This is a genomic window from Bradyrhizobium sp. AUGA SZCCT0182 (assembly GCF_018130185.1).
Taxonomy (GTDB): Bacteria; Pseudomonadota; Alphaproteobacteria; order Rhizobiales; family Xanthobacteraceae; genus Bradyrhizobium.
Map to the genome: position 1 here is coordinate 1 of NZ_JAFCLY010000050.1, position 57671 is coordinate 57671.

The 57671-nt window shown below is 63.1% G+C and carries 53 protein-coding genes (1 of these 53 running past the window's edge); 30 read left to right on the forward strand and 23 right to left on the reverse strand.

Annotation, left to right across the window (positions count from 1 at the left end; genetic code table 11):
- Positions 1-371: 371 nt before the first annotated feature.
- Entirely contained in the window at positions 372-1886 is a 1515-nt protein-coding gene (locus JQ611_RS34830; protein WP_212468007.1) for an outer membrane protein, read from the reverse strand.
- A gap of 298 nt (positions 1887-2184) precedes the next feature.
- Here JQ611_RS34830 and JQ611_RS34835 point away from each other — a divergent pair, with 298 nt between their 5' ends.
- The 8 genes from JQ611_RS34835 (at position 2185) to JQ611_RS34870 (ending at position 11709) form a co-directional block, all read left to right on the forward strand.
- On the forward strand, positions 2185-3222 hold the full coding sequence (locus JQ611_RS34835) for an AraC family transcriptional regulator (protein WP_212468008.1): 1038 nt from the start codon (positions 2185-2187) through the stop codon (positions 3220-3222).
- A gap of 200 nt (positions 3223-3422) precedes the next feature.
- Positions 3423-4301, forward strand: coding sequence for an SAM-dependent methyltransferase (locus JQ611_RS34840; protein WP_212468009.1), 879 nt, complete (start codon positions 3423-3425; stop codon positions 4299-4301).
- Positions 4294-4893: a TetR/AcrR family transcriptional regulator gene (locus JQ611_RS42860; protein ID WP_212269239.1), complete on the forward strand. Its 600-nt coding sequence runs from the start codon at positions 4294-4296 to the stop codon at positions 4891-4893. The genes JQ611_RS34840 and JQ611_RS42860 overlap by 8 nt, the downstream gene beginning before the upstream one ends.
- Positions 4894-5012: 119 nt before the next feature.
- Entirely contained in the window at positions 5013-7076 is a 2064-nt protein-coding gene (locus JQ611_RS34850) for an elongation factor G (protein ID WP_212390454.1), read from the forward strand.
- A gap of 178 nt (positions 7077-7254) precedes the next feature.
- The gene (locus tag JQ611_RS34855) at positions 7255-9303 is read left to right on the forward strand and encodes a WG repeat-containing protein (RefSeq protein WP_212468010.1); all 2049 of its coding nucleotides are present in this window, start codon (positions 7255-7257) and stop codon (positions 9301-9303) included.
- A gap of 77 nt (positions 9304-9380) precedes the next feature.
- Positions 9381-10223, forward strand: a complete 843-nt coding sequence (locus JQ611_RS34860; RefSeq protein ID WP_212468011.1) for a shikimate dehydrogenase — start codon at positions 9381-9383, stop codon at positions 10221-10223.
- A gap of 122 nt (positions 10224-10345) precedes the next feature.
- Entirely contained in the window at positions 10346-10924 is a 579-nt protein-coding gene (locus tag JQ611_RS34865) for a hypothetical protein (RefSeq protein ID WP_409411319.1), read from the forward strand.
- Between the two features lie 167 nt (positions 10925-11091).
- A complete protein-coding gene (locus tag JQ611_RS34870) occupies positions 11092-11709 on the forward strand; it encodes a hypothetical protein (protein WP_409411320.1) in 618 nt (205 codons plus the stop codon).
- A 173-nt stretch (positions 11710-11882) separates the two neighbouring features.
- On the opposite strand, the gene JQ611_RS34875 is transcribed toward JQ611_RS34870, so the two are convergent.
- Complete coding sequence (locus tag JQ611_RS34875; protein WP_212207229.1) at positions 11883-13019, reverse strand: alpha-hydroxy acid oxidase; 1137 nt, start codon at positions 13017-13019, stop codon at positions 11883-11885.
- Positions 13020-13158: 139 nt separating this feature from the next.
- On the opposite strand from JQ611_RS34875, the gene JQ611_RS34880 reads away from it, so the two are divergent.
- The 12 genes from JQ611_RS34880 (at position 13159) to JQ611_RS34935 (ending at position 26319) form a co-directional block, all read left to right on the forward strand.
- Complete coding sequence (locus JQ611_RS34880; protein ID WP_212468012.1) at positions 13159-13365, forward strand: hypothetical protein; 207 nt, start codon at positions 13159-13161, stop codon at positions 13363-13365.
- 182 nt (positions 13366-13547) lie between these two features.
- On the forward strand, positions 13548-14894 hold the full coding sequence (gene glmM / locus JQ611_RS34885; RefSeq protein ID WP_212269256.1) for a phosphoglucosamine mutase: 1347 nt from the start codon (positions 13548-13550) through the stop codon (positions 14892-14894).
- Positions 14895-15202: 308 nt separating this feature from the next.
- Entirely contained in the window at positions 15203-16462 is a 1260-nt protein-coding gene (locus tag JQ611_RS34890; protein WP_212468013.1) for an MFS transporter, read from the forward strand.
- A 278-nt stretch (positions 16463-16740) separates the two neighbouring features.
- Positions 16741-17586: an outer membrane protein gene (locus tag JQ611_RS34895; RefSeq protein WP_212269232.1), complete on the forward strand. Its 846-nt coding sequence runs from the start codon at positions 16741-16743 to the stop codon at positions 17584-17586.
- Between the two features lie 313 nt (positions 17587-17899).
- Complete coding sequence (locus JQ611_RS34900) at positions 17900-18715, forward strand: outer membrane protein (RefSeq protein ID WP_212269231.1); 816 nt, start codon at positions 17900-17902, stop codon at positions 18713-18715.
- A 127-nt stretch (positions 18716-18842) separates the two neighbouring features.
- On the forward strand, positions 18843-19433 hold the full coding sequence (locus tag JQ611_RS34905; protein ID WP_212269230.1) for a glutathione S-transferase family protein: 591 nt from the start codon (positions 18843-18845) through the stop codon (positions 19431-19433).
- Positions 19434-19450: 17 nt separating this feature from the next.
- Positions 19451-19921, forward strand: coding sequence for a GNAT family N-acetyltransferase (locus JQ611_RS34910; RefSeq protein WP_212390449.1), 471 nt, complete (start codon positions 19451-19453; stop codon positions 19919-19921).
- Between the two features lie 175 nt (positions 19922-20096).
- Entirely contained in the window at positions 20097-20309 is a 213-nt protein-coding gene (locus tag JQ611_RS34915; RefSeq protein WP_212390448.1) for a hypothetical protein, read from the forward strand.
- Positions 20310-20388: 79 nt separating this feature from the next.
- Positions 20389-21561, forward strand: coding sequence for a phosphoserine transaminase (locus tag JQ611_RS34920; protein ID WP_212468014.1), 1173 nt, complete (start codon positions 20389-20391; stop codon positions 21559-21561).
- A 150-nt stretch (positions 21562-21711) separates the two neighbouring features.
- On the forward strand, positions 21712-23301 hold the full coding sequence (serA, locus tag JQ611_RS34925; protein ID WP_212269227.1) for a phosphoglycerate dehydrogenase: 1590 nt from the start codon (positions 21712-21714) through the stop codon (positions 23299-23301).
- Positions 23302-23634: 333 nt separating this feature from the next.
- Positions 23635-25296: a mucoidy inhibitor MuiA family protein gene (locus JQ611_RS34930; RefSeq protein WP_212468015.1), complete on the forward strand. Its 1662-nt coding sequence runs from the start codon at positions 23635-23637 to the stop codon at positions 25294-25296.
- Between the two features lie 186 nt (positions 25297-25482).
- Positions 25483-26319: an enoyl-CoA hydratase-related protein gene (locus JQ611_RS34935; protein WP_212439724.1), complete on the forward strand. Its 837-nt coding sequence runs from the start codon at positions 25483-25485 to the stop codon at positions 26317-26319.
- A gap of 187 nt (positions 26320-26506) precedes the next feature.
- Here the strand turns inward: JQ611_RS34935 and JQ611_RS34940 are convergent, their stop codons facing one another.
- The 5 genes from JQ611_RS34940 to JQ611_RS42120 form a co-directional block, all read right to left on the reverse strand.
- The gene (locus JQ611_RS34940) at positions 26507-27862 is read right to left on the reverse strand and encodes an esterase-like activity of phytase family protein (RefSeq protein ID WP_212468016.1); all 1356 of its coding nucleotides are present in this window, start codon (positions 27860-27862) and stop codon (positions 26507-26509) included.
- 141 nt (positions 27863-28003) lie between these two features.
- Complete coding sequence (locus JQ611_RS34945; protein WP_212390444.1) at positions 28004-28804, reverse strand: heme ABC transporter ATP-binding protein; 801 nt, start codon at positions 28802-28804, stop codon at positions 28004-28006.
- Positions 28801-29904, reverse strand: coding sequence for an iron ABC transporter permease (locus tag JQ611_RS34950; protein WP_212468017.1), 1104 nt, complete (start codon positions 29902-29904; stop codon positions 28801-28803). Before JQ611_RS34950 ends, JQ611_RS34945 begins: the two co-directional genes overlap by 4 nt.
- Positions 29901-30854: a hemin ABC transporter substrate-binding protein gene (locus tag JQ611_RS34955; RefSeq protein ID WP_212390442.1), complete on the reverse strand. Its 954-nt coding sequence runs from the start codon at positions 30852-30854 to the stop codon at positions 29901-29903. Before JQ611_RS34955 ends, JQ611_RS34950 begins: the two co-directional genes overlap by 4 nt.
- 6 nt (positions 30855-30860) lie before the next feature.
- The gene (locus tag JQ611_RS42120; RefSeq protein ID WP_249133696.1) at positions 30861-31067 is read right to left on the reverse strand and encodes a hemin uptake protein HemP; all 207 of its coding nucleotides are present in this window, start codon (positions 31065-31067) and stop codon (positions 30861-30863) included.
- 261 nt (positions 31068-31328) lie between these two features.
- Between JQ611_RS42120 and JQ611_RS34965 the strand changes: the two genes are divergently transcribed.
- The 6 genes from JQ611_RS34965 to JQ611_RS34990 all read left to right on the forward strand — a co-directional run bounded on the left by JQ611_RS34965 (position 31329) and on the right by JQ611_RS34990 (position 36811).
- Positions 31329-33686: a TonB-dependent hemoglobin/transferrin/lactoferrin family receptor gene (locus JQ611_RS34965; RefSeq protein WP_212468018.1), complete on the forward strand. Its 2358-nt coding sequence runs from the start codon at positions 31329-31331 to the stop codon at positions 33684-33686.
- Between the two features lie 150 nt (positions 33687-33836).
- On the forward strand, positions 33837-34172 hold the full coding sequence (locus tag JQ611_RS34970; RefSeq protein ID WP_212207247.1) for an antibiotic biosynthesis monooxygenase: 336 nt from the start codon (positions 33837-33839) through the stop codon (positions 34170-34172).
- 13 nt (positions 34173-34185) lie between these two features.
- Complete coding sequence (hutX, locus tag JQ611_RS34975; RefSeq protein WP_212269219.1) at positions 34186-34701, forward strand: heme utilization cystosolic carrier protein HutX; 516 nt, start codon at positions 34186-34188, stop codon at positions 34699-34701.
- A 32-nt stretch (positions 34702-34733) separates the two neighbouring features.
- A complete protein-coding gene (gene exbB, locus JQ611_RS34980; RefSeq protein ID WP_212269218.1) occupies positions 34734-35528 on the forward strand; it encodes a tonB-system energizer ExbB in 795 nt (264 codons plus the stop codon).
- Between the two features lie 3 nt (positions 35529-35531).
- The gene (gene exbD / locus JQ611_RS34985; protein WP_212269217.1) at positions 35532-35981 is read left to right on the forward strand and encodes a TonB system transport protein ExbD; all 450 of its coding nucleotides are present in this window, start codon (positions 35532-35534) and stop codon (positions 35979-35981) included.
- 5 nt (positions 35982-35986) lie between these two features.
- A complete protein-coding gene (locus tag JQ611_RS34990; protein WP_212390441.1) occupies positions 35987-36811 on the forward strand; it encodes an energy transducer TonB in 825 nt (274 codons plus the stop codon).
- 8 nt (positions 36812-36819) lie between these two features.
- On the opposite strand, the gene JQ611_RS34995 is transcribed toward JQ611_RS34990, so the two are convergent.
- From JQ611_RS34995 to JQ611_RS35010, 4 genes are all read right to left on the reverse strand, one after another.
- On the reverse strand, positions 36820-37722 hold the full coding sequence (locus JQ611_RS34995; protein ID WP_192737599.1) for a carbohydrate ABC transporter permease: 903 nt from the start codon (positions 37720-37722) through the stop codon (positions 36820-36822).
- Positions 37715-38680: a carbohydrate ABC transporter permease gene (locus JQ611_RS35000; RefSeq protein WP_192737598.1), complete on the reverse strand. Its 966-nt coding sequence runs from the start codon at positions 38678-38680 to the stop codon at positions 37715-37717. Before JQ611_RS35000 ends, JQ611_RS34995 begins: the two co-directional genes overlap by 8 nt.
- Positions 38681-38813: 133 nt before the next feature.
- A complete protein-coding gene (locus tag JQ611_RS35005) occupies positions 38814-40154 on the reverse strand; it encodes an ABC transporter substrate-binding protein (protein ID WP_212269215.1) in 1341 nt (446 codons plus the stop codon).
- Between the two features lie 158 nt (positions 40155-40312).
- Entirely contained in the window at positions 40313-41356 is a 1044-nt protein-coding gene (locus JQ611_RS35010) for a C-terminal binding protein (RefSeq protein ID WP_212269214.1), read from the reverse strand.
- 241 nt (positions 41357-41597) lie between these two features.
- On the opposite strand from JQ611_RS35010, the gene JQ611_RS35015 reads away from it, so the two are divergent.
- On the forward strand, positions 41598-43283 hold the full coding sequence (locus JQ611_RS35015; protein ID WP_212269213.1) for a methyl-accepting chemotaxis protein: 1686 nt from the start codon (positions 41598-41600) through the stop codon (positions 43281-43283).
- A gap of 136 nt (positions 43284-43419) precedes the next feature.
- Entirely contained in the window at positions 43420-44766 is a 1347-nt protein-coding gene (locus JQ611_RS35020; protein WP_212468019.1) for an amidase, read from the forward strand.
- Between the two features lie 100 nt (positions 44767-44866).
- Here JQ611_RS35020 and JQ611_RS35025 read toward each other — a convergent pair whose 3' ends face one another.
- Positions 44867-45844 carry a tripartite tricarboxylate transporter substrate binding protein gene (locus tag JQ611_RS35025; RefSeq protein WP_212390437.1) on the reverse strand — a complete coding sequence of 326 codons (978 nt, stop codon included), beginning with the start codon at positions 45842-45844 and terminating at the stop codon, positions 44867-44869.
- Positions 45845-45946: 102 nt separating this feature from the next.
- Complete coding sequence (locus tag JQ611_RS35030) at positions 45947-46882, reverse strand: DMT family transporter (protein WP_212269210.1); 936 nt, start codon at positions 46880-46882, stop codon at positions 45947-45949.
- A 131-nt stretch (positions 46883-47013) separates the two neighbouring features.
- Between JQ611_RS35030 and JQ611_RS35035 the strand changes: the two genes are divergently transcribed.
- On the forward strand, positions 47014-47436 hold the full coding sequence (locus tag JQ611_RS35035) for a DUF1330 domain-containing protein (RefSeq protein WP_212468020.1): 423 nt from the start codon (positions 47014-47016) through the stop codon (positions 47434-47436).
- Positions 47437-47503: 67 nt separating this feature from the next.
- Here the strand turns inward: JQ611_RS35035 and JQ611_RS35040 are convergent, their stop codons facing one another.
- The 10 genes from JQ611_RS35040 to JQ611_RS35085 all read right to left on the reverse strand — a co-directional run bounded on the left by JQ611_RS35040 (position 47504) and on the right by JQ611_RS35085 (position 56783).
- The gene (locus JQ611_RS35040) at positions 47504-48481 is read right to left on the reverse strand and encodes a TRAP transporter substrate-binding protein (protein ID WP_212468021.1); all 978 of its coding nucleotides are present in this window, start codon (positions 48479-48481) and stop codon (positions 47504-47506) included.
- A gap of 41 nt (positions 48482-48522) precedes the next feature.
- Positions 48523-49830 (reverse strand): TRAP transporter large permease, encoded by a 1308-nt coding sequence (locus tag JQ611_RS35045; RefSeq protein ID WP_212468022.1) that lies wholly within the window; start codon positions 49828-49830, stop codon positions 48523-48525.
- 1 nt (position 49831) lies between these two features.
- Positions 49832-50377 (reverse strand): TRAP transporter small permease, encoded by a 546-nt coding sequence (locus JQ611_RS35050; RefSeq protein WP_212269206.1) that lies wholly within the window; start codon positions 50375-50377, stop codon positions 49832-49834.
- Between the two features lie 200 nt (positions 50378-50577).
- Positions 50578-50874 carry an antibiotic biosynthesis monooxygenase gene (locus JQ611_RS35055; protein WP_212468023.1) on the reverse strand — a complete coding sequence of 99 codons (297 nt, stop codon included), beginning with the start codon at positions 50872-50874 and terminating at the stop codon, positions 50578-50580.
- A gap of 201 nt (positions 50875-51075) precedes the next feature.
- Entirely contained in the window at positions 51076-52032 is a 957-nt protein-coding gene (locus JQ611_RS35060) for an ABC transporter substrate-binding protein (RefSeq protein WP_212468024.1), read from the reverse strand.
- A 79-nt stretch (positions 52033-52111) separates the two neighbouring features.
- Complete coding sequence (locus JQ611_RS35065) at positions 52112-53329, reverse strand: alpha-hydroxy acid oxidase (protein ID WP_312012336.1); 1218 nt, start codon at positions 53327-53329, stop codon at positions 52112-52114.
- A 42-nt stretch (positions 53330-53371) separates the two neighbouring features.
- Positions 53372-54172, reverse strand: a complete 801-nt coding sequence (locus tag JQ611_RS35070) for an MlaD family protein (protein ID WP_212269204.1) — start codon at positions 54170-54172, stop codon at positions 53372-53374.
- A 76-nt stretch (positions 54173-54248) separates the two neighbouring features.
- Positions 54249-55178 (reverse strand): DMT family transporter, encoded by a 930-nt coding sequence (locus tag JQ611_RS35075; RefSeq protein WP_212468025.1) that lies wholly within the window; start codon positions 55176-55178, stop codon positions 54249-54251.
- Positions 55179-55340: 162 nt separating this feature from the next.
- The gene (locus tag JQ611_RS35080) at positions 55341-55724 is read right to left on the reverse strand and encodes a hypothetical protein (protein WP_212269202.1); all 384 of its coding nucleotides are present in this window, start codon (positions 55722-55724) and stop codon (positions 55341-55343) included.
- 9 nt (positions 55725-55733) lie between these two features.
- Positions 55734-56783 carry a LysR family transcriptional regulator gene (locus JQ611_RS35085; RefSeq protein WP_212390433.1) on the reverse strand — a complete coding sequence of 350 codons (1050 nt, stop codon included), beginning with the start codon at positions 56781-56783 and terminating at the stop codon, positions 55734-55736.
- Between the two features lie 197 nt (positions 56784-56980).
- On the opposite strand from JQ611_RS35085, the gene JQ611_RS42125 reads away from it, so the two are divergent.
- Positions 56981-57671 carry the 5' portion of a GNAT family N-acetyltransferase gene (locus JQ611_RS42125; protein ID WP_249133697.1) on the forward strand. It continues 446 nt past the right edge of the window, so the window shows 691 of its 1137 coding nt (coding positions 1-691); its start codon is at positions 56981-56983; its stop codon lies off the right edge, out of view.

The window sequence follows — 57671 nt, forward strand, 5'->3', positions numbered from 1 at the left end:
GGTCCGAGATCGGCCGCGAACCCGGCAGAGAGACTGCCCAATGAAATGGCAGCGGCTGCGAGCGTCGTCCGCGATAGATGATTCATGATGTCGCCCCCGAGCAATTCTGCGGATGAGTCCTGATCCTGAATCGTCAGGTCCGGGGTTCATCAGGTCCTGTTTCATTCTTAGCGAGGCGCCCAAAATCGGTTTGTCCTCGTTGGCGCTCGATTTGCACGGCGTGGCATTAGCCGGCGATTGCCGGCGAGCGTTGCAATCGCGCCACGCTTTCTGTGCTTGGCCAATAGAAAAGGCCCGCGGAATGCGGGCCTTTTGTTTGTCCGGTCTGTTCGGGAAATACTACGACCTGAGGCTTCTTCGCGATGCGCGGATCAGTATCGGGCACTGACTGCGACCGGCGCCGGGCTGAAGTGATAGTTCACGCCGAACTTGATGAGGTGAAGGTCCTGCGGCATCTTTGAGAACTGGGCGGTAAAAGCGGCCGATCCTACAATGGGCGGGGCGTTCACGCTCTGGGTGCCGATCGCTGTAAAGTTCTGCGCAAGCATCTTGATGTAGTCATACTCGAATTTGGCCGACCAATTGCCGCCGAGGGCGTACTCAATGCCGGCACCCGCCACGAGTCCGGTGTGCAGGGCTTTGGCTTCCAGGTTGAATACCGAACTGAAACCTGGAACGATCGTGCTTTGAGTAAGCGTGTGCCTCTCGTCAGCGAGCGCGACGCCGGCCTTGCCATAGACCAGCAGGCGGTCGGCGGCCACAAAACCGGCGCGCGCTGCCGCGATCGCAAGCCAATTGACCTTTGTCTCGAGGCCGGTCTGCGTTACTCCCACGCCAAAATCAAAAACCGTTGTCTGATTGCCTTTGATGCCGGTCCACATCCATTCGCCTTCGACGCCGAAGACGAATGAGCCTGCCTGCGCATTGACCCCGACGGTTCCGCCGGCAAGCCATCCGTTCACATCATACTTTCCGGTTTGGGGATTCGCCGGATCGAACAGGTCGGGCCATGCCTTGTGGCCGAAGCCGTATCCGCCCTGAACGCCGACATAGGCGCCCGACCAGTTGTATCCTGGCGCGGCCCTGACCGGTGCAAACGTCGGATCGGTCTGAATTCCGCCAAAACGATAATTCGCGCCGATCTTGACGAGATGGAGCGCCTGCTCGATTGGCACGTTGGTCGGATCAAGGGGAGCTGCGACGCCATTGAAGTTCGCCGTTCCGGTAAATCCCACCGTTCTGTTGCCCAGGTGGACGTAGTCGTACTCGGCCTTGACTGACCAGTTGTTTCCTAACGCATACTCCGTTCCGAAGCCGACCGTAGGAGCCCATCGACGCTCGCTGCTGCTGCCCGAGATGACGGCGGTAAACGGAGGTGCTGGCGGGAAGGTAGATGTGTTATTGCTGAAAGTATGCCTTTCCTGCGCGACGGCGAGGCCGCCCTTGGCATAGACGAACCAACGGTCGGCGGCCAAACCGGCACGCCCCGTCAACGTTACAAGGCCATCGATCTTCGACCGGCCGGTGAAGTCCACCTGGAAGGCCGCGGCCGGTCCGCCGTCGGAAAGTGTCTGCGAGCCACCAATGTCGGCCCACGATCCATCAAGTTCCAGGCCGAACACCAGGCTGCCGATTTGCTTGTTGATTCCGATCTGGCCGCCGGCGAGGAAACCCTTCGCAGTGAAATTGTTCCCTAACGCTTGGGTCCAATCCTTCATGCCTCCACCGTAGCCGGCATGCAGACCGACATAGACACCGCTCCAGTCGTAAAAGGCCGGCGCAATCGGCGCCGCCGGGCGCGGTCCGAGATCGGCCGCGAACCCGGCAGAGAGACTGCCCAATGAAATGGCAGCGGCTGCGAGCGTCGTCCGCGATAGATGCTTCATAATGTCGTCCCCGAACAATTCTGCGGATGAGTCCTGATCCCTGAATCGTCAGGCCCGGATTCATCAGGTCGCGTTTCAGAAAGTCTCGGTGCATTCTTAACAAGCCGCGCAAAATGGGATTGTCCTGACGGGCTCCTGATTTGCACCGCGTGGCATCGCCTCCTGATTGCTGGCGAGCGTTGCAATCGCGCCACGGGTTGCGAAACTGGCTGGCACAATTGGTTTAACTGGCACTGTCTGGATCGTGCCGATGCAGCTATTTTGACTTGATCGGGATCTGCTCGAAGCGAAGCGAATTTTGAAGGCATCGCAGGCGATGGACGTTGATGAGTTGGGCGGAAAGGCCGTTGGCGGCAGGATCCAGAAAGTTGTTTTTGCGTCGGAGCAACTTCCGTCCCATCTGAACGATCAGGAAAAATTCTCGCTTTGGCTGGATCAGTGGAATGCGCTTTACGGTTCGGTCGATCTCCAGCGTGCGGAAGACCGCCCGTTCACGGTGAACCTTGAATTCGTGCCGATCGGCGCGGTCGGTATCGGTCGGCTCGACGGCAGCATCGATCGGATGAGGCGCAGCCAGCGCGACGTCGCTTCCGATGGTGCGGACAATTTTTGCGTCGCGCTTTATAACGGTCGCTCCGATATAATCAGCATCCAGAACGGGCAGGAGGCGACGATCAACCGCGACGCAGCGGTGCTTCTGACTGCCGAACCCGGCGAGATGCTCGTAGGTCCGGAAAATGGCTGGTATGCGATCAATATTTCGCGCGCCCGGCTTCTTGCATTGGTCCCAAACGCTGACGACCTCATAGGCAAGCCGCTCGATGCGTCCTCACCGGCATTGCGTCATCTCGGCCGGTACGTCGAGTTTCTCATGGGCCTGAAGCAGGAAAGCGATCCGGCGCTCGACCGGCGCATCGAGACGATGCTTGTCGATCTCATCGCACTTGCGCTCGGCGCGCGTGGCGATCCGTCGGAGATTGCCGTGACCCGCGGCCTGCGCGCAGCACGATTGCACGACGTTCTTGCGGCCATTAAATCGGGCTTTCACGATCCGGAATTCTCGTCGCAGAGCGTTGCGCAGCGTTTGGGCCTGTCGCGTCGTTACGTGAACGATCTGCTGGCGGAAAGCGGATCGAGCTTCGCCGAGCGCGTGCTTGAGATGCGGCTGCATGAGGCCAGGGTGATGCTGATGGATGCAGCCCACGATCGATTGAAGGTGAGCGAAATTGCATGGACCTGCGGGTTCAACGAGGTCCCTTACTTCAATCGCCGCTTTCGCCGCCGTTTTGGTATGACGCCGACGGATCTACGCGAAGCGTCGCGGCGCGCAAAATAAGGGGTGGCGATCCACGGTTCCGCGAACTTCAATCGCGCGCGGCCGGGCGTGCGGTACCCGGCCGGCGTCAGCATCGCCGCTGGATTGGAAAGCCTGGAACTTCGGCCGGGAAGGTAACCTTGGTCTGGATTCACGGCAGCCAATCTTGGTGACGGTGGCTGACCTTAAAAAGAATAAACGTTCTTTTTGAGGAGAGCCAGATGCGCAGTCAAGAAGTCAGTCGGACCGCGGAATTCATGGCGGTGTTTCGTGCCTCCGAACATGCCAAGGCGCCGAACTCGCGCGCCTTTGCCGATCCGCTCGCGGCCGCTCTGTTACCGAGTGAACTGCGACTGGCGGCAAAACTTTTCGGTTTGCGCCCGGCGGCGGCACTGTTGAACAACTATATCGACCGCCGCTGGCCTGGCGCGCGAACCTCCGGCATCGCCCGCACCAAATTGATTGACGACTGGATTGTGCAGGCGGCAGCCGAGATCGACCAGGTGGTGCTGCTCGGCGCTGGTTTCGACACCCGCGCCTGGCGTCTGGACGCGCTCGCGACCGCCCGGATATTCGAAGTGGACCATCCCAATACCGCCAGAGTGAAGCAGGCGCGGCTGCGCTCGGCGCAAGCCGATTTGCGAAAGGTGACGTTCGTCAAGGTCGATTTCGAAGTCGACGACTACGATAAATTGCTTCGCGCCGCGGGCTTCGACGCATCGCGTCCCGCGATCGGGGTGTGGGAAGGCGTGAGCCAATATCTCACCGGCGAAGCGGTATGCGGTGTGATGCGTTGGGCGGGCCGCCTTGCGCCGGGAAGCCGCTTCATCTTCACCTATGTCCACGAGGGGGTGTTGAACGGTTCGGTCGCTTTCGCGGGTGCCGAAAAGGCCATCGCCAAAGTGGACGGAACCGGCGAGCCGTGGCGGTTCGGGCTGCTGCCCGAACAACTGGCCGCGTTCCTGCGCGAACGTGGACTTGCGCTAATGAGCGATCTCGGGGCCGACGAATATCGCGCGAAAGTGATGGGTGCGCAGAGCCGTCAAATGCCGGGCTACAGTTTCTATCACACGGTGCTGGCGGAAGTGCCACGTGCCTAGGATCAGCGCGGCACGGGCCAGTGCCCAGCGTGAACGCATTCTCGATGCCGCGCTGACCTGTTTTGCGCGCGAAGGTTTTCACGCCGCGACGATGCAGGACATCGTCGCCGAATCCGGTCTCAGTCCGGGGGCTATCTACGGATACTTCAAAGGCAAGACCGAAGTGGTGATGGCGATCGCCTCCGAACGGCACGCGATGGAGCGGCTGCGCATGCAGCATGCGCTGACCGCGGCCGATCTCGATACCAGTCTGGTGCGCCTGGTCGAAGGTTTTGTGCTGGGTTTGCGCGATCCCCAGGAAAAAAGATGGCGCAAGCTCGCGGTGCAGCTATGGGCGGAGAGCCTGTCCAACCCGCGATTAAAGCGCGAGGCCCTGGCAGGCGTCAGCCAGGCGGTCGAGATATTGTCGCCGATGATCCGCAAGGCGCAGCGCGAGGGACGGTGGCCACGGAACCTCGACCCGGAATCGGCCGCGCGTGTCATGATCGCCGTTCTGCAGGGTATCTCCCTGCAACTGGCCTGGGACGACGCGATCGATATAGCCGGTTTTGCATCGGCGTTGCGGATCATGATCGACCCGCCCGCGGTCTGATGGTCCCGACTCGCACTGCACCGCAGCGATGATTTTCTGGCTTGCCAAATCGTCGCGGCGGGCGGAGCATCTGATCCGCCGACCCAATCATGGGCCGAGCTCCAAACAAGGAGGCGGCAATGGGACAAGACGTCAGAAGTCCCCCAGGTACTAAAGAATCGGGTCCACGGTGCATTGCGCTGGTGGGCCCTTTCCAGAGCGGTAAAACCACACTTCTTGAAGCCATACTGGCGCGCACAGGCGCCATCCACCGCGCCGGCAGCGTCGATGCCGGAACTTCGGTCGGCGATTCCAGCCCCGAGGCGCGGCACCACAAGATGGGCGTGGCCTTAAGTGCAGCCACCACCACCTTCATGGGCGACAGTTACACCTTTATCGATTGTCCCGGCTCGATCGAGTTCGCGCAGGACATGCGCTCGGCACTGCCGGCGGTCGATGCCGCGATCGTGGTTTGCGAAGCCGATGAAAAGAAGCTGCCGCAACTGCAGATCATCCTGCGCGAGCTCGAGGAAATGGGCATTCCGCGCTTTCTGTTTTTGAACAAGATCGACAAGGCCAACAAGCGCATCCGCGAAACGCTGGCGACGTTGCAGCCGGCCTCGCGCGTGCCATTGGTCTTGCGCCAGATTCCGATCTGGAACGGCGAATTGATCGAAGGCTTTGTCGATCTGGCGCTGGAGCGCGCCTTTGTCTACCGCGAACACAAGCCCTCGGAAGTGATTGCGCTGGACGGCGGCAATCTCGACCGCGAGAAGGAAGCGCGCTTCTCGATGCTGGAAAAGCTCGCCGATCACGACGACGTGCTGATGGAGCAACTCCTGGAAGACATCCAGCCGCCGCGCGATGCGGTGTTCGACGATCTCGCGCGCGAATTGCGCGAAGGCCTGATCTGCCCGGTATTGCTGGGTGCCGCGACACGCGAAAACGGCGTGCTGCGGCTGATGAAGGCGTTGCGCCATGAAGCGCCCGGCGTGACCGAGACCGCCAAGCGCCTCAGCGCGTCTTCGCCCAAGGATGCGCTGGGCTATGTGTTCAAGACCCTGCATCAGCCGCACGGCGGCAAGCTGTCGCTGGTGCGGCTGCTCGCCGGGCACCTCGATGACGGTGCGACGCTGCAATCCTCGTCCGGCGAAGCGGGCAGGGTCTCCGGCATCCTCGCGGTCAGTGGCGGGCACGACAGCAAACGGGCGGCGGCGGAAGCCGGCGAAACCGTGGCCCTCGGCAAGCTCGACGCCATCAAGACCGGCGACACGCTCTCGAGCGGCAAGACCGCGCCGGCCTCGCTCGCGCGGGTCGAGCCGACGCCGCCGGTGCTGGCGATGTCGCTGGCCGCGAACGATCGCAAGGACGACGTCAAGCTCGGCCAGGCGCTGCTGCGGCTGAACGAGGAGGATCCGTCGCTGACGATGATCCACAACACGCAGACCCACGACATCGTGCTGTGGGGGCAGGGCGAGATGCATCTGCGCGTCGCGCTCGAACGGCTCAAGGATCGTTTCGGCGTCAACGTCAAATCGCAGGCGCCGGCGATCGGCTATCAGGAGACGATCCGCAAATCGATCACGCAACGCGGGCGCCACAAGAAGCAGTCCGGCGGCCATGGCCAGTTCGGCGACGTGGTGCTGGACATCAAGCCGATGCCGCGCGGCTCGGGCTTTGAATTCCACGAAAAGGTCGTCGGCGGCGCCGTGCCGCGCAACTATATCGGCGCGGTGGAAGAGGGCGTGGTCGACAGCCTCACGCGCGGGCCGCTCGGCTTTCCCGTGATCGACCTCCACGTCACCCTGACCGACGGCTCCTATCACAGCGTCGATTCCTCCGATCTTGCCTTCCGCACCGCGGCGCGGCTCGGCATGAGCGAGGCGCTGCCGCAGTGCCAGCCGGTGCTGCTGGAGCCGATCCACATGGTGGAGATCGTCTGCCCGACCGAAGCGACGGCAAAAATCAACGCCATCCTGTCGGCGCGGCGCGGCCAGATCCTCGGCTTCGACACCCGCGAGGGCTGGGCCGGCTGGGACTGCGTCCGCGCCACCATGCCGGAGGCCGAGATCGGCGACCTGATCGTCGAGCTGCGGTCCGCCACCGCCGGCGCCGGCGGCTTTACGCGGCAGTTTGACCGCATGGCCGAAGTGACCGGCCGCGCCGCCGACCAGATCATCGCCGCGAATCGGGTCGCGGCGTGATGGTTTGACGTTCGTCATTCCGGGGCGCGCGAAAGCGCGAACCCGGAATCTATTTTCGTGTTTGGAAACAGGCTTTGCCGCCCGGCAAGCGCAATCGTACATTGTGGAATAGCTAACACGCTCTCGCCACGGATCGTCCTTATTTTCCACGACAGATAAGGCGGTTCGGACGAGGGCAGTGACAGTGCGTATATGGTCGAATGCCGCTGCGTTGGTTGCCGTGATGCTGGCGACTGCCGCACTCGCGCAGGACAAGCGGCCGGAATTGACGCCGGCCGGCAAGGCGATCCTCCAGGACAAGCTCGCAATCGACGGCCGCCCGCTCTACGACCGGCCCGGGCCGGGCAAACCTATAACCTTCCCATTGGCGATGTGCACGTTTCCGGGCGGCTTGTGCGGAGCGGTCCGTCGCGATGGCTCGGTCGCGGTACTTCCGCGATATGATTGGGTCGGTACCTTCTCGGACAACCGCGCCGCCGTTCGCCTCAACGGTCTCTACGGTTTCGTCGATGAAGACGGCCGCGAAGTCGTCAAGCCGCAATATCGCATCGTCGACGACTACCATTTCGGCTTTGCGCAGGTCGATGTCGGCGGCAAGTCGAGCCTGATCGACCGCGACGGCAAGATGGTGATCGAACCGAAATACGGCTTCATCCGGGCGATTGCGCCGGATCGGTTTGCCGTGTCGGAACGCCGGGAACTCGGTGGAATGGCCGGAGGTGAAGACTTTTCCGGGAGCCGAGTCGCATTCCCGCCCGGGGGCGGCGTCAGCGTTAGCGTGTCTGGAAATTTTCTCGATGGAAATGTGGCCTATCCTGGAAATATCGGAAACGAAGTGATCGACATTTCAGGGCATCGGATCGAACCGTCAGTTGCTCGGTGGTCACCTCCGTTTGACAAGGACGATCCATCGATCCGCTGGGTGCAGAGGGACAAGCTCTGGGGGTTGGCGCGTGCCGACGGAAGCTGGTTGGTCGAGCCAAAATTCCAGCAGATAGGCTCACTGATCGACGGCCTGGCGCAGGTGACGCTCAACGGCAAGGTGGGCTTCATCGGCCGGAGCGGAAATTTCGTCATTGAACCGGCATTCGACAAGGCATTGCCGTTCAAGCTAGGATTCGGGCGCACTTCGGCCGAGCGAGATGGCTTCTTCGGCGTGATCGACACAACCGGTGCATGGATATTCCGAACGGACTACCAGCAGATCCAGTTCGCCGCTAACATTGACAGAGATTACAAGTCCGAGACCGTGGTGGGCTGGAATTTCAAGAAGGCGGATCGATGGGGCCTTCTGGATCTCGATGGTCGCGTGGTGCTCGATGCCGGCTTCGATCAGCCCGTCGGACCATGCCCCGACGGACGGCTGGAGGCATACAAAAACAAGGAGCGGTTTTACTTCAAAGCGGATGGCAGCCCGCTGCAGCCGCCGGGTGGCCAACTCATCGATGCGATGTGCCGCGGTGGCGTGCCGCCATATACGTTGAAAATCGGCGACAAGTTTGGGCTGGTCGACGCCAGCTCGAACCTGCTGACGGCCGTGCAATTCGACGCAGTCACTTGGGCTGGGCCGGGTGTCAAGAATGTGAAGATCAATGGTAAATGGGGACGCATTGGCGCCGACGGTCGATGGCTGCTGGAACCGAAATTCGATTATCTGTCAGGTGTTGGTGATGTCTTCGTCGCCTCGGTCGACGGCAAACGCGGCTTCATGCGATCGGATGGCAGCTGGCTGGTCGAGCCGAAATTCGACGCCGCCGCGCGGCGCCGAATTGACGACACCGCATTCGTCACGATCTCCGGCGCGACCGGCGTGCTGCGGTTGACGGATCAGTCCTGGGTCGTTCCGCCGCGTCCTGGCGCCCTGTGCGATATCAGTCATGCGCTGATGTCGGAGGCTGGCGGCAAGCGCGCGATCCTCTCTCGGACCGGCGAGACCTGGGTGGACATCGGCGCCGAGCGGGTCGGCGCCAACCTCGAATTCGGTCTGCTGACCTTTCTCAAGGACGGCAAATGGGGGCTGGTCGACACCGCCGGGCAGGTGATGATCGAGCCGCGTTTTGACGAGCCGGTGCATTTTGGACCAGGTCAGCGCGGCGTCGCCTGGACCAAGCGAGATGGTCAGTGGTGCGCGATCGACCGGCGTGGCAGCTCCGTCCCCGGCATCGCATGCGCCGCTGCCAACCCGACGGGTTCCGATCTCCGGCTCCAATGCAAGGTCGAGCCCTGACTTTGCGTTTTCGACCGGGGTCTTTGCCACCGCACCCCGGCATTGACACCGCCGCCGGCATGGCCGAATTGACTGCCATGACCCGTGCCACCAGACCCCCTGCCGCATGCCTGATCGGATGGCCAGCCGCGCATTCGCGCTCGCCGCTGATCCATCATTACTGGCTACGGACGCTGAGGATCGAGGGCGGCTACGTCATCGAGGCGGTGCCGCCCGACGAGTTTCAGGACTTTGTCTTTCGGCTTTCGCTGCGCGGCTTTGTCGGCGCCAACGTCACCATTCCGCACAAGGAGCGCGCGCTGGCGCTGTCGAAGCCGGATGACCGCGCCCGCGCGGTCGGCGCCGCCAACACCTTGTGGTTCGAGAACGGTGAGCTGTGTTCGACCAACACCGATGTCGAGGGTTTTATCAATAATCTCGATGCCTGCGCGCCCGGATGGGAGCGTGCCGAGGAGGCGCTGGTGCTGGGCGCCGGTGGTTCGGCGCGCGCCGTGCTGTTCGGGTTGATCGAACGCGGCGTCAAGCGCGTGCATCTGGCCAACCGGACCGGGGAGCGCGCGCAGGCGCTGGCGGATCAATTCGGCGCGAGCGTATTGCCGATGGCGTGGGATGCGCTGGACGAATTGCTGCCGCGCGCCGGGCTGCTGGTGAACACGACCTCGCTCGGGATGCACGGCCAGCCGGCGCTCGAACTCGATGTCGGCCGGTTGCCGCAGGGCGCCGTCGTCAGCGATCTCGTCTACGTGCCGCTGGATACGCCGTTGCTATCAGCCGCGCGCGGGCGCGGGCTGCAGACCGCCGACGGGCTCGGCATGCTGCTGCACCAGGCGGTGCGCGGGTTCGAATTGTGGTTCGGAAAGCGCCCCGAAGTGACATCAGAACTTCGTGCGATCGTCGAGGCCGATCTCAACAAAGTTTGAGCGGGAGTATCGTTGCGGGAATTGGGGGCAATGGCTACGTGGTGGCCTAGCGGAGATCCCACATGTCCAAGAATCTGTCCAAGCATCGTTCTACACTGATCCGCCCGCTGTTCGCCGCCGCGATGGTGGCCGCGTCCACGATCTACGCCATCGCCCAGCAGCCGCCCACGCCGACGCGGGTTCGCGGCACCATCGAAGGTGTCGATGGCGACATACTTGCGGTCAAGTCGCGCGGCGGTGAAGACGTCAAGCTGCACATGACCGGCGATATCAGGGTGGTCGGGATTACCAAAATCCCGCTGTCCGATGTCAAGGTGGGTTCCTTCATCGGCGCCACCACGGTGCCGGGACCGGACGGCAGCCAGAATGCGGTCGAGGTGCACGTGTTTCCCGAGGCGATGCGCGGCACCGGCGAGGGCTCGCGGCCTTATGATCTGCGCCCCAACAGCACCATGACCAATGCGACGGTGGATCAGTCCGTAGCCGGCAATGACGGTCACACGCTGTTGATCAAATACAAGGGCGGCGAGAAGAAGGTTCTGGTCTCGCCGGAGACGCCGGTCGTGACCTATGTCCCCGCCGACAAGTCCGATCTCAAGCTTGGTGCCAAGGTGATCGCGTTCATGAAGCAGCTGCCGGACGGCTCGTTCGAGACCAACCGCGTCAGCGTCGGCCGCGATGGGCTGACCCCGCCGATGTGACGCGCAGCGTCATTCCGGGATGGTCCGAAGGACCAGACCCGGAATCTCGAGATTCCGGGTTCGCGCTTTGCGCGCCCCGGAATGACGAAGAAAATGGGAATAGGCATTCCCCTCCGGTGTTCGCGTTGATGGGACGTTCAGATATCGGAAGGGATACCGCCATGCGGATGACGTCACGCCTGCTCGCTGCTTCACTGACATTTGCCACCATGCTCGGAACGACGGTGTGGGCGCAACAACCGCCGACACCGACGGTGCGGATCCGCGGCACCATCGAGGCCGTCGATGGCAATGTTCTCTCGATCAAGTCGCGCGAGGGCGCCGACCTGAAGGTGCGGATGACCGACAATGTGGCGGTGTTCGGCGTCGCCAGGACCGAACTGTCGGAGATCAAGGAAGGCTCCTACATCGGCGTCACCGGCATGCCGGAGCCCGACGGCACCCAGCGGGCGGTTGCCGTTCATATTTTCCCGGAAAACCAGCGCGGTGCCGCGGAGGGTTTCCGGCCCTGGGATGCGCGGGCGAACTCCACCATGACCAACGCCACCGTCGCCCAGACGGTCAAGGGCACTGACGGCCAGAACATCCTGGTCAAGTACAAGGACGGCGAGAAGAAAGTCGTGGTGCCGCCGGATACGCCTGTTGTCACCTTCGTCGCCGGCGACAAGTCCGAACTGAAGCCGGGCGCAAAAATCATCATCTTCGGTGCGGCGAAGAAGGAAGACGGCACGCTGGAAGCTGCCCGCGTCAATGTCGGCCGCAACGGAATCACACCGCCGATGTGAGGGGTGAGGCGCTGCATCTCATTGTCGTCCCGGCGAAGGCCGGGACCCATAACCACCGCTGTTTGTTGTTAAACTGGGCGGTAGCTCCAGCCTTCGTAAATACGACGGCCTGTGGTTATGGGTCCCGGATCGCGCTTCGCTTGTCCGGGACGACGATGGAATTTTTCCGATAGCTAAATCGCCAGCACGTGATCGTCGATTTCGGCGATGGTGTTGACGCCGCACAGGCCCATCGTCACCAGCATTTCGTTGCGGATCAAATCGAGCGCCTTGGCGACACCCTGTTGTCCGCCGGCGCCGAGGCCGTGGACGAAGGCGCGGCCGATCATGCAGGATTTGGCGCCGAGCGCGAGCGCGCGCATCACGTCCTGGCCCGACCGGATGCCGCCGTCGAACATGATTTCCATCTTGTCGCCGACCTCATCGACGATCTCCGGCAGCACCTCGATCGACGACGGCGCGCCGTCGAGCTGGCGGCCGCCATGGTTGGAGACCACCATCGCATGCGCGCCGGTCTTCACGGCCTCCTCGGCGTCCTCGACGTCGAGAATGCCCTTGAGGATCAGCTTGCCCGGCCAGATCGAGCGGATCCAATCGACATCCTTCCAGCTCAGCGTGGTGTCGAACTGCGCGTTGGTCCATTGCGAGAGCTGGGTGATATCGTCGGTGCCTTTGACGTGGCCGGCGATGTTGCCGAAGGTGCGGCGCTTGCCGCGCATCACGCCGGCGACCCAGGCTGGCTTGGTGGCGAAGTCGATCAGTTTCGACAACGACCATTCCGGCGGAATGGTCATGCCGTTCTTGATGTCCTGGTGGCGCTGTCCCATCACCTGCAAGTCGACGGTCAGGACCAGCGCGCTGCATTTCGCCGCGATCGCGCGCTCGATCAGGGATTTGATGAAGCCGCGATCCTTCATCACGTAAAGCTGGAACCAGAACGGCTTGTCGACATTGGCGGCGACGTCCTCGATCGAGCAGATCGACATCGTGCTCAGCGTGAACGGAATGCCGGCGGCCTGCGCGGCCCGGCAGGCGGCGATTTCGCCGTCGCCGTGCTGCATGCCGAGCAATCCGACCGGGGCGAGGCTCAGCGGCAGCGCGGCCGGCTCGCCCAGGATCGTCGTCGACGTATCGCGCCTGGACACATCGACCAGGATGCGCTGGCGGAACTTGATCGCTTCGAGATCGGCGCGGTTGGCGCGCAGCGTGTCCTCGGAATAGGAGCCGCGATCCGCATAGTCGAAAAACGCCTTCGGAACGCGGCGCTTGTGCAACTGACGCAGGTCCTCGATGCAGGTAATGTGCTTCATGGACGTTCCCGGCCCCTTCCTAGATCTCGTGCTTGAATTTCTTTTCTGTGTCGTCATCTAGCATGGTTGATACGTCAGCCAAATCAGGCTCGCGGAACCCTGCGTGGGGACAGTCCCAAGGAAAACATAAGGACATCTCATGACCGGACCTGATCGCCATCCCAAGCCCGCCCGCGAGTCCCGCGAGAACGCTGAAAAGCGCCGGTTGGACGAGGCCCTGGAGGAGGGGCTTGAGGAGACCTTTCCGGGCTCGGACCCCGTGAATGTGACCCAGCCGCCGCCGTCGAAGGGCGACCATCACATCAAGCGGCGCGATCAAGGGGTACCCAGGCAGCGGCTGGTTTAAAAAATATAATGTTTTACAATGGGTTATGCTCAGACCGCGACTTTCGGTGCCGGTAATGATTCATCATATTTTTTGAAGCCATTTTAGCGCCTGAGAGACTATAAGGCCGGTGCACGCTATGGTGCGTGTTCGCTGCTTCTTGCCGGATGGCTTTAAGAGGCGTCGGAATGGCTGGGGGTTATATGAGCCGCAAATATTTCGGTACCGACGGAATTCGGGGCCGTGCCAATGGTCTGATCACACCGGAGCTCGCGCTCAAGGTGGGGCAGGCGGCCGGCCTGGTGTTTCAGCGCGGCGATCACCGCCATCGCGTCGTCATCGGCAAGGACACGCGGCTGTCCGGCTACATGATCGAATACGCGATGGTCGCGGGCTTTACCTCTGTCGGCATGGACGTGCTGCTGCTCGGCCCGATGCCGACGCCGGCGGTCGCGATGCTGACCAAGTCGATGCGCGCCGATCTTGGCGTGATGATATCAGCCTCGCATAATCTGTTCGAGGACAACGGCATCAAGCTGTTCGGCCCGCAGGGTTTCAAATTGTCCGACGACGTCGAGAAGCAGATCGAGCAATTGCTCGACGAGCCGATCGACCGCCGTCTGGCGCAGAGCGCCAGCCTCGGGCGCGCCCGCCGCATCGACGGCGTCCATGACCGCTACATCGAATTCGCCAAGCGCACGCTGCCGCGCGAACTCTCGCTCGACGGCCTGCGCGTCGTGATCGATTGCGCCAACGGCGCGGCTTACAAGGTGGTGCCGGAAGCGCTGTGGGAGCTCGGCGCCGACGTCGTTGCCATGGGCGTCGAGCCTGACGGTTTCAACATCAACAAGGAATGCGGCTCGACCTCGCCGGAGGCGCTGAGCCGCAAGGTGCGCGAGATGCGCGCCGATATCGGCATCGCGCTCGACGGCGACGCCGATCGCGTGATCCTGGTCGACGAGCGCGGCCATGTGGTCGACGGCGACCAGCTGCTCGCGGTGATCGCGCAGAGCTGGAAGGAAGACGGCCGTCTCGCCAAGCCCGGCATCGTCGCCACCGTGATGTCCAATCTCGGGCTGGAGCGCTTCCTCGAAGGCATTGGGCTGGAGATGGTGCGCACGCCGGTAGGCGACCGCTATGTGCTCGAGCAGATGCTCAAGCAGGGCTACAATCTCGGCGGCGAGCCGTCGGGCCACATCATCCTGTCCGACTATGCGACCACCGGCGATGGTTTCGTCGCGGCGCTGCAGGTGCTGGCCGTGGTGCAAAAGCTCCGCCGCCCGGTGTCGGAGGTCTGCCACAAATTCGATCCGCTGCCGCAGATCCTGAAGAACGTACGCTATCGCAGCGGCAAGCCGCTCGACGACGCCGAGGTCAAATCCGCGATCGTTGATGGCGAAAAACGCCTCAACGGCTGCGGCCGCCTGCTGGTCCGCTCGTCCGGCACCGAGCCCGTGATCCGTGTGATGGGTGAGGGCGACGATCGCATCCTGGTCGAGGAAGTGGTCGATCACATCGTCACCGCCCTCGGCCACGCCGCCGCGGCCTGAGGCGCGCACCATCAATTGAGGAAATCTTCCCTTCTCCCCTTGTGGGAGAAGGTGGCGCGAAGCGCCGGATGAGGGGTATCTATCCGTAGAGGGATTTTTATCCGCGGAGACAGACCCCTCACCCGTCCGCGATGCTTCGCATTGCGTCCACCCAAGAGCGAGCTTCGCTCGTCTCGGCTCCCACAAGGGGAGAGGGGAAGAGCCGCACCCCAACGCATCGCAGCCATAAGCTATTGATGCTGGTCGCCGCCATGCGCGCGGCGTAGGAACGGGCATTATTCACCAGTCGATATTCGGGAATCGCGCCCTTGAACAAGCCCGTCACCGTCTCCGAGGAAGCGCTCACTGCGCCCGTGGTGGTGCCCGACGTGTCGCCGGCGCTCGCCGCCAAGGCGGTGGCCGCAGGGCCGGCCTATGTCGTGCTGGCCGGGATCAGCTTCTCGCACTTCCTCAACGACACCATGCAGTCCCTGATTGCGTCGGTCTATCCGATCCTGAAGGACAATTACGCGCTGGACTATGCGCAGATCGGCCTGATCACGCTGGCGTTCCAGTTCACCGCGTCGCTGCTGCAGCCGCTGGTCGGGCACTTCACCGACAAGAAGGCGCAGCCGTTCTCGCTCGCGATCGGCATGGGGTTCACATTCTTCGGCCTGCTGCTGCTCAGCGTCGCGCATCAATACACGATCATTCTGATCGCGGCCTCGCTGGTCGGATTGGGATCGGCCGTGTTCCATCCGGAATCGGCGCGGATCGCGCGGCTTGCCTCGGGCGGGCGCTATGGCTTTGCGCAATCGGTGTTTCAATTGGGCGGCAGTTTCGGCACCTCGATGGGGCCGGTGCTGGCGGCGTTGATCGTGGTGCCGTTCGGCCAGCCCAGCATCGCCTGGTTTTCCTCGATCGCGTTTCTGGCGATCGTGATCCTGTGGCGGATCGGCGTCTGGTACCGGCCGCAGATCACGACGAAGAAATCTGCCGTGGTCGAACGGCATCCGGATGCGCCGGACGCGCGCCGCGTCAAGATAGCACTCGTGGTGCTGGTGGCGCTGCTGTTTTCAAAACAGCTCTACGTGTCGAGCCTGTCCAGCTATTACATCTTCTATCTGATCGACAAGTTTGGCGTCTCGACCCAGGCGGCCCAGCTCTATCTCTTCATCTTTCTCGCCGCCAATGCCGCAGGCGCGTTCTTCGGCGGGCCGCTCGGCGACCGCTATGGCCGCAAATACGTCCTCTGGTTCTCGATCCTCGGCGCGCTGCCGTTCACATTGGCGCTGCCCTATGCCGGCCTGTTTGGAAGTGCGGTGCTGACTGTCATCATCGGGTTGATCCTGTCCTCGGCGACGTCGTCGATCATCGTGTTCGCGCAGGAGCTGATGCCGCATCGCTTCGGAATGATTTCCGGCGTGTTCTTCGGCGTCGCCTTCGGCATCGGCGGGCTCGGGGCGGCGGTGCTCGGCAAGCTTGCCGATCACACCGGCATCGCCTTTGTCTATCATCTCTGCGCCTACCTGCCGGCGCTCGGCCTGCTCGCCGTGTTCCTGCCGAAGATGCCGAAGCTCGCGCGCTAACGAAGCGTTTGCAAACGGCGCGGGCAAGCAAGCGGGTAGGTCAGCATCCGTGTCATTTCCGTCAACACATCGTTAGGATGTATGGCGGTTTCGCCATTTTCTGTGCTGCAAATGCATCAGCTTGCATTGTGCGAACACGTGCTGGCAGAAATATTCGGAGATTATCAACCTTAAAAATTAGGGTTAAGCGCCGCTTAAGCATTTGCTGGCATCGTCCGCTCGTGAGTTTTTGATGTGAGGCCTCCGCAGTCGCCTCACCGGACAAAAGGACGAAGCCAATGCGTAGCGTTAAGTCTCTTCTTGCCGCCGGAGCGGCATCCCTGTTGTCGTCGGTGGCCTTCGCCGCGGACATGCCTTCGATCGCACCGCCACCTCCGATGGCCTATGCACCGGCTCCGGCGCAGGATTTCGGTGGCTGGTATCTGCGCGGCGATATCGGTATGACCAACACCCAGAGCAAGCTGCACGTCAACGCCTACGACACCCTGCCGGCCAATACGGTTTGGAGTCAGAACGGCCATGGCTTCGACAGCGGCACGCTGTACGGCGTCGGTGTCGGCTACCAGTTCAACAGCTGGTTCCGTGCTGACATCACCGGCGAGTATCGCTCGAAGGTCAGCTTCAAGGGCACGGACTTCTTCATGTTCAATCCCGGCGGCGGGCTCGCTGATGCCTACAACGGCGGCTACAAGAGCTGGGTCGGAATGGTCAACGGTTACGTCGACCTCGGTACCTGGTGGTGCATCACGCCGTTCATCGGTGCCGGCTTCGGCGCAGCCACCATCAAGACCACCGGCTTTAGCGATGTCGCGACGTTCCCGGCGTTCGATGGCCGCGCCAGCTCGTACTTCGCTGAAGGCGCGAGCAAGACCAACTTCGCATGGGCCGTGCACGCCGGTCTTGCCTACAAGGTCAGCAACAACTTCACGGTCGAACTGGCGTACCGCTACCTCGACATGGGTACCGGCATCCACGGCCAGGGCCGCTTCTTCGATGGCACGCCCGCCGGTACCTCGACCTTCCAGTACCGCGACATGACCTCGCATGACCTCAAGCTCGGCGTGCGCTGGAACCTGGAAAGCCCGCAGGTATATGCGCCGGCGCCGCTGATGCGCAAAGGTTAATTGCGACTTCCATCTGTTAAGGATTGAGAACGGCGCGGGATCTTCCCGCGCCGTTTTGCTTTTGGCGCGGCCGCACCTAGAGCTTCGCTTCTGATTGAATCAGAACCGAAGCTCTAGACTCTTGTTTTGACGCGTTTTCTTCACGCGAACCGGTATCCACTTCGCTCGAAAACGCTCTGGCGCCTGTCGCAGGCACGCGATGCGTTTGGCTTTTTCCCGCAAGATCACGTCTCATCGGAGCCTGCGATAACGATTGGTTAGGGTTAACGAGCCATGATCAACGCAAGTTAGAGTTGTTCGATGGAGTGTTGCGATGCGTCGTTTTTTGCTGGTGGCGGTGATGTGTGGCGCGGTGACCGGCGCGCAGGCGGCCGATATGCCGGACTATCTCCGCGGCAGTTTCACCGACGGGCTGAGCAGAAGCAGCGTCAACTGGTCGGGCGTCTATGTCGGCGGCCATGTCTCGCATGGCGCGGCGGACATGGACTTCACCAATTCCGGCCAGGATTTGCTCGCCAAGCTCCTGAACAATCTCGATCTGGAATCGCAGTTCAACATTTCGCAATGGCCTCTGCTCGGGAAGTCCCATATGCAGAGCAGCGGCTACGGCGGGTTCGTCGGTTATAATTTTCAGTGGAGCGAAGCCCTCATCGGTATCGAGCTGAACTATACCCACGGCAACTTCTTCGGTGCCAACAGCGGTTCCCAGGGTCGCTCGTTCCAATACCCCACCGATTACATATCGACAGCGCGCGTGTCCTCGAGCGCCTCGATGAAGATCACCGATTACGGCTCGTTGCGGGTACGTGGCGGATATGCCATCGACAGCTTTCTGCCATATGGATTCGTCGGCGTTGCGATGGGGCAGGCGAATATCAATCGCAGGGCCGATGCCAGCATTGATTATCTCTATGTCGGCACGAACGGACTTCCCAATTACTCTGCAGCCGGTTTCTTGACGGACAACGCCAATTCCAAGTTCATCACAGGATTTGCCGGCGGTCTCGGCATCGACATGATGCTGTATGCTGGTCTTTTCCTGCGCGCCGAGTGGGAATATCTCCGCTTCACCTCCAGTGTCGATACCACCGTCAACACGGTGCGCGCGGGCCTCGGCTACAAGTTCTGATGGGCTGCAGGCTCTGACTTCGCCTCAGACCTGGCCTCAGACTTGGCCTGGTCCGTCGTCGATCCTGATACCGTTGACAGATTTGCCGCGGGCTGTTGCACTGTCGCCTTAACGAGGGCGGCCGCGCATGAAAATCTACGGCGATACCAATTCCGGCAACTGCCTGAAGGTGAAGTGGGTGTGCGACAAACTCGCGCTGCCCTATAGCTGGGTTGCGATCGATACGCTCAAGAGCCAAACCCGCACGACCGAGTTCCTCAAGCTCAACTATGCCGGCCAGGTGCCGGCCGTCGAATTCGACGACGGCCGCACGCTGGCGCAGTCCAACGCCATCATCCGCTATCTCGCCCGCGGCAGCGACCTCATTCCAGCGGATGCGTTCGCCGCCGCGAAGATGGACGAATGGCTGTTCTGGGAACAATACAGCCACGAACCCTATATCGCGGTCTGCCGTTTCCAGATGTTCTATCTCGGGAAATCTGCCTCCGATCTCGACCCCGACAAGGTCAAGCGCGGCTATGCGGCGCTGGCGCGGATGGAGCACCAGCTCGCCATCACGCCGTTCCTGGTCGGCGACGCCGTCTCGCTCGCCGACGTTTCGCTGCTGGCCTATACAAGGCTGGCGCATGAAGGCGGCTTCCATCTCGACGGCTATGCCGCCGTGCGCCGCTGGATCGGCGAGACCGAAAAATCGCTCGGCCTGCCGCCGGCGCGCTGAATTCACCGGAAAACCCCATGGCCACCGTTTCGCAAGTCACCATCCGTCGCGCGCGCCGTGACGACATCGCCGTCATCGTCGCCATGCTGGCGGACGATCCGCTCGGTGGCCCGCGCGAGCGGCTCGAAGATCCGCTGCCGCAAGCCTATTTCGACGCGTTCGAACGCGTCGCGGGCGACCGGAATATCCAGATCGTGGTCGCCGAGGATGGCAAGGGCGCTGTCGTCGGCTGCCTGCAGCTGTGCATCCTGCCCGGCCTGAGTTCGCAGGGCGCCTCGCGCGGTTTGCTCGAGGATGTCCGCGTCGCCAGCCATTGCCGCAGCCGGGGCATTGGCGAGCAGTTGGTGCAATGGGCGGTTTCAGAAGCGCGCGCCAAGGGCTGCAAGCTGGTGGAACTGCTGACGCATCATACGCGCGTGGATGCGCAACGGTTTTATGAACGGCTTGGATTCGCGCGCAGCCATCTCGGCATGACCTTGAGATTCTGATGCTTTATTCTTGTGCAGCTGCGTCACGACGCAGGCAATTGCCGATGGTCGTTCTGACTCTGCGATCCCGTTAACAGGCGATAAACTACCTCGACCTCCGTGATTTTACGGAGAGGAACGTCTCCGCTATGTCAGCGTCTCCCATGGGGCCGTGGGCAACTCTGGGGGATTTTCGATGAAGGATTATTCGATCGTGCGGATCGGCAATGAATATGTCGTGCAGGCCGGCGAAAAAAGCGTTCTGAAAACTTCGAGCCGGCGAATGGCCGCCAGGCTGATCAACGATGCGGCTGGACTGCTGGAGCAGCAGCCGGTCTCGTCCACAGCTGTCGATGTTTCAATCACCTGTGATGTCAGGGACATATCGGAAGCGCCCGAAGTTCCTTGACGATCGGGCACGATTCCCCTAATCACCGCCGCGGGACACCTCCCCCCAACGGGAGGCTTGCTATCTGGAAGGATAGAATATGACCGTAGCGAAGCCCGCTTCGCGGCCAAATGTGCCGCATTTCTCCTCCGGCCCCTGTGCCAAGCGCCCCGGCTGGAACCCCGCAAATCTCAAGGACGCAGCGCTCGGCCGTTCGCATCGCGCGAAGGTCGGCAAGGCCAAGCTCAAGCTCGCGATCGAATTGACGCGCGAAGTGCTTGAAGTGCCGGCCGGTTACAAGATCGGCATCGTGCCGGCGTCCGATACCGGCGCGGTCGAAATGGCGCTGTGGTCGTTACTCGGCGCGCGCCCCGTCACCACCATCGCCTGGGAATCCTTCGGCGAAGGCTGGGTCAGCGATATCGTCAAGGAACTGAAGCTCAAGGACGTCACCAAGCTGCACGCCGGCTATGGTGAAATCCCCGATCTTTCCAAGGCCGATCCCGCCTCCGACATCGTCTTCACCTGGAACGGCACCACTTCCGGCGTGCGCGTGCCCAATGCCGACTGGATCAAGGCCGACCGCGAAGGCCTCACCATCTGCGACGCAACGTCCGCCGCTTTCGCGCAGCCGCTCGATTTCGCAAAGCTCGATGTGGTGACGTTCTCCTGGCAGAAGGCGCTGGGCGGCGAGGCCGCGCACGGCATGCTGATCCTCTCGCCGCGTGCGGTGGAGCGGCTGGAGACCTACAAGCCGGCGTGGCCGCTGCCGAAAATCTTCCGCCTGACCAGGGGCGGCAAGCTCAATGAAGGCATCTTCGAAGGCGAGACCATCAACACGCCGTCGATGCTGTGCGTCGAGGATTATCTCGATGCGCTGAACTGGGCGAAATCGATCGGTGGCCTCAAGGCCCTGATCGCGCGCGCTGATGCCAACACCAAGGCGCTGGCCGACTGGAAGGCCAGGACGCCGTGGATCGACTTCCTGGCCAAGGATCCGGCGATCCGCTCCAACACTTCGGTGTGCCTGAAGTTCGTCGATCCCGCGATCACCTCGCTGACGGCGGACGCGCAGGCCGACTTCTCCAAGAAGCTGGTCGCGCTGGTGGAGAAGGAAGGCGCCGGCTACGACTTCGCCTACTACCGCGATGCGCCGGCGGGCCTGCGGATCTGGTGCGGCGCCACCGTGGAAGCGTCCGACGTCGCGCTGCTGACGCAGTGGATCGACTGGGCGTTCGCCGAGACCAAGGCCGCGTTACCGAAGGCTGCTTAAGCTAGCGTCATCTCACATCGTCATGGCCGGGCTTGACCCGGCCATCCATCGAAAAAGAAGATGGACCCGCGGATCTCAAGCGCGAAGACGCGCTTCGTGCTTTAGCCCGCGGGTGACGACATCAGTACATCGCCCATAGGGATCACACCAATGTCCAAACCCAAAGTCCTCATCTCCGACGCGCTGTCGCCCGCCGCCGTTCAGATCTTCAAGGACCGCGGCATCGATGTCGACTTCCAGCCCAATCTCGGCAAGGACAAGGACAAGCTCGCCGAGATCATCGGCAATTATGATGGGCTTGCGATCCGCTCCGCGACCAAGGCGACCGCCAAGATCATCGAGAAGGCCAAGAAGCTGAAGGTTATCGGCCGCGCCGGCATCGGCGTCGACAATGTCGAGATTCCCGCCGCGACCGCCAAGGGCATCATCGTGATGAACACGCCGTTCGGCAATTCGATCACGACCGCCGAACACGCGATTACCCTGATGCTGGCGCTGGCACGCGAGATTCCGCAGGCCGATGCCTCGACGCAGGCCGGCAAGTGGGAGAAGAACCGCTTCATGGGTGTCGAGATCACGGCCAAGACGCTCGGCGTGGTCGGCTGCGGCAATATCGGCGCGATCGTCGCCGACCGCGGGCTCGGCCTGCGCATGAAGGTGATCGCCTTCGATCCGTTCCTGTCGCCGGAGCGCGCCAAGGACATCGGCGTCGAAAAGGTCGAGCTCGACGATCTCTTGAAGCGCGCCGATTTCATCACGCTGCATACGCCGCTGACCGAGAAGACAAAAAACATCATCGACGCGGGAGCCATCGCCAAGATGAAGAAGGGCGTACGCATCATCAACTGCGCCCGCGGCGGCCTGGTCGACGAGCAGGCGCTGGTCGATGCCCTGAATTCCAAGCATGTCGCGGGCGCCGCCTTCGACGTTTTCATCGAGGAACCCGCTACCTCGAACGTGCTGTTCGGCCATCCCAACGTGATCTGCACGCCGCATCTCGGCGCCTCCACCACCGAAGCCCAGGAGAACGTCGCACTGCAGGTCGCCGAGCAGATGTCGGATTACCTGTTGACCGGCGCGATCTCCAACGCCGTCAATTTCCCCTCGATCACCGCCGAAGAGGCGCCGAAGCTGAAGCCGTTCATTGAACTGGCCGAGAAGCTCGGCTCGTTCGCGGGCCAGCTCACCGAGAGCGGCATCCTCAAGGTGCAGATCACCTATGAGGGCCATGTCGCCGAAATGAAGATCAAGGCGATCACCTCGGCGGTGCTGTCCGGCCTGCTGCGGCCGATGCTGGGCGACGTCAACGTGGTCTCGGCGCCGGTTGTCGCCAAGGAGCGCGGCATGGTGGTCGACGAGATCGTGCGCGCGGCGCAGAGCGATTACGAAAGCCTGATCACCGTCACCGTCGTCACCGAACGCCAGGAGCGTTCGGTGTCGGGTACCGTCTATCACGACGGCAAGCCGCGGCTGGTCGATATCAAGGGCATCCGCGTCGATGCCGAGTTCGGCAAGTCGATGATCTACGTCACCAACGAGGACAAGCCCGGCTTCATCGGCAGCTTTGCCGGTTTGCTCGGCGACGCCAAGATCAACATCGCGACCTTCCATCTCGGCCGCGTCAAGCAGGGCGGCGACGCCATCGCGCTGGTGGAAATCGACGGTGAAATCCCGGCCGACGTGCTCGCCAAGGTGCAGGCACTGCCGCAGGTGAAGCAGGCCAAGGCGTTGGTGTTTTAAGAGGCGTTGCTTTCGCTCTTTTGTCGTCCCGGCCTTGAGCTCAGATGCGCAATTGCGCATCGGGGGACCCATAGCCACCGGCGTTTGTTGGTTACGCCAAGTGGTCGCTCCAGCATTCTCCAAATCGATGGGCCGCGGCGTATGGGTCCCGGCGTTCGCGGGGACGACATTGTGCCTATCCGGCGGTCCTGACTCCCGTCGCCGCGGCGCCGCCTCGCATAAGCCTCACGGAAACCCCAATCGAACCAGTTCCTCTCTCGCAACGTCTCATCACCAGGGGTGGTGGGATTTTCGCGTCGCCGTTCAGCAGGCGGCCTTAGGAGAGGGAAACCAATGCGATTGTTTGCCAATAGTCTTGTGACGGCCAGCCTCGTCGTGGTTGCGGCGTTGGCCGCAGCTCCGGTGCGGGCGGCCGATGTATCAGCCAGTTCGGCTGTCGATGCCGTCACCGTCTATCCCGACGGCGCCAGCATCACCCGGGTCATCTCACTCGATCTTCCGGCCGGCGACCACTCGGCCGTGTTGAGGGATTTTCCGCTGACGCTGGATCCGTCCTCGCTGCGGGTCGAGGGCGAGGCGGGGGCAAAACTCACCATTGGCGCCATCGACGCCAAGCCGCCGCGCGCGGCGCCGCCGGTCAATCTGCCCGAACTCGACAAGCGTATCGAGGCGTTGAAGGACCAGCGCGCCGATCTGCAGGGCGCGATCAATTCAGCCGCGGCGCGACGCAAATTCGCCGAGCGGTTTGCGGAAGCCTCGCCGGCCGGGATTGGCGACAAGGGCGAGGCGCGCCCGATTGCCGAATGGCGCGCGGCCTTTGCTGCCGTGGCCGAGGAAGTCGCCACCGCCGACAGCGCGATCCGCGATGCCGAACGCAAGCAGCGCGAGCTCGACCGCGAAATCGCGCGGCTGGAAGCCGACCGGGCGCTGAAGCCGCCGAGCAAGCTCGAGGTCCGGATCGAACTCGCCGCCGCGGCCGCAACCAAGGCCTCGCTGCGGGTGACCTATGCGGTGCGCAACGCGCGCTGGACGCCGCTGTATGATGCCCGTCTCGATACCGGCGCCAGGGACCGCAAGCCGGCGCTCGAACTGGTGCGCCGCGCCGAAATCACCCAGAACACCGGGGAAGACTGGTCGAATGTTGCGCTCGCCGTTTCCACCGTGCGCACCGCGCGCGGCGGCAAGGCGCCGGATCTGAATTCGCTGATCGTGCAATATCCGCCGCCGCCGCGGGCTGCCGCATCCATCAGCGGTGGCATGGATGCCGCCAAACCATTGGTTCGCGCGGCGCCGGCGCCGATGACGCAGGAGGCACGCAGCAAGGTAGCTGAGGAGCAACAAGCCACGGCCGAAGTCGACGGTTTCCAGGTCACCTTCAAAATTCCGGGCCGTGTCAGCCTCGGCGCCAGCGAGGGCGCCAAAAGCCTGCGCGTCTCCTCTGCGATCATCGCGCCCGATCTTGCGGTCCGCGCCGTGCCGGTGCTGGACCCGACCGCGTTCCTTGAAGCCAGCTTCAAGCAGACCGAGGACGCGCCCTTGCTGCCCGGCCGTGTCTCGATCTACCGCGACGGCGTGTTCGTCGGCCGCGGCCAGATGGCCGCCGCCGGCAAGGACGAAACCGTGCGGCTCGGCTTCGGCGCCGACGACAAGATCAAGATCGAGCGTACGACCGTCAAGCGTAACGAGGGTTCGGCCGGCCTGATCGTGACGACGTCGAAGACCGATGAGCGCTCGTTCAAGACCACGGTCCGCAACGGCCACGACTTCCCGATCAGAATCGCGATCGAGGATCAACTGCCGGTCAGCGAAGCCGAGGACATCCAGGTCGAGATGCTGTCGTCCTCGACGCCGCCGACCACGACCAATCTGCGCGACAAGCGTGGTGTGCTGGAATGGGCGTTCGAGGCCAAGGCCGGCGAAGTCCGCGACATCGGCTTTGCCTGGCGCGTGCGCTGGCCCAAGGACAAGGGCATCGTGATGACCCCGGCCGGCTGAGCGGCTTGAAATGAAGCGAGGTCGCGGGGTGCTGGTCTGCATTCCGCGACCTTGCTGTCCCTGCTGACTTCCTCTCTGATACCGGCATCAAGCCTAAGGACCGCCCAACACAATTCATTCTGGGTCGACGGGCTCAGCCCGTCACCCCTGAATGAATTGGGGTCCGCGAACAGGGAGAAGCCGCCGATGCCCTACGAACACATTCTCGTCGATGATCCCCGGCCGCGGGTCCGCCGCGTCACGCTCAATCGCCCCGAAAAGCGCAACGCGCTGAACAACCGCCTGCGGGCGGAAGTGTTCGAGGTGCTGGAGCAGGCCGACCGCGATCCTGACATTTCGATCTCGATTGTTCGCGGCGCTGGTCCCTGTTTTTCCGCAGGGTATGATCTGTCGGCGGATAACCGCGTCGACCAGCCCTATCACTCGGCCGCCGGCCCCGGCCAATGGTCGCGGCACGTCGTCGAGGGCTGGTTCGGGATTTGGGATCTTGCAAAACCGGTGGTCGCGCAGGTGCACGGCTATTGCCTTGCCGGTGGCACGGAGCTCGCGACCGCCTGCGATATCGTCTACGTCGCCGACGATGCGCAAATCGGCTATCCGCCGGTACGGCTGATGAGCCCGCCCGACATGCAGTATCACCCGTGGCTGGTCGGCATGCGCCGCGCCATGGAGCTGATGTTGACCGGCGACGCGATGTCCGGCCGCGAGGCCGCCGAATGGGGGTTTGCGACGCGGTCGTTTCCGCTCGAAGAGCTCGATGCGCGCACGCTGGATTTCGCCGAGCGCGCCGCCAAAGTGCCGATCGAATTGCAGCAGCTCAACAAGCGCTCGGTGCACCGCGCGATGGAAATCATGGGCGCCCGCGCCGCGATGCGCGCCGGCACCGAAATCCAGGCGCTGGCGTTCACGACGGAGGCTTCCCGGAACTACATGTCGACGTTCCGCCGCGACGGTGGAAGCGTGAAATCACAGCTCGACCAGCGTGACGCGACGTTCGGGGATTATCGGACAAGGAAGGAGTAGGGCCGCTTCTTACCTCGCCCCGCTTGCGGGGAGAGGTCGGATCACATCGCAGATGTGATCCGGGTGAGGGGGTACAGGTCCAACCTTTAACACTAACTGTGTCGATGAGCCCCTCACCCCGACCCTCTAAGAGCGAGCTTCGCTCGTCTCGACCCCGTGAAGGACGGGGAGAGGGAGGAGTCACGGCTCAATTCGCCTTCAAGAACTCACCCACTTCCAGCAGCACGAACTCGTTGTCGTCGGCCTTGTTGGGATCGCGGCTCGAGGAGAACGGCAGGTTGTTGTCGTTGCCGACGATGATGTGCGTGTCGTCGACGCGGTCGACGTTCTCGATGGTGAAGAACGGGAACGTCAGCACGCCGTCATTGAGCGGCTTCCTTGCCTTCTTGTCGGGATCGCGGATTTTCATCAGGTCGATATAGGCGATCTTGCGCACCGGCTTGCCGGCGTTGGCGTCGTTAAGCTCGACCTTGTAGACGCGCTTGAATTTGGCCAGGTCCGGGAAGCAGTTTTCACCGCGGGTGCCTTGCGGGCAGGCCTTGTCCGCGGTGCCTTCGCCATTGTCGCGCTCGATGATCAGGCCGGAGGAGGCGTCGATCATGTTGAAATCGCCGATCGCGTGGCCGTTGGCCTCGAACACATAGTGCCAGTAGCGCCCGGTGAATTTTTCCGCCGCGACGTCGAATTCGAGGATTCGCGCGGCTTCCTTGCCGTCGACCTTTTCAACATCCTTTTTCTCGGCATCCCATAGCGGGCCTTCCAGCAGGCCGTAGAGGAACTTGCCGTCCTTCGATCCGCCAAAGCCTTCATAGCCCTTGGAGCGGCGCAGGTTGACAGTGGTGTAGCTGGCTCCGGGCGCGCCCGGCGACTGCACCGACCAGTGATCGGGCGAACGCACCGGCTTGCCGTCGGCGGTGGTGTCGAACACGGCGAGCACTTTGCCGGTCTTGTCGGCTTTCAGGATGTAGGGACCGAATTCATCGCCGATCCAGAAGGTGTCGCCGATGATCTGGAAACCTTCGGTGTCGAAGTCGGCGCCGGTGAGGTAGCGCTTGGCGGTGGCTTCGTGGACGATGCGGAACGGCACCTTCTTTTCGGGGTCATGCAGGAAGACGGTTTCCTGGCGGTCGATCTTGCCGGTCGTCCAGTCGATCTTGTGTCGATTGAGATACAGCATCGAGTCGGCGGAGTTATAGCGCGAGCCCATGCCGTTGTCGGTGAGCACCCAGAACGAGCCGTCTGCCATCACCTTGATGCCGGAATGGCCCTGCAGCGGCTGGCCCTTGAAGGGCAGCGAGACGCCGGTCGGGCGCTCATAGGATTTTCCCATCACGCTGCCGACGGCATCCACGCGGCGACCGGTGGTGTATTTGCCTGATGTCTTGAGATCATCAGGCGCGTCGGCGGGGGCCTCGACAAAGGATTGCGCGGGGAGGACGGCGTGGCCCTTCAGCGTGGCGGGAAACTCGCCTTCGCCTTGCGCAAACGCGGCACCTGTAGCCAGAAAGACAGAGGCGGCGGAACAGAGCAGTGACATGCGCATGGTAAGATCTCCTGTGAGAAGCGATGCCGTGTTCTCGGAGGACCTTGCAACAGCCATCTGACAGTTTTGTGAAACGCCGGTGATGCCGTTGGATAATCGTGCGGCCTTACGCCGCCCGCGCGCACGAGGATCCTTGGGCGGCTACCGGGTCGCGACCGGTCGCATGGTTTGCGGCAGCAGGAACGGTACGCCATGGTCGGTATATTCGACCGTGACATCCACCTCGAAGATGCGGCGGATGGTTTCGGCCGTGATGGCGTCGGTGCGGCCGCCGTCGATCGCCAGCCTGCCGCGGTGCAAGAGCACGATCCGGTCGGCGAAACGCATCGCCAGGTTGAGGTCGTGCAGCACCGCGATCACGGCGGTGCCGCCCCGCGCGCGCAGCTTGGCGGTTTCCACCAGGTCGATCTGGTGGCGCATGTCGAGGCTCGAGGTCGGCTCATCCAGGAGCAGCAATCCCGGCCCGTGCTGCGCCTCGCCGCAGGCGAGTTGCACCAGCACGCGGGCAAAATGCGCGCGCTGTTGTTCGCCGCCGGACAAAGTCGGCAATTGCCGGTGGCTGAAGCGCTCCAGCCCGACCTCGTGCAGCGCCGTCCCGACCAGCCTTTGCGCGGCGGCGCGGCTGTTGTCGCCGGCCCCCATGGCGACGATCTCTTCGACCGTGAACGGGAAGGTGACGGTGACATGCTGCGACAGCATGGCGCGATGCTGAGCCAATTGGCGCGGTCTGTAGGCGTCAATGTCGCGCCCCTTGAGTTTGACATGGCCGCGGGTCGGGCGGAGGTCGCCGGACAGCATCCGCAACAGCGTTGATTTACCCGCGCCGTTGGGCCCGACGATCGCGACCATCTCGCCGGCAGCGACGCGAAGGTCGATGGCGTCGACCAGGGTCGCGTCGCCGATCCGCAGCGAGACCGAGCGCGCTTCGAGGATCGGGTTCATAGCCCGACCAGCCCGCGCTGGCGCAGCAGCATGGCGAGGAAGAACGGCGCGCCGACCGCCGCGGTCAGGATGCCGATCGGCATTTCCGCAGGCGCAACGATGGTGCGAGCCAGCGTATCGGCGCCGACCAGCAGGATCGCACCTGATAATACCGAGGCCGGCAGCAGCAGCCGGTGCGCCGGGCCGATCACCAGCCGCAACAGATGCGGCACCACGATGCCGACAAATCCGACGACGCCGCAGATCGACACCGCGACGCCGGTCATCGCCGACACCAGCACGATCGAAATCCGCTTCAGCCGCTCGACGTCGACGCCGCTGTGAAACGCTTCGGCCTCGCCGAGCACCAGCACGTCGAGCCCGCGGCCAATCCACAGGCAGGCGATCAGGGCGAACAGAAGTACCGGCGCCAGCGTGGCGACCTTGGGCCAGGTCGCGCCGCTCAGCGATCCCAGCAGCCAGAAGGTGATGTCGCGCAACTGGCGATCGTCGGCGATGAACACCAGAAGCCCGATGCCGGCATTGGCGATGGCGGCGATCGCCAGCCCCGCCAGCAGGAAGATCGCAATCGAGGTCCGGCCCGAACGGCTGGCGATGCCGTAGAGCACGATGGTGGTCGCCAGCGAGCCGAAGAAGGCCGCGAGCGGCAGCAACTGGTTCTGCATGAAGCGCAGGCTTTCGCCGAGATGGCTGTCGGTGAACACGATCGCGCAGGCCGCCGCAAAGGCGCCGCCGCTGGAGACGCCGACGAGGGCAGGATCGGCCAGCGGATTTCGAAACAGCCCCTGCATGATGGCGCCGGACGCGGCGAGCAGGCCGCCAACCATCGCCGCCGCCGCGATCCGCGGAATCCGGATCGACCACAGCACGAGCTGATCGCGCGCCGCCAGCGGATGCGGCGACGCATCGCTCCACAGGCCGAGGGCCGCCGGAAGCCGTGACAGCGGAATTCCCGCAGCACCCATCGTGAGCGCGATCAGCGCGGCACCGGCCAGCGCCAGCAGCAACCCAATCAGCGTCAGCGTGGCGGCGGGCCGCAGCGTGGTGCCGCTGCGACGCTGTTTCGCGCCGTCCGCCTCGGCCGGTGCCGCCGCGGTCATTGCCGGCAATTTGCCGTCAGCGCGGCCGGCGTGAAGCTCGCAGCCTGCGGCGCCAGCGCCGGATAAAGCTTGACCGAGAGATCGCGCGCAGCGGCGGCGGTGCGCGGGCCGAAGCCGAGCAGATAGAGGCCTTCCATCGAGATGAAGGCCTTGTTCGTCACCACGGGCGTCATCGCGAAGGCCGGATGGACGTAGACCGCTTCGGCTTCCAGCGAATCCTTGCTGCGCTGGATCGAGAGCACGACGTCGGGCCTGGCCGCGACGATCGCCTCGTCATTGATGATCTTGTAGCCCTCATAGCTGTCGATCGCATTGACGCCGCCGGCCAGCGCGATGATTTCATTGGCCGCGGTCTTCTGGCCCGCCGCCATGGCGCGGCCGTTGAGCAGCGACATCACGAACATCACGCGCACGGGTTTTGTCACTTTGGCGCGCAGCGCACGCAGCTGCGCCAGGTCGCCGGATACCGCCGCGGTCAGGCATTCCGCCCGCGCGTCGGCGCCCATGGCGTGGCCGACCAGCTTGATCTTGTCGAGCAGGCCCTGTTCGGAAAAGGTTTCGGGCACCAGCACCAGCGGCACCTTCGCCGCCTCCAGCACGTCCATGGTTTCCTTCGGCCCAGATCCCTGCACGGCGAGCACGAGCGAAGGGTTGAGCCCGAGCACGCCCTCGGCCGAGAGCTGGCGCATATAGCCGACATTGGGTTTGTCGCGCAGCGCCGACGTCGGATAGAGGCTGGTCGCATCGACACCGGCCAGCCGGTCCTCGAAGCCCAGCGCGTAGAGGATCTCGGTGATGGCGCCGCCGATCGAAACGATCCGCGCCGGATCCGAGATCGTGACGTCGAGGTTGCGCGCGTCATGCACCGTGATGCCCGCCGCAAGCGCGGCGCCGCCAATGGCGAAGGCGCAAGTGGTGGCGAGCAGAGCGAGTGTGCGACAGATTGCCATCAGGGATCACTTGGTCAGGATCAGCTTGTTTTGCGACGTCAGCCGCAAGCGGTAATTCTCTTCGCCGTGTGCAATGATGATCTCGCGTTCGGTTGCAAACAGCTCGCGGCTGTCGAGCCGGTTGCCGCTCATGACCACCGATCGCCCCGCAACAGGGGGATCCCCTGCTTTCCCAGTGGCGTCTCCGAGTTTGTCTCCGGAAGGTGCGGCCATCTAATTCTGTTGTGCCCCAAAGAAGTTCTTATGATCCAACCTTGTATAGTTGGGCCGAAGCGCAATCCAACCGTGGCAATTTACAATAGATATAAAGTGTGCCCTGCGGTCATTGACCGTCCCGACGCCACCGCTTAACCAATTATGACAGAATGCGGGCGGGGGAGCCCGCGTTCGAAAAGTGGTAGCCAGCAAGCAGCTCGCACGTCGCGTAGCGCCCGCCAGCCAGACCCGAGAAATAGATAACAGGTTGGGGTTGTTATGGCTGACGGGGCTAGGTATCCGCGCGCCCTTCTTTTGGGTGCGTCGGTGGTGTCATTTGCATTGCTGATGGGCGATGCCGCGGTTGCGCAGACCGCGGACACGCAGGAGACCGGTCGTCCATCGGAGCGGAAAAAACAGGCCAAGCGCAAGCCCGCCAAACCGCAAGCGGAGCAGCAGGCAAGCGCGCCGGTGTTGAATGCGTACGCGCAGGTCGGCCGCGCACCGGTGCAGTCGCTCGATACCATCACGGTTGCGGCATCGAAGACCGAAGAGCGCGCGATCGACGCGCTGGCGCCGGTCAGCGTCGTGACGCTCGAACAGATCCAGGGGCGTCAGGCCTCTACGGTCGGCGATCTCCTCTACAATATCCCCGGCGTCTGGGTACAGAATCGCGGCGATGAGCCGTCCACCGCAATCAACATTCGCGGCCTGCAGGATTTCGGCCGTGTCGCCGTGGTGGTCGACGGCGCCCGGCAGAATTATCAGCGCACCGGCCATTTTGCGAACGGCTCGTTCTTCCTCAATCCCGAACTGATCGCCGGAATCGATATCGTGCGCGGCCCGACCGCGAATATCTACGGCTCCGGTGCGATCGGCGGCGTGGCCTCGTTCCGCACCAAGGACATCGAAGACGTGGTGCGGCCGGGCGAGCGCTGGGGCGTGGATGCCAAGACGATTCTTGGAACCAACTACGGCCGTGCGATGGGTTCGATCTTCGGCGGCGTTCACGTCAACCCGAACGTTGATGTATTTGCCGGCGGCACCTACAGCACGCAGGAGAACTACAAGGACGGCACCGGCTATGAGGTTGCCAATACCGGAAACCGTCTCAACAGCGGTATCGGCAAGCTGACGGTGCGCCCGGCCGACGGGCACGAGGTCAAGCTCGGGGCGATATTCCAGGAGAATATCTACAGCGTCGGCCAGCCGCCGCGCCGCGCCGGTGATCCTAATTCGACCAATGCGAACGGCACCAACAACCTCAACGGAACGTCGATCTACGCGACCAACGTGAAGAACTACACCACCACGCTCGGCTGGAAATATTCGAAGCCTGAGGACAAGTGGTTCGATTGGGACGCGAAGGTCTACTGGAACCGCACCGACAACGACCAGATCAAGACGGGACATACGACCACGACGGCATCGACCTATTGCGGCGGAGTCCCCGGAAATGCGGTCTCCGGCTGTATCGGCAGCAACCGTGGATATCTGCTCGACACTGTCGGTGTCGACGTTCACAACACGACACGTTTCGAGACCTATGACTGGCGTCACGCCGTTACCTACGGGCTCGATGCGTTCCAGGACAAGGTATCGACCGAAGACCTTCGCGGAACCTCCGAGGTTACGACTCCGGGCGGCCGGCGCACGGTGTCCGGCGGCTTCGTGCAGTGGAAGGCCAACTACACCTCGATGCTCGAAGTGGTGGGCGCTCTGCGTTACGACAATTACAAGCTGGAATCGGGGACGACGTCCTCCAGCGGCGACCGCTTGTCGCCGAAGATCACGGTCGGCCTGATGCCCCTGGCCGTGGTGACGCCCTATGTCAGCTATGCTGAAGGCTACCGCGCGCCGTCGATCACCGAGACGCTCGTCAACGGCCCGCATGCCGGCGCCACCCCGCAAGACTCGTTCTTCCGCTGTCCGTCGGGCACGCCGGGTCCCGGCGCCGATTCGACATTCTGCTTCGTGCCCAATCCGAACCTGCGGCCCGAGGTCGGTAAGACCAAGGAAATCGGCTTCAATCTGGTTGCCGGCGACAGCATCCGCGGCAAGTTCAACTTCTTCCGCAACGATATTACCGACTACATCGATCAGGTTGCGTTCGGAACGCCGGTCGTCGTTCCGGGCTTTGGTAGTTTCTTCCCGTTCCTGCAGTACCAGAACGTTGCGAGGGCCAGGATCCATGGTTTCGAGGCCGAGGCCATGTATGACGCCCAACTCTGGTTCCTCGGGGTCGCCGGAACCTTCCAGGAAGGCAAGAATCTTCAGACGAATCTCGGTTTGTACAGCGTCCCGCCGCAGAAAATCACGACAACGGCTGGTTTAAGATTCCTCGAGAATAAGCTGGTGGTCTCCGTGATGTGGACGTCGGCGAAGGCAAACAGGGACATTCCGGTGACCTATACGCCGGCAACGTCGTACGATCTCGTCAACCTGTATCTTCAATACAAGCCGACGCCCGACCTAGTCCTCAACCTCTCTGCCGAGAATATCTTCAACACGTACTACCGGCCTTACGCCATCCCGGTCGGCAGCACCGGCGACACGCAGAACGACGTGAAATGGGCGAGTGCGGGTCCTGGAATGGTCTTCAAGGGCGGTCTCAAATATCATTTCGGAGGCACCTGATCGGAGTAAGAACAACCGGCGCTCTTGTTTAAGAGATTGCCGCCATCAAGGCTCCGGACCGTGCTGATGTCCCAGCGCGGCCTCGGAGCATTTCTGCGTTACGATATGATCGGGGCCAAACCGGCTACGACGACAACCAAGGAGATTTCCATGTTTATCGCGATGAACAGGTTTCAGGTGAAGTTGGGCCAGGAGCAGGCTTTCGAGACGGTGTGGGCGACGCGGGAGTCCTATCTCGGCAACATGGCCGGCTTCGTCGAATTCCATCTGCTCAAGGGTCCGGTAGCCGACGACCACACGCTGTATTCGTCGCACACCACCTGGGTCGACAAGGCCGCATTCGAGGCCTGGACCCGCTCGGAAGAGTTCCGCCGCGCCCACGCCCGCGCCGACAACAAGACCGGCGAAAGCCTGTACCTCGGCCATCCCAAGTTCGAAGGCTTTGAGGTGATCCAGTCCGAGCGCAAAACCAGCGCCGCCGCCTGACCGGGAGGCCTGCATGTCGAGCACGCAGAACGCCGATCTCAAGGCGTATATGGCGGAAAATCCGGGCGCCGTGATCGAGGACGTTGCGCGCGAGCGCAACGTCACGCCGCGCGCGGTGATCGAGGCGCTGCCCGGGACGATGGTCCGCATCGGTGCCGGCAGCCATTTCGCCGCCGCGATGCAGGACATCGCGCAATGGGGCGACGTGACGCTGATCGTCCATACCAGCGATGCGATTTTCGAGTTCACCGGCGCCATCCCGGCGGGCGAGGTCGGCCGCGGCTATTTCAACCTGATGCAGCCGAAGGGATTGCACGGCCATCTCAGGCATGAACGCTGCGACGCGGTCGCCTTTGTCGAGCGCCCCTTCATGGGCAAGGCATCGGCCTTCGTCGCCTTCATCAATGTCGATGGCGGCATCATGTTCAAGGTGTTTGTCGGCCGCGACGAGACCCGCGCGTTGCGCGGCGATCAGCTGAAGCGTTTTCAGTCGCTCGCCGACAGCCTTGCTTCGGCAAAGGCGGCCTAGCCAACCGCGTTGTTGTCAGCCGGGAGGTAATCATGCAGCAGAATGTGCTCAGATCGGCGATCGGTAGGCTGGCGGCCTTGTTCGGCGCTGGCGTGGTAGCATGCCCGGGGGCGGCGCTTGCCGCAACTGATACCGCACTACTGCCGCGAAATCTTTCGCCATGGAACATGTTCGTCAACGCCGACATCGTGGTGCAAGCCGTGATGGTCGGACTGGCGTTTGCCTCGCTGGTGACCTGGACGATCTGGCTGGCGAAAACGCTCGAGGTCAGGCGCAAGACCGCGACCGCCAGGCGGCGGATCTCCCTGCTCGAGGCCGATACGGTGCTCGCCGACGTCGAGAAGCAGTGCCGTGGCGGCGGCGACGCGGTGGCGCAGATCGTGCAGTCCGCGGCGCGCGAAGCCAGCCTTTCCGGCGGCATCGCCGATGACGGTTTCAAGGAGCGGATCGCGCTGCGGCTGGAGCGGGTCGAGGCCGCGATGTCGCGGCAGATCGCGCGCGGCACCGGCGTGCTCGCGACCATCGGCGCCACCGCGCCGTTCGTCGGCCTGTTCGGCACGGTGTGGGGCATCATGAATGCCTTCATCGGCATTTCCGAAGCCCACACCACCAATCTCGCGGTGGTCGCGCCCGGCATCGCCGAGGCGCTGCTGGCGACCGCGCTGGGGCTGGTGGCGGCCATCCCCGCGGTGGTGATCTACAACCATCTGACGCGCACGATCTCGGCCCACCGTGCGCTGCTTGGCGACGCCTCTGTCATGGTCATGCTGCTGATCAGCCGCGAGGGCGATCGCGGCTCGTTCCGGCTGGCGCGCGCCGCGGAGTGAATCATGGGCGCTAGATTGGGCACACGCGCAAGCTTCGGCGGCCGGTCGCGCGGCGGCGACGACGATCTGGCCGAGAATCACGAGATCAATGTCACGCCGTTCATCGACGTGATGCTGGTGCTGCTGATCATCTTCATGGTCGCCGCGCCGCTTGCCACCGTCGACCTCGGCGTCGATCTGCCCGCCAGCGCGGTCGAACCGGCGCCGCGTCCGGACAAGCCGGTGTTCGTCACGGTGAAGCCGGACCTGTCGGTCGCGGTCGGCGAGGACATCATCGCGCGCGACACGCTGACCGCGACGCTCGATGGCGCCACCAGGGGCCGCAAGGACGAGCGGATCTATCTGCGCGCCGACAAGGCGGTCAGCTATGGCGACCTGATGGAGGTGATGAACCTGCTGCGCAACGCCGGCTATCTCAAGGTCGCGCTGGTCGGCCTCGACGGACGTACCTGACCGCCATGAATGCGTTCGCGCTGCATGACGCCACTGATCACGCCGGGGTGCGGCGCTGGGGCACGTCGAGCATTGCGATCCTCGCAGCGCATGCCGCGCTGATCGCGCTGTTCATGACCTGGTACACGCAGCGGCCGCCGCCGGGCGCTACCTTGCCTGCGATCATGGTGGACATGTCGCCGGTATCGGCGGCGCCGCAATCGACTGAGCTGGAGCGCGCCCCTGACCAGCTGATGGAGCAGGCCGACGCCTCGCCGCCGGAGCCGGTCAAGCAGCAGGAGGTGGTCGAGGAGCAGATCGCGCCGACCCCGCCGCAGGAGAAGCCCGAGGTGGTGGCGCCGCCCGAGCAGAAGGTGGAAATGAAGCCGGCGGCCGAGCCCGCCAAGCCCGTCCCGACCGCCACGCCGACACCGGTCAAGCCAAAGGTGGTCCGACCCGACGCGAAGAAGCCGAACCAGGCGACACCCGCGCCGCGCACCGCGGCGCCGCCCCGTGTTGAACGTCAGGCCCAGGCCGCCTCCGCGGCCAGCGCCGGTGCATCGGCCTCGGCGCTCGCATCCTATAATCAGCGCGTCCGCGCGCATCTGATGCGTTTCCACCAGTACCCGTCGGGCGCCAACGGCCAGCGCGGCGTCGCGCGGCTGTCCTTTACGGTGAGCCGGGGCGGACAGGTCAGCGGAGGCCGCCTCAGCGGATCGTCGGGCGTTGCCGCGCTCGACGCGCAGGCCTCGGCGATGATTCGTCAGGCTTCCCCATTTCCCCCGATCCCGCCCGAAATCCAGCAGGGATCGATCAGCTTCACGATCCCTGTGGCGTTTACGGTCAGATAATCGGTCGTCTATTCCTTCACCGCGCCGGTCAGCGACGAGACGTAATAGTCGACGAACAGCGAGTAGAACAGCGCGACCGGCAGCGAGCCGAGCAGCGAGCCCGCCATCAGCGCGCCCCACTGATAGACGTCGCCGGTGACGAGTTCGGTCAGGATCGCGACGGGAACGGTCTTGTTGGCGCCGCTCTGGATGAAGGCCAGCGCGTAGATGAACTCGTTCCAGGACAGCGTGAACGAGAAGATGCCGGCCGAGATCAGGCCGGGCACCGCCAGCGGCAGCGTGATCCGCCGCAGGATCTGCAGCCGCGTCGCGCCATCGACCAGCGCGCATTCCTCCAGCTCATAGGGGATCGACTTGAAGTAGCCGATCAGGAGCCAGGTGCAGAACGGCACCAGGAAGGTCGGATACACCAGGATCAGCGCCATCGGCGAGTCGAACAGGCCGAATTGCACGATCACGGTGGCCAGCGGAATGAACAGGATCGAGGGCGGCACCAGATAGGCGAGGTAGATGCCAAGGCCCACGTAAGGGCTGCCGCGGAAGCGCAGCCGTTCGATCGCATAAGCGGCCAGCGTCGAGGCGAACAGCGACAGGAAGGTCGAACCAACCGCCACGAACATCGTGGTCTTCAGCCAGGTCGGATACGCGGTATTGAACAGCAAATGCTTGATGTGGGCGATCGTCGGCGAGGTGATCCAGAACGGGTTGTGCTCCTTGTAGTTCAGAAGTTCCGCGTTCGGTTTGAACGAGGTGATCGCCATCCAGTAGAACGGGAACAGCAGGATCAGCACGAAGCAGGACAGCGGCAGATAGATCATCATCACCCGCCGCGCCCGCGAATCCCACGACATCGTATCCGGCGTGGCGCTGGCGACATTGCTGTTGCCCGGTGAGGCGGCTACGTCAGTCATTGGCTTCTCCTTGCTGCCATTTGCGGCGGGCGAGGCCGAAGTAGCTGAACAACGTCGCGAAAACCAGGAACGGGATCATCGACACCGCGATTGCCGCACCCTCGCCGAGCTCGCCGCCGGCGATGCCGCGCTGGAACGCCAGCGTTGCCAAGAGATGCGTCGAATTGACCGGCCCGCCACGGGTAATGGCGTAGACCAGCTGGAAGTCGGTGAAGGTGAAGATGATCGAGAAGGTCATCACGATGGCTAGAATGGGCATCATCATCGGCAGCGTGATGAAGCGGAAGCGCTGCCAGGCGGTGGCGCCGTCCAGCATCGCCGCCTCATAGAGCGAGGGCGAGATGGTCTGCAGGCCCGCCAGCAGCGAGATCGCCACGAACGGAATGCCGCGCCAGATGTTGGCGACGATCAGCGAGAACCGCGCCGGCCACGGCGTGCCGAGGAAGTCGATGTTTGTGGTGCGGACGTGCAGCACGTCGACCAGCAAATAGGAAATGATCGAGAATTGCGGGTCGTAGATCCACCAGAACGCCAGCGCCGACAGCACCGTCGGCACGATCCACGGCAGCAGGATGATGGCGCGGAGCAGGCTCTTGAGCGGGAAGTGGTTGTTGAGCAGCAGCGCCAGCCAGAAGCCGAGCGCAAATTTTCCGATGGTCGCGACCGCGGTGTAGAACACGCTGTAGAACACCGCGTTCCACCACAAGGGATCCTTCAGCAAATACTGGAAGTTCTCCAGACCGATGAAGACGCCGCGCTGGCCGATGGTGGTGTCGGTGAAGGCGAGCCAGACGCCGAGGCCGAGCGGGTAGGTGAGGAACACCGCCAAGAGGCCGATCGCCGGCGCAAGGCACATCACGATCAGGAACGGCTTGTAGTCGAACAGGCGCACGATCCAGCCCGGTTGCCGCTGCTCAATGATGCGTCGAGGTCGAGAAGGTAGGGTCGTCACAGACATTAGATGGTTGTCCCGACTTGGTCAGTGTCATTCCGGGGCGATGCGAAGCATCGAACCCGGAATCTCGAGATTCCGGGTCTGGTGCTCGCGCACCATCCCGGAATGACGGAATTTTACTTCTGCAGCGACGGCGTTACCGCTCCTGGCGCCGGAAGTAACGCTTCGCACGCTGCTCCGCCTCAGCGGCGGCGGTTTCCGGCGTCGAGGCGCCGGTCGCAACCGCTGCGCACATCTGCACCAGCACGTAATCGGCGTTGACAGCACCCGTTGCGGTCGTGATCGGGCCCTTGTAGCCGTCGTAATACGTGCTCTGCATGGTGTTCTTGAAGATCGCGACCTTGGGATCCTCGGACCAGACCTTGGCTTCGGCGTAGGCGGCCAGCGGTTGCGACCAGTAGCCGGAGTTGGCGTTGAGCCACGGTTCGTACTGGTCCTTTTCCAGCATGAATGTCAGGAAGGCCTTGGCGGCGTTGGGGTACTGGCTGTGCTTGAACAGCATCGCGTTCAGTGTCAGGCCCGCCATCGGCGAAATCTTGGCATTGCCCTTCGGCAGCAATTGATGCTCGCTGTCCTCGGCGATCGCCTTGGTCGCCGGATCGTTCTTCAGCGAGAAATACAGCGAGACGCCGTTGGCGGTCAGCGAGATTTCCTGCGCGGAGTAGGCGCGGTTGTTGCTCACGTCGTTCCACGACGGTGTGCCGGCGATGAAGGTCGCGTACAGTTCCTTGACCCATTTCAGCGCCGCGATGGTCTCCTTGCTGTTGATGACGATGTTACCGGATTCATCGAGCAGGGCAGCGTTATGCGACCACAGTACCCAGTTGGCAAAGCCGTTGCCGTCGCCCTTGGCGTTGCCGAGCGCGAAGCCGGCCGGCTTGCCGGCCTTCTGCAGCTTCTGGCACAGTTCGAGAATTCCGGCGTGATCTTCCGGGACTGTGTCGTACCCGACCGACTTCAGGATCGACTTGCGGTAGATCAGGGGGCCGGCGGTCGCGCCGAACGGCAATCCGATCCAGGCACTGCTCTTGCTGCGCTTGCCGTACGTCTGCGCCAGCGGCAGCCAGCCGCCGTAGCGCTTGCCGAGGTAATCGGCGACGTCGCTCAGTTCGACCAGTTTGTCGACGTAAATGTGCGGCGCGTCGGAGAAGCCGATGATCATGTCCGGACCGGCGCCGGAATTCGAGGTCACCGCGGTCTGCTGATTGATGTCTTCCCAACCGACGAAGTCGACCTTGACCTCGACCCCGGTCTCCTTGGTGAACTTGGCGGCATTGGCGCGGAACACGTCCTCGTCGGCCTGCACGAAGCGAACCGGGCGCAGCATGCGCAAGGAGGCGCCTTTTTCGATCGCAAACTTGGGCACCGGAACATCGGCGGCCTTGATGGGCGATTGCGCCGATGCGCCGGTTGCGGCGAGCGCGGCGGCGGAAACGCCCAATACCAGCGCGTCGCGGCGGGTAATATCGTTCTTCATTATAATCGTCTCCCTGTTTTTCCTGCTCCCGGCGTTGATCGCCGATGAACTTCGCGGCCTCCGGTTCCCAGCGGAACCGAAGGGTAGTGTTTTCTTCCCGGTGCGTTTTCCCGGGCGCGGACCGTTCTCCGCTTCGCCCGACGACGCGTTCGGCCGTCCTAGCTGTTGGGACCGCGATCCATGCTGACGGGCTGCCAGCGACGAAGCGAGGTGTTTTGCAGCACCGACGGATTGACGCAGCTTACCGGCCACATTCCGGACAGCACCAGTGACAATTCGTAGCCCACACGGCGCTTGCGCGCTTCGTCGAAACGTGCCGATGCCGAGGCGACATGCGCCGTCAGCGTGACGTTTTCCATCGAGAGCATCGGGTTGTTGTGCGACGGCGGCTCGGTTTCCAGCACGTCGAGGGCGGCATGCGCGATCCAGCCCTCCTGCAGCGCCTTGATCAGCGCTTCCTCGTTCACGGTGGCGCCGCGGCCGGTATTGATGAAGATTGCGCTCTTCTTCATCTGCTTGAAGTGCTTCTCGCCCAGCATGTGATGCACCTCCGGCCGTGCCGGTGCGTGCATCGACAGGAAATCCGACTGCGACAGCACCTCCGACAGGGTCGCCGGGAGCACGCCATGGTCGGAAATCAGGGTTTCCTGGATGAAGGGGTCATAGGCGATCATCCGCAGGCCAAACGGGGCTGCGCGCTTGGCGACCGCGCGGGCCACCCGGCCGAACGAGATGAAGCCGAGCGTCTGCCCCATCAGCCGCGGAATCTTCAAAAGCTGGGGCCGACCTTCGGACCAGCGGCCGGTGCGGACCATCTTGTCCTGCTCGACCAGGCGGCGGAAGCCCGAGAGCAGCAGCATCATGGCGTGGTCGGCGACCTCCTCGATGAAGGTGTCGGGGATGTTGGTGACGGGGATGCCGCGGGCGGTAGCGGCTTTGACGTCGACGCTGTCGACCCCGACGCTGCCGAGCGTGATGACCTTGCAATTATCGAGGGCGTCGATGACCGTTTTCGAGATCCGCATGCCCTTGGCGTAGATGGCATCGGCGGTGCGGGCGGCAGCGATGAATTCCGCCTCGTTGGCCGGCGCCTCGATGATTTCGGCCCCGATCGGGTCCAGCGCCTCCATTTCATAGTTGTAGCCGCCGCCGGCGACCGTGAAACTCGCGCCTTTCGGCGTCAGCACCCTGAATTTTGACATTTCCTGCTCCCGATTTGACCGTTCGGTGTTGATTATGGCCGCGGCAGCTCGCCGTTGCCTCCCGAATTTTACGCGCCCTGATCAGTTTCTCGCACAATCCCGGCGCATAGAGACCAATGTTTTTTGCATGTCGGGGCTTCTACGGAGAGGCTTCGTAACAAAGCGCTAAAGGCTCGCACGATAACGTGCGGCGAATCAATTCGCCAATCGCGTCCCCTGCGCATTCCCCGGAGATTCCCCTGTGAAGCTTTCAAATCTGAAGATCACCCCCAAGCTCGGTATCTTGGTGGGGGTGACGCTGCTCGGCCTGTGCGCCGCCGGCGTGCTCGCGGGCTACCTGATGCAGCGCGAGATGCTGAACGCGCGCATCGACCAGACCAGGGCGATCGTCGATATGGCGCTCAACATGGCCGCCGGCCTGAAGAAGCAGGTCGATGCCGGCCAGATGACCAAGGAAGCGGCCATCGCCGAGTTCGGCAAGCGCGGAAACACCCTGACCTACGACAAGGGCGCCGGCTATCTGTTCGGCACCGCCTATAACGGCATCACCATCATGGCGCCCAATCCGGCGCAGGTCGGCACCAACCGCATGGACGTGGTGACCAACGGCCGAAAACTTTCCCAGGAACTGATGGATGGCGTCAAGGCCAACGGTTCGATCCTGCTCACCTACGAATATATGAAGCCCGGCGAGGAAAAGCCGATCCGCAAGATGGGCTACGCGGTGGCGGTCCCCGGCTTCGACATGTATGTCGGCACCGGCGCCTATCTCGACGATCTCGATGCCAAGCTGAAGCCGATCGCGTGGCTGCTGGGGCTCGCCATTCTCGGCATCGGCGTGATCGCGGGCAGCATCGCCTGGATGATCGGTCGCAGCATCTCAAAGCCGCTCGGCGAACTCGGCGCCCGCATGCAGGCGCTGGCCGACGGCAAGCTCGACGGTGAAATTCCCGGGCTCGGGCGCGGCGACGAGGTCGGTGCGATGGCGGCAACCGTGCAGATCTTCAAGGACAACGCGGTGCGGATCCGCGGCCTCGAACAGGCCGAAGCGGCGACACAGGCGCGCGCTGCAGCCGAACGCCGCAACGCGATGGAGAACATCGCCAGCGATTTCGAGCGCAGCGTCAACGGCATCGTCCGCTCGGTATCGACAGCCGCCACCGGCATGCAGAGCACGGCGCAATCGATGACGGCGACCGCCAGCGACGCCAGTGCGCGCGCTGCCACGGTTGGCGCGGCATCGGAAAGTTCGTCGAACAATGTCGGCACGGTCGCGGCCGCAGCCGAAGAGCTGTCGAGCTCGGTGGCCGAGATCGCCCGCCAAGTGGCGCGTTCCAGCGACATCGCCAGCAAGGCGGTCGGCGATGCCGAGCGCACCAACTCCACCGTCCAGGCGCTCTCCACGGGTGCCGAGAAGATCGGCGAGGTCGTCAAACTGATCCACTCGATCGCTGCTCAAACCAATCTGCTGGCGCTCAATGCGACGATCGAAGCGGCGCGCGCCGGTGACTCCGGCCGCGGCTTTGCGGTCGTCGCCTCCGAAGTGAAGGCTTTGGCCAACCAGACCGCGAAGGCGACCGAGGAAATCTCGGCCCAGGTCGCGGCGATGCAGGCTTCCACCAGCGAGGCGGTCTCCTCGATCGGCGGCATCACCGAAACCATCGCGCAGATGAGCGAGATCACCGTGAGCATCTCGACGTCGATCGAACAGCAGGGCGACGCGACACGCGAGATCGCGCGCAACATCCAGTCAGTGGCGGCGGGATCGAGCGAGATCAGCGCCCATATCGGCGGCGTCACCACGGCGGCGGCAGCCACCGGCAAGGCGGCGTCCGACGTGCTCTCGAACGCGCGCGAGCTCGACAATCAATCCGGCATGCTGCGCAACGCGGTCGACGAATTCCTCGTCAAGGTCCGGGCGGCGTAACCAGTTCTCGGCGCTAATCTCTTCATGCCCGGGATTTCGCGAAGCGCGCCTTCGCGATGTCCCGGGCATGATGCTTTTGGACCGGGGGCGGGCCTGCTATTCTGCCGTCTTGAGCTAATTTTTCCCGGAAGCTGGCATGACCGATCGACGCGCGCGTCCCGTATCCAATTCGGAAGCAGGGGTTCTTGAGCTTCTGCGTCTATTTGGCGACAGCCAGCCAATGGCGGACGAATATGCGGCCTTGTGCCTGCAGAAGGCGAAAGCCCTCGAGCCCGCGCTGAGAGCGTTTGAATACCTGCCTGTCGATACCGCGCGGCGGCCAGGCCCGCTCTCGGGCATTCCGGTGGCGATCAAGGATATCATCGCCACATCGGATATGCCGACGACGAACGGTTCGCCCGTCTATGCCGGTCAGGTTCCAGCCGCAAATGCCTGGGTGGTCGAGCGGTTGCGCAATCTCGGCGCGACGATCTTCGGCAAGACGGTATCGACCGAATTCGCCTGGCGGCATCCGGGACCGACGGTCAACCCCTGGAATCGCGAGCATACGCCGGGCGGATCTTCGTCAGGTTCGGCGGCCGCCGTTGCCGCGGGACTGGTGCCGCTGGCGCTCGGCACCCAGACCCTCGGTTCGATCATCCGGCCCGCCGCGTTCAACGGCATCGTCGGATTCAAGCCGAGTTTCGGCGCCATCCCTCGCATCGGCGTGCATCCGCTCAGCCCGTCGCTTGACCATGTCGGCTTCTTTGCCCGGCGGGTCGATGATGTCGCGTTCGCATTGTCGCATCTGGCCGGCTCGAGCGATCGCGATCTCCATGGCCGGCCGTTGCCTGCCTTTACCGTCGAGATCGACACCGGTCTGCCGCCACTGAACAAGCCGCGCCTTGCCGTCGTGCGTTTTGCGAAATGGTCGCGCGTTGAAGGCGAACAGCAGAAGGTGTTCGACGCTGCAATCGACAAATTGCGTGGCGAGGGCGCCATTCTGGAGGAACTTGAATTATCCGAACTCGACGACGCGAACTGGACGACGATCAATTGCATCCTGTCGAGCGAGGCTGCCCTGATATTCGCCGATCTCGTCGCAAATTATCCGGACCGTACCAGTGATCATCTGAAGTCGCTCGTCGAGAGCGGCAAGGCTCATTCGGCGACCGGCTACCTTGCGGCCAAGGCGTTCCAGGATGCCTGGCGCCACAGGCTGACTTCGGAAATGTCGGGCTATGATGCCGTGCTGACATTGCCTGCGTTTGGCGAAGCCCCGCGCGGCCTGCACTATACCGGCGACGCGGAATATTGCGCGCCGTGGACCTTGCTCGGCGTGCCGGCCGTCACCCTTCCGGCCGGATTCGGCAAGAATGGTCTTCCGCTCGGCCTTCAAATCGTCGGCCCGTATCTGAGCGATCATCGTATGCTGCGGGTCGCGAAATGGATTGAAGGCGCTTTGGGCTTCGAGCCAGGTATTCCGACCGGCCTCGCTTCGTAGGGTGGGCAAAGCGCAAGCGTGCCCACCAATCCAGATCACGGTCCGTCGGTAGATGGTGGGCACGGCGCGATGCGCCTTTGCCCACCCTACGATCTACCCCCTACTGCTTCTCGATCCCCGCGTCGGCGATCAGCTTTTCCCACAGCACCAGCTGCTCCTTCAGGAACGCGTCGAACTCTTCCGGCGTGCTCGAGAAGGCCTCCATGCCGCGCTCGGCGAGCTGGCTCTTGGTGTCCGGCCGCTCGACGATCTTGCGGATTTCCGCGTTCAGCCTGGTGACCATGTCCTTCGGCATATTGGCCGGGCCGAAATAGCCCTGCCATGAGCTGATGTCGAAACCCTTCACCGTGGCGTCCATGGTGGGCAGGTGCGGCAGCAGGGCGGAGGGTTTTTTGGTGGTGACGGCCAGCGACTTCAGTGCCTTGCCGTTGACATGCGGCAATCCGGTCAGGACGTCGATGAACATCATCGAGACGCGGCCGGCGATCACGTCGGTCAGCGCCGGCGGCGAACTCTTGTAGGGGACGTGCAGCAGGTCGATGCCGGCGAGGCGGGCAAACGTCGCGCCGGAGACGATCGCCGACGAACTGCCGCTGGCGTAGGAGTATTTGCCCGGCTCCTTCTTCGCCAGCGCAATCAGTTCGGCGACCGAATTGGCGGGAATGTCGGGATGGATCACCAGCATGAAGGGCAGGTCGCCGGTCCGCGCGATCGGCGTGAAATCCTTGATCGGATCGTAGCTCATGGTCTTCAGCAGATACGGATTGGCCGAATGCGTGGTGTTGGTCGTCACGAACAGTGTGTAGCCGTCCGGTGCCGAACGGGCGACATAGCTCGCCGCGATCGAACCATTGGCGCCCGCCTTGTTCTCGATCACCATGCCGACGCCGAGCGCGGTGCCGAGTTCCTTGGAGATGATCCGCGTCGTGGTGTCGGTGCCGCTGCCGGCGGCGAACGGCAGCACCAGCGTGATGTTGCGGTTCGGATAGGGGGCCTGCGCGGAAGCCGCTGATGCCAGCGCCAGCATCAAAGGCGTTAGCACTGCAATGCGCCGGTATCGTTGCAAAAAAGCGATCATAAGGTCGTTTCCTCGGTGGGTTTATTGACGGTTGGCGGGCAAGCTAGCCTGCCCGGAGCGAAAGCGGAAGGCGGCTAGGCGCTACATCCGGCCGCAAGGGTTTCATGCCCGGCTCGAAGCCCGCCGCGATGCGATCACGACGCCGGCCAGCACCAGCGCATAGCCGACCAGGTGAAACAGCCGCAACTGCTCGCCGAGCAGCAGGATCGCCATCGCCGAGCCGAACACCGGCACCAGATGGAAGAACGGCGCGGCGCGGTTCGGCCCGATCAGCGCGATGCCGCGGTTGAAGAACGTGTAGGCCAGCGTCGAAGGAAAAATCAGGACATAGGCCAGCGTCGCCAGCGTCAGGAAATCGAATTTCAGCACGGCACCGGTCGAAAACTCCCAGACCGAGAACGGCACCAGCATCATCGCGCCGCAGCAGGTGGTGAAGGAGATCAGCGACAATTGATGCGTCACCGGGCGGCGCAGCATCAGCGCCGAGTAAAGCCCGAACGACACCAGCGATGAGCCAAACATCACGTCGCCCTTGTTGAAGCTGATGCTGGCGAGCGCTCCGAAATCGCCGCGCAGGATGATGGTCAGGACGCCGATCAGCGAAAGCGCAATGCCGGCCAGCTGCGCGCCGGTCAGCCGCACCCCGAACAGGACCAGCGACCACATCGCCACGAACAGCGGGCCGGACGACTGGATCAGCAGCGCGTTCAGCGCCTGGGTGTATTGCATCGCCCACCAGGAAATCGCGTTGTTGTAGGCAAAGCCGATCAGCGAGAGGAACAGCATCAGCGGCAGATGGGCGCGCAAAACCTTCCAGTCGCGCTTGAGATGCGGCCAGGCGAACGGCAGCAGGATCAGGAAGACGCCGAACCAGCGGATGGTGGTCAGCGTGATCGGCGGCACGTGGTCGCCGACATGCCGCGCCAGCACGATGTTACCCGCCCAGAACAGCGAAGTCAGGGTCAGCAGGACGTAAGGCTGGTTGTTGAGCCAGCCGACCGGATCGCGGGCGGGCGGCAGTGGCGCGGGGCTGGTCATGGTCTCGCGGGAGTTGTGCCGGATTTTCGCCGCGCGACAAGTCCCGAGTCTGCAATGCTACTATGGCTGGAATGCTACAATGTCCTGAATTCGTCTGAGCTGGCCGGGAGCAAGTCATTTAGGAGCAAGTTATGGGCGTCGATCTGTTGAATGTCAGGGGTCTCAAGGAGCTGGCGCATCAGGGGCCGGTCGTGATGGTCAATCTGATGCGCTTCCGTGAGCGCTCGCTCGACGGTGACGGGTCAGGGTGGGATGCCTATTTGCGCTACAGCGCGCTTACCGTGCCGATGATCAAGGCGCGCGGCGGCACGCTGCTATGGACCGGCGACGCCAAGGCGGTCGCGCTCGGCGCGCAGGAGGGCAATCAGTGGGATTACCTGGCGCTGGTGTACTATCCCGACGTCTCGGCCTTCATCGACATGATGACGTCCGCGGATTACGAAAACCGCTGCGATCCGCACCGCCACAATGGCTGCGCCGAGCATGTGATCATTTGTACGAATGAGGCGTACAGCAAGTTCGGGATTGGGGCGTCGCCATCCCCGAGAGTCTGAGCGAAGAACGTAAAATGCCCGGCACAAGGCCGGGCATGACGGCGTTCGCTATCAAGCGCTATTCGTCCTACTTCTTATAGGCGGCGACCACGGCTTCACCGTCGGCGCCGGCCTTCTTCGACCAGTCGGCCGTCAGCTGCTCGCCGATTTTCTCGAGGCCGGACTTCAGCGCGGCAGGCGGCGGCAGCACCCTCATCTTGTTCGCCTGAAGCTGCTCGAGATACCACTTCGCCTTTTCTTCGGCGAGCTTCCAGCCGCGTTCTTCGGCGACCGCCGCCGCCTTGAGGATCGCTTCCTGCGTCGGCTTGTCGAGCGCGTCGAACGCCGCCTTGTTCACGAAGGTGACGTTCTTCGGAATCCAGGCCTGTGTATCGTAGAAGTGCGTCATGGTTTCCCAGGCCTTGCTGTCGTAGCCGGTCGAGCCCGAGGTCATGAACGCGTTGACGACGCCGGTCGCCAGCGCCTGCGGCAATTCCGCTGCCTGGATGGTGATGGGCTGCGCGCCGACGAGTTCGGCGATGCGCGAGGTCCCGACATTATAGGCGCGCCACTTCAGGCCTTTCATATCCTCCACGGTGTTGAGGTCCTTCTTGGCATAGATGCCCTGCGGACCCCACGGCACCGCGAACAGCAGCATCAGCCCCTGCGACGCGAGCTTCTTTTCGACAGCGGGTTTCGACGCCAGCCACAGCTTCTTGGCCGCCGGATAGCTCGTCGCCAGGAACGGGACGACATCGACGCCGAACAGCGGGTCCTCGTTCTCATGCAGCGAGATCAGTACTTCGCCCGCCTGCGCCTGACCGGTTGCGACCGCGCGCTTGATTTCCGGCGCCTTGAACAGCGACGCTGCCGCATGCACGGTGATCTGCAGCTTGCCGCCGGTGGCGTCGCCGACGTCCTTGGCAAACGCGATCAGATTGACCGAATGCGGATTGTCCGCCGGATAGGCCGCCGGAAGATTCCATTTCGTCTGCGCCATTGCGGGAGTGATAAGCGCGGGAACGAGCGTTGCGGAAATCGCAAGCGCCGCGACGCCGGCAGCCATTGCGCACGTCTTAACAAGCCTCAACATGACAATACCTTTCTCTAGCCAGGGAACGCTATCCGCGGCAGCAGCATCACGATATCAGGAAACACCGTGATGATGGCAACCGCCAGAACGAGCAAAAAGAAGAACGGCAGGGCCGCCTTGGCGACGGTGTTGGAATCCTTGCCGCTCATGGTCTGCAACACGAACAGGTTGAAGCCGACGGGCGGAGAGACTTCAGCCATTTCCACCACCAGCACCAGGAAAATGCCGAACCAGATGAGATCGAAGCCGGCCTGCTTCACCATCGGAATGACGATGGCGGTGGTTAGCACGATCATGGAAATGCCGTCGAGGGCCGTGCCGAGCACGATGTACATCACGGTGAGCGCCGCGATCAGCGCATAGGGACTGAGCTGGAGACCGTTCACCCAGTTCGCCAGCGCCAGCGGGATGCCGGTATAGGCCATCGACGTGCCCATGTAGGAGGCGCCCGCCAGGATCAGCAGGATCATGCAATTGACCCGCGTTGCGCCCATGACGCTGGCCCAGAACGCCTGCCAGGTCAGCGCGCCCTGCCACCACGCGATCGCGAGCGATCCCAGGACGCCCCAGGCCGCACATTCCGTCGCCGTCGCCCAGCCCATCAGCAACGACAGAAAGACGAAAGCGATCAGCAGCAGACAAGGGAACAGATTGAGTGATTCCGAGATGCGCTTGCGAAAGCTCATCGGCGGGTCGGCCCGCGGCGTGCGCTTCGGATTGGCAAGCGACCAGACGGCGATGTAGCCGGAGTAAAGCGCCATCACCAGCAAGCCCGGCAGAAAGCCGGCGAGGAAGACCTGAATGATGGAGACGTTGGCCTGCACGGCGTAGACCACCATGGTGATCGACGGCGGGATCAGAATGCCGAGCGTGCCGGCGCCGGCCAGCGAGCCGAGGCTCAGGCCTTCGTCATAGCCGCGTTTCTTAAGTTCGGGCAGCGCGATCTTGGCTACCGTGGCGCAGGTCGCTGCCGATGATCCAGAGACCGAGCCGAACACGCCGCAGGCGAGCACGTTGACGTGCATCAGCCGGCCCGGCAGCCAGTTCAGCCACGGCGCAAATCCACGAAACATTTCCTCCGAGAGCCGCGTGCGGAACAGAATTTCGCCCATCCAGATGAAGAGCGGCAAGGCTGCCAGCGACCACGACGCGCTGTTGCCCCACACCGTTGTCGCCAGCACGCTGCCCGCCGGAATGGCGCCGCCGGCGAATTGCATGCCGGCCCATCCCGTCGCCATCAAGGCGACGCCGATCCAGACGCCGGCACCGAGCAGCAGCGCAAGAAATCCCAGCAGGATGGCGGCGATCGAGAGCAGCTCCATGTCAGACCCCGCTCTGCATGGCGCGCTCGACGATCTCTTCGGCGCTCTTTGGTTTCGGCAATTCGTAGCGCGGCGGAAAACCGCGCAGGACGTGGATCAGCTCATCGACAAAGGCGATGAAGAGAATCACGAGGCCGCCGCTGTAGCCGAGCTGCGGGATCCACAGCGGCACCGCGATGACGCCTTGCGAAATGTCGAAAAATTTCCACGACTGCCAGGTCATGACCGAAGCGTGCCAGGCGAAAAAGCCGATGAAGCCGGTGCCGACGAAGAGCGCGGCGATCTCCACATAGTGGCGGACGCTGTCGCTGAGGCGGTCGATCAAAAGACCGACGCGGATCATCTCGCCGTGCTTGAACGTATGGGCGAGCCCGAGGAAGGCCGTCGCCGCCATGCACCAGGAGATGAAATCATCGCCTGCCGGAATGTTGATGCCGAGCGGCCGGCCGGCCGACAGCAGCATCATCAGCACGAAAATCGCAATCAGGAAAAGTCCGGCGAGATAGCCGGAGAACAAATAGAGCCGATCGAGAAGCAGGCGGATCATCGTGTGTTCTTTCCCCTCACGCGCAGATTGCCCGGAAGCAATAGACGTACCATTTCAGCCAACCGTCCCGGCCGGAAATGCCCGTCAGCCGTGCTCGAAACGGGCGACTGAAGTCAATCCCGGAAGCGCGGGCAGGGTTTCCGAGTTGTTCAGAGCCGTCAATGGGACGTTCTGGGAATGCCGAAGAGGACCGCCACGAACTATTTCAGCGCCAGCACGACCTCACCCGCCGCCGGATCGGTGACGCCGAGACCGCCGCCGAGGTCTTCGAGCGTATCGCGGAAGGAATTGAGGGTCGCGATCATGTTCGGCCGCGCCGCGACGCACGCGTCCATGTCTTTCCACTCGGCGATAATGCAGTAGGAGCGGTCGCCGGACTTGATGATGTTGGCGTGCGTCAGGCCCGGCCACGTCGCTTCAACGTTCTTGTGGGCATCCAGAAACTCCTGATCGCGTCCTGGTTTCACTCGGAAACGCACCGTATTGAAAGCGGTCATCGGCCTTCTCCCCTCGCCTTTGAGGGGGCCGAGGATACCCAGCCTGCACACGGTTGCGCAATACAATAGGGTCCCTGACCCGCCGCCGCGAGCAGTCCTATGCCTGCAATGCGAGAATGTCCTGAACTCGTCTGACCTGCTGACCTTGCGCCTCTTTGGTTGGTCCCGCGGCCGATTGCTCGGGACGGCGCTTCTCAACTCTCATTCAATCACCTCGTCGGCGCGCACAAGGATCGATGGAGGAATGCTCAGACCGAGCGCCTTTGCGGTCTTCAGGTTGACCCCAAGCTCAAACTTTGTCGGTTGCTGGACCGGAAGATCGGCGGGCTTCGCGCCCTTCACGATCCTGTCGACGTAGCTGGCGGCGCGCCGAAGCATGTCCGGCGTGTTGGCGCCGTAGGCCAGCAGCGCACCTGCGCTGGCAAGTCCGAACGGCGGTGCAGCAAACACCGCCGGCAGCCGGTGCCTGGCGGCTGCCTCGATGATCTGGACGCGGTTCACGAAGAACATGCCCTCGATCGTCGACACCAGGAGCCCGTTGGCTTGTTCCCGCGCTTGCGCGACGGCGCCTTCGAGGTCGTTGGGCTGGCGTGCCTCCACCGGGTGGACGGTGAAGCCCAGGGCCGGGGCCGCCGCCTGCACCTCCTTCAACACGAGCGTCGCATCGAGGACTGCCGGGTTTACGAGTACAGCAAGCCGGGACAGGCCGGGAATGGCCTCCTTGCACAATTCGACGTTCTTGCCGACTTGCTCGACCATCAGGTTGGAAAAGCCGGTGATGGTTCCGCCGGGCCGCTGAAGGCTCGCGACGAACCCGAACCCAACAGGATCGGACACGTTCGCCATCACGATGGGGATCGTCGTGGTCGCCTGCTTCAGGAGCCGCAGGACCGTCGCGGAGGGCGCCACGATGACATCGACCTTGAGCCGCACCAGCTCTTCGGCAATGCCGGGCGCAAGCTCGACCTTTCCCTCCGCGAAGCGTGCCTCGATTGCGATCGTCTCGCCCTCGACATAGCCCAGCTCACGCAGCCCCTGGCGGAACGCCTCCTGAAACGGCGCTACCTCCGATCGGGAAGCAATCCAGACAATGCCAACGCGCGGAATTACCGACTTCTGCCCATGTGCTGCGAGCGGCCACAGCGCCGATCCGGCCAAAGCCCTGGCGAAGTCCCGCCGATGCAATAACGCCGCCATCGAACTCTCCGTCATGAGCGAGCACGTCTCAGAACCGGCCCTAGAACTTTCGTACCAGATCCGGCGTGATCTCGCTGATGCTGCGGATGCCGAGCAGCGCGAGGTCGCGGTCGATCTCGGCATGGAGCAGACTGATGGCGCGCTGCACGCCGGCCTCGCCGCCGGCGATCGCAGCATAGAGGAAGGGACGGCCGACCCAGACGAAATGGGCGCCGAGCGCCAACGCCTTGATCACGTCGGTGCCGCGGCGGATGCCGCCGTCGACCATAACCGTCATGCCTTTCGCCTCGGCCGCAATCTCCGGCAGCGTGCGCAGGCCCGACATCGTGTAGTCGAGCTGGCGACCTCCATGGTTGGAGAGCATCACGCCATCGACGCCGCTCTCGCGCGCGATCCGGGCGTCAGTGGGCGAGACCAGTCCCTTGACGACGAGCTTGCCCTTCCAGCGCTTGCGGATCAGTTCGACATGCTTCCAGGCCAGCTGGTCGCGGGCGCCGATGTTGCGCATCAGATTCTTGGCCAGCACCGGCGGGCCGCGCTGCGCGTCCATGTTCTCGAAATGCGGCATGCCGTGGTTCTTCACGGTGCGCAGCCACGTGCCGAACAGCCAGTGCGGATGGGTTGCCGTATCCCAGGCGACGCGCGGCGTGATCGCCAGCGGCACCTGAAAGCCGTTGCGGATGTTGTTCTCGCGGTTGGGCGGCACCGGCACGTCGGCGGTGACGACGAACGTGTCGTAGCCGGCCGCGGCGACGCGGTCGACCAGGGGCTCGATACGGGCGGGCAGGCCCGCCAGATAGGCCTGGTACCAGGCGGCCGGATTTTCCCGGCGCACGTCCTCCAGCGTGATCAGCGAGGAGGCGGAGAGAATCATCGGCACGTTTTCGGCGGCCGCCGCCCGCGTCAGCACGATGTCGCCGCGGTAGGCGCACAGCGCCGAGGAGCCCATCGGCGGAATGCCGAACGGCGAGGCGTAGGTCTTGCCGAACAGCGTCGTGGTCTGGTCGCGGCCGGAGACGTCGTTGAGCACGCGCGGCACGAAACCATATTCGTCAAAGGCTGCGCGGTTGTCGCGGACCGCGGCGTCGGTCTCGGCGCCGCCGGCGATATAGCCATAGAGGAATTTCGGAATCCGGCGCCGCGCCGTCGCTTCGAAATCGTCGAGCGAGAGATAGCGTTTCAAGGCGCGCGGCACCTCGCTCGTGGCGCGGGTCACGGTCGGCGGCGGAGCGGTCAGGCCAGCGGATTTATCGAGCACGGCGGAGCAGTCCCTGTTCTTGGTTTATTATCGGGCAATACGCTATCGCCTGGCGGGGGGCGCGGCAAACTTGCTATTGTTGATGGACTGGCTGAGATCGATCAGCATTTTCCGGGCTTCTTTCAGCGCCGTGTCGGACTTCTTGTCGAAGCTTACGATCAGTTCGCGCATCGAAATCACGGTCGGCAGCAGTTCGCCGCCATATTTGTCGCTGCCAAGCCCGCCGAGGAAATCCGTGGTCTTGGTCAGGGCGCTGTCGACGGAACTGATACCTGCATCGGCGGTGCCGATGATGCTGCTGATCCGCTCGCCACTGCCAGAGAGCGAAGCCGTGAATGTTTCGAAATTGCGTAGCGTGTCTTTCACCGCGACTTCATTGTCGGCGATCACCTTGTCGACGTTGCGCAGTGCGACGCGGATTCTTTCCTGCATGTCCAGCAGTCCTTCGGGATCCGCGGTCAGTTCGGGAATGCCGTCGGCGCCGAGCGGCGGCGGATCGACCGTGCCGCCGGTAAAGGAGATCGCGGCGATGCCGGTCAGGCCCTGGAATTCGAGGCCGACCTGGGTGTCCCTGCGTACCGGGGTGTTGCCGTCGATCATGGTGAGCACGACGACGCGGCGCGGATGGTCCAGTTGCATCGACACCACTTCGCCGACCCGCACGCCTGCGAAATTCACGCTGCCGCCCTGGCGCAGGCCGGAGGCGGAGCCCTCGAAGATCACCCGGAACGGCGTCTTCTGCTTATTGCTGGCGAATTTCTGATAGCCAAGGAACGAGCCGAGCGACCCGGCGATCAGCGCCAGGGTCAAGGTCCCGATCATCAGATTGCTGGCGCGCGCCATCAGTGAAATCCTGCGAAGCAGGTCCGAGTGATAGCGGATTTGGCGCGGCAAGTCACCGCAACCAGGCTGTCCAAAACTAGCTGGTCGCGGGCCTTCGCGACGCCACAAAAACCCCGGTCAGGACCAGCGCAAACCCCAAGAAGTGGAACGGCTGCGGGTGCTCGCCGAGGAAGACGATCGACATCACGGTTCCGAACACCGGCACCACGTGAAAGAAGGGGGCGGCGCGGTTGGCGCCGATCAGCTGCACGCCGCGATTGAAGCAGAGATAGGCCAGCGTCGAGGGAAACAGCGCCACATAAAACAGCGTCAGCAGGTTGGCGGTGTCGATCCGCATCAGGGGCCGCGCGAACAGTTCCCAGATGAACAGCGGGATCAGGCACGCAGCACCAGCGCCGAAAGTAAAGGCGACGAACGACAGGCCGTGGATGGCGGGGCGTTTCAGCGACAGCACCGAATAAAGCCCGAAGATCGCCAGCGCCACGATGAAGATGAGGTCGCCTTTGTTGAACTCGATGTTCTTGAGCGTGGTGAGATCGCCGTGCAGCAGGATCACGAGCACGCCGGCCAGCGACAGCAGAACCCCGCCGGCCTGAGCCAGCGTCAGCCGCATGCCGAACAGGACCAGCGACCACACTGCGACGATCAGCGGCCCGGCCGACTGCAGCAGCAGCGTGTTGAGCGCCTGGGTGTGTTCGAGCGCCCAATATTGCAGGGTGTTGAAGGCGCCGATGCCGGTGATCGACAGAAAGATCATGATGCCGAGGCGGCCGCGGATCGCGGCCCAGTCATGCACCAGATGTTTCCAGGCAAACGGAAGAATGATGAGGAACGCGAACGACCAGCGCAGGAACGACAGCGTCACCGGTGGGATATGCCCGGCGGCGAGGCGGCCGACGATGGCGTTGCCGGCCCAGCACAGCGCGGTGATGCTGAGCAACAAATAAGGCTGGTTGGCGATCCAGGTCGCGGGCTGCGCGGGCGCGTTGGGTTCGGAAGCAGACATTCGCAAAAACAAGGCCCGGTTCATGACGCCGCGGCCCGCCCGGCGATGCAAGCCGGGCCGGAGAAGGTCGCCCGGCCTGTGTCACAGACACCGATTTGCCGCGTTCATCAATGGGGCAGATGCATCGCGACCATGCGCGGAGGGAGATGCGCGGCGTTCCGGTTAACCCGCTTGGTCGGGGCCCGCGGCCTGACGCTTGACGATCTGCTCGGCGAGCTGGATCAGCATCCGCTTGGTATTGGCGTCCTGCAGCTCGCGGAACACGCGCAGCAAACGCAGTTCGAGCAGCGCCTGCATCGTATCGGCATTGGCGTTACCGGATTGCGGCTTGGTCGACGGCGACAGGCCCTCGAACAGATCGTGGGAAACACCGAGCGCGTCCGCCACCTGCATCAGGCGGCCGACGCTCACGCGGCCCGACCCGTTGTTGGTTTTCGGCGTCGGCTGGCCAGCGAGTACTTCCGCAAGATCGTTCTGCGAAAGCCCGAGCGCGAGCCATCTTGCCTTCACCAGTTGATCGATTTGCCCGTCGGTCGACTTGCTCATGTGTCTCGCTCAGCCAATCTTTGACCGTGATTCTTTCATGAAACCAGCGAACAGATTCACCAGCGGCTCACCCTTGTAGGTTTTCTGCAAATCGTCGGGATGGACAAACTCATCCCGAAACCACGGATATTTGCGGCCGTCGAACGCCTGGATGGTCCAGTCGATCAATTGCTTGACGCGTGGAATCCGCTTCGCATCGGGATGGTAGGTGAGCCAGATGTCGAGCGGAAACTGGACACCGAGATCGAGCGGAATCAAGGGCCCGGCGATCGCCGGTATGTAGGTCGGCAACCAGCCGATGCCGGCGCCTTTGGAGACGGCCCAGACATGCGCGCTGGAGACGTTGTTGCGCATCGCGACAAAGCCGAGCTGTTCGCGTCCGGCATGCCGTTCGTACATCTCCTTGCCTTTGGTCTGCTCTGCGTCCTGAATCACCATGCGATGATTTTGCTGCAGGTCCTTCAGGTCTGTCGGCATGCCGTAGATTTCGACATAGGACGGACTGACGAACGGCATGATGTGAAGCCGGCCGATCTTGACCCGCTTCAGGTTGGGATTAGCGGGCTCCTCGAGTTGCACCGCGACATCGGCTTCGAGCCGGAGCACGTCCGCCGATCGCATTTCGCATTTCAGATCGACCAGCAGTCCGGAGTAGACCCGCTGGAATTCGACCAGCCGGGGTGCCAGCCAGAAAGTGCCGAGCCCCTCGGTCACAGCAAGCCGGACCTCGCCGGTGAGCGCCGGCGTCGCCCGGCTTAGCGCGCGGTCGAGCCCGAAGGACGCCTCTTCCATCCGCTTGGCGGCGTCCAGAACCGCCTCGCCTTCCGGCGTCAGCCTGATGCCGTCGACGTGGCGGGTCATCAGCGGCGTCTTGTATGTATTCTCCAGGACTGAAATGCGCTTGCTGAGGAAATTGGCGGACATGTTCAACTCCGCAGCCGCGGCGCGGAAACTTCCGGTTCGGGCGACGGCCAGGAAAATCCGGACCAGATCCCAGTTCGCCATTCGTCCCGGCATGTGCGCGCCGCTGTGCGCGCCCCTGCGCTCACCTGAGTGCATACAAATCGCCTCGTTTGTCGCCTTCTAATTTAAGGGAACCATATTTCTATTATTGGCAGAAAACCAAGTTTTACACAATCAAGAGACGATCAATGAACGCGCTCGACATCGATCTGATCAGAAAATCCGCCCGGGAGCACGCTCCCGCCAGCCGCTCGGCTCCCGCCAGCCGGTCTACGGCCCATTCTCTGGAGCGAATGACCAATCTTCAAGTGGCCAGACGCACGGTGATTTTCACCGTCGGGGCCGCCGGCATCGCCTCGCTGGTTGACAGGGCCCGCGCCGACATACCGGGATTAACCAAGAACGAAGTCCTCCAGGCGGCGGCACGCCACAACCCCGATATTTTCTGGGCAATCGCGCGAAGCGACCGGTTCGATATCAGCGACCCCAAGGGCGACGGCTTCCTTGCGGTGTTGCCGCTAACCCACGAGGGCATGCGCCGGCTGCTCGACGGCCGGCTCAACACCAAGGATCCCGAGCTGTGCTACGTCGCGCGGCAATCGGAGCGTCCGGCCGGCATCTATGTCTGGGCGATCCACGCCAAGGGTACGCTCGCGGCAGCGATCCCGCTGGTGCTGCAGAAAATCTCCTCGCCGCTCTACCAGGGCGTCAACCTCTATTCGCGTCCCATCACCAAGGGCGGCCTGCGGGTGCTGGAGCCGCTCGGCTTCCAGCCGGGCGCAAGTTACGAGGAATTGTTCGCGCCGCATCTGCAGATGTTCGACCGCTCGAAGGATCTTCCGCGGGTCAAGGCAATGCCGCCCGAGCCGGTCACCGTCGAGGTCGTCCGCTCGATGGACGAGATGGCGCGCGTCATTGCGATCCGCGGAGCGGTCTACATGGGCGAACAGCATTGCCCGTTTGAAGAGGAATTCGACGGCAACG

What these genes read in the sequence shown, in the direction of transcription:
- JQ611_RS35035 (WP_212468020.1), top strand. Translation starts at nt 47,014, where the DNA reads ATGGGCGTCGATCTGTTGAATGTCAGGGGTCTCAAGGAGCTGGCGCAT.
- JQ611_RS35050 (WP_212269206.1), bottom strand. Translation starts at nt 50,377, where the DNA reads ATGATCCGCCTGCTTCTCGATCGGCTCTATTTGTTCTCCGGCTATCTC.
- JQ611_RS35025 (WP_212390437.1), bottom strand. Translation starts at nt 45,844, where the DNA reads ATGATCGCTTTTTTGCAACGATACCGGCGCATTGCAGTGCTAACGCCT.
- JQ611_RS34990 (WP_212390441.1), top strand. Translation starts at nt 35,987, where the DNA reads ATGAATGCGTTCGCGCTGCATGACGCCACTGATCACGCCGGGGTGCGG.
- JQ611_RS35075 (WP_212468025.1), bottom strand. Translation starts at nt 55,178, where the DNA reads ATGTCTGCTTCCGAACCCAACGCGCCCGCGCAGCCCGCGACCTGGATC.
- JQ611_RS34930 (WP_212468015.1), top strand. Translation starts at nt 23,635, where the DNA reads ATGCGATTGTTTGCCAATAGTCTTGTGACGGCCAGCCTCGTCGTGGTT.
- glmM (WP_212269256.1), top strand. Translation starts at nt 13,548, where the DNA reads ATGAGCCGCAAATATTTCGGTACCGACGGAATTCGGGGCCGTGCCAAT.
- JQ611_RS34875 (WP_212207229.1), bottom strand. Translation starts at nt 13,019, where the DNA reads ATGAAGCACATTACCTGCATCGAGGACCTGCGTCAGTTGCACAAGCGC.
- JQ611_RS34860 (WP_212468011.1), top strand. Translation starts at nt 9,381, where the DNA reads ATGACCCGTGCCACCAGACCCCCTGCCGCATGCCTGATCGGATGGCCA.
- JQ611_RS34850 (WP_212390454.1), top strand. Translation starts at nt 5,013, where the DNA reads ATGGGACAAGACGTCAGAAGTCCCCCAGGTACTAAAGAATCGGGTCCA.
- JQ611_RS34920 (WP_212468014.1), top strand. Translation starts at nt 20,389, where the DNA reads ATGACCGTAGCGAAGCCCGCTTCGCGGCCAAATGTGCCGCATTTCTCC.
- JQ611_RS35040 (WP_212468021.1), bottom strand. Translation starts at nt 48,481, where the DNA reads ATGGCTGCCGGCGTCGCGGCGCTTGCGATTTCCGCAACGCTCGTTCCC.
- JQ611_RS34955 (WP_212390442.1), bottom strand. Translation starts at nt 30,854, where the DNA reads ATGGCAATCTGTCGCACACTCGCTCTGCTCGCCACCACTTGCGCCTTC.
- JQ611_RS34910 (WP_212390449.1), top strand. Translation starts at nt 19,451, where the DNA reads ATGGCCACCGTTTCGCAAGTCACCATCCGTCGCGCGCGCCGTGACGAC.
- JQ611_RS34830 (WP_212468007.1), bottom strand. Translation starts at nt 1,886, where the DNA reads ATGAAGCATCTATCGCGGACGACGCTCGCAGCCGCTGCCATTTCATTG.
- JQ611_RS34950 (WP_212468017.1), bottom strand. Translation starts at nt 29,904, where the DNA reads ATGACCGCGGCGGCACCGGCCGAGGCGGACGGCGCGAAACAGCGTCGC.
- JQ611_RS34940 (WP_212468016.1), bottom strand. Translation starts at nt 27,862, where the DNA reads ATGCGCATGTCACTGCTCTGTTCCGCCGCCTCTGTCTTTCTGGCTACA.
- serA (WP_212269227.1), top strand. Translation starts at nt 21,712, where the DNA reads ATGTCCAAACCCAAAGTCCTCATCTCCGACGCGCTGTCGCCCGCCGCC.
- JQ611_RS34900 (WP_212269231.1), top strand. Translation starts at nt 17,900, where the DNA reads ATGCGTCGTTTTTTGCTGGTGGCGGTGATGTGTGGCGCGGTGACCGGC.
- JQ611_RS35080 (WP_212269202.1), bottom strand. Translation starts at nt 55,724, where the DNA reads ATGAGCAAGTCGACCGACGGGCAAATCGATCAACTGGTGAAGGCAAGA.
- exbB (WP_212269218.1), top strand. Translation starts at nt 34,734, where the DNA reads ATGCAGCAGAATGTGCTCAGATCGGCGATCGGTAGGCTGGCGGCCTTG.
- JQ611_RS34905 (WP_212269230.1), top strand. Translation starts at nt 18,843, where the DNA reads ATGAAAATCTACGGCGATACCAATTCCGGCAACTGCCTGAAGGTGAAG.
- JQ611_RS35085 (WP_212390433.1), bottom strand. Translation starts at nt 56,783, where the DNA reads ATGCACTCAGGTGAGCGCAGGGGCGCGCACAGCGGCGCGCACATGCCG.
- JQ611_RS35045 (WP_212468022.1), bottom strand. Translation starts at nt 49,830, where the DNA reads ATGGAGCTGCTCTCGATCGCCGCCATCCTGCTGGGATTTCTTGCGCTG.
- JQ611_RS34935 (WP_212439724.1), top strand. Translation starts at nt 25,483, where the DNA reads ATGCCCTACGAACACATTCTCGTCGATGATCCCCGGCCGCGGGTCCGC.
- JQ611_RS34870 (WP_409411320.1), top strand. Translation starts at nt 11,092, where the DNA reads ATGACGTCACGCCTGCTCGCTGCTTCACTGACATTTGCCACCATGCTC.
- JQ611_RS35020 (WP_212468019.1), top strand. Translation starts at nt 43,420, where the DNA reads ATGACCGATCGACGCGCGCGTCCCGTATCCAATTCGGAAGCAGGGGTT.
- JQ611_RS34970 (WP_212207247.1), top strand. Translation starts at nt 33,837, where the DNA reads ATGTTTATCGCGATGAACAGGTTTCAGGTGAAGTTGGGCCAGGAGCAG.
- JQ611_RS34840 (WP_212468009.1), top strand. Translation starts at nt 3,423, where the DNA reads ATGCGCAGTCAAGAAGTCAGTCGGACCGCGGAATTCATGGCGGTGTTT.
- JQ611_RS34880 (WP_212468012.1), top strand. Translation starts at nt 13,159, where the DNA reads ATGACCGGACCTGATCGCCATCCCAAGCCCGCCCGCGAGTCCCGCGAG.
- JQ611_RS35055 (WP_212468023.1), bottom strand. Translation starts at nt 50,874, where the DNA reads ATGACCGCTTTCAATACGGTGCGTTTCCGAGTGAAACCAGGACGCGAT.
- JQ611_RS35000 (WP_192737598.1), bottom strand. Translation starts at nt 38,680, where the DNA reads ATGTCTGTGACGACCCTACCTTCTCGACCTCGACGCATCATTGAGCAG.
- JQ611_RS34945 (WP_212390444.1), bottom strand. Translation starts at nt 28,804, where the DNA reads ATGAACCCGATCCTCGAAGCGCGCTCGGTCTCGCTGCGGATCGGCGAC.
- JQ611_RS34995 (WP_192737599.1), bottom strand. Translation starts at nt 37,722, where the DNA reads ATGACTGACGTAGCCGCCTCACCGGGCAACAGCAATGTCGCCAGCGCC.
- JQ611_RS35030 (WP_212269210.1), bottom strand. Translation starts at nt 46,882, where the DNA reads ATGACCAGCCCCGCGCCACTGCCGCCCGCCCGCGATCCGGTCGGCTGG.
- JQ611_RS34865 (WP_409411319.1), top strand. Translation starts at nt 10,346, where the DNA reads ATGGTGGCCGCGTCCACGATCTACGCCATCGCCCAGCAGCCGCCCACG.
- JQ611_RS42120 (WP_249133696.1), bottom strand. Translation starts at nt 31,067, where the DNA reads ATGGCCGCACCTTCCGGAGACAAACTCGGAGACGCCACTGGGAAAGCA.
- exbD (WP_212269217.1), top strand. Translation starts at nt 35,532, where the DNA reads ATGGGCGCTAGATTGGGCACACGCGCAAGCTTCGGCGGCCGGTCGCGC.
- JQ611_RS35070 (WP_212269204.1), bottom strand. Translation starts at nt 54,172, where the DNA reads ATGGCGCGCGCCAGCAATCTGATGATCGGGACCTTGACCCTGGCGCTG.
- JQ611_RS34895 (WP_212269232.1), top strand. Translation starts at nt 16,741, where the DNA reads ATGCGTAGCGTTAAGTCTCTTCTTGCCGCCGGAGCGGCATCCCTGTTG.
- JQ611_RS35010 (WP_212269214.1), bottom strand. Translation starts at nt 41,356, where the DNA reads ATGTCAAAATTCAGGGTGCTGACGCCGAAAGGCGCGAGTTTCACGGTC.
- JQ611_RS34915 (WP_212390448.1), top strand. Translation starts at nt 20,097, where the DNA reads ATGAAGGATTATTCGATCGTGCGGATCGGCAATGAATATGTCGTGCAG.
- JQ611_RS35005 (WP_212269215.1), bottom strand. Translation starts at nt 40,154, where the DNA reads ATGAAGAACGATATTACCCGCCGCGACGCGCTGGTATTGGGCGTTTCC.
- hutX (WP_212269219.1), top strand. Translation starts at nt 34,186, where the DNA reads ATGTCGAGCACGCAGAACGCCGATCTCAAGGCGTATATGGCGGAAAAT.
- JQ611_RS34965 (WP_212468018.1), top strand. Translation starts at nt 31,329, where the DNA reads ATGGCTGACGGGGCTAGGTATCCGCGCGCCCTTCTTTTGGGTGCGTCG.